The following is a 56,583-nucleotide window of genomic DNA, read 5'->3' on the forward strand; positions in this document are numbered from 1 at the left end:
GGTGTATCGGGCTTGGCAACGGTATCGACATCCGCATAACGCTGCTCGTCGTCCGTGGCGTCCCGACGCGGCAGGGTCACGACCTTACTGTCGTCGCCACCCGGGTTTTTCGCGACGTCGCGGGGGCTGTAAGGATCGAACGGCGGCTTCTCGCTTCCCGTCCGGCGTCCGAGCACACTGCGCAGTTGCAGGAAGATCAGAACCGCTGCGACAAGGAAAAAGAGTGTTATAAAGTCGTTGGAGCCCATCTTAACCCGCATTTGGCGTTTAAATGTTCGGTGCAGTCTCTCATATAGTCTGCATACGCCTATCATTCAAATGGCGAAGACGTTAGCGCTTTGCGCGCAACCGAATATCACGACACAGGGAATATCATGCGCTTCTTTCTCGTGCCGCTCCTTCTGATCGGCTGGCCGCTCGCCGAAATCGCGGGCTTCGTGCTCGTGGGCAAAGCCCTCGGCCTCTGGGCGACGCTCGGTCTGGTGGTCGGTACCGCAGTGCTCGGTGCACTTCTGCTGCGCAGCCAGGGCACCCAGATCCTGAGGAAGATTTCGACCGAGAGCCGCGACGGCCGCGCGCCCGGCCGCGCCCTGATCGACGCCGCGATGATCGTCGTCGCCGGCATTTTGCTGCTGCTGCCCGGCTTCCTCACCGACATCATCGGGCTGGCGCTGTTCATTCCCTTCGTGCGCAGCCTGATCTGGTCGGTGATCGGCCGTCGCGTCGTCGTCGTCCGTTCGCCGCGCAGCGAAAGCTATCGCTACGAAAGCCCAAGGCCTTCGCCTGAGGCCAGGAAAACCGGGCCGGTGGTCGATCTCGACGAGCAGGATTACCGTCGCGATCCCGATCCCTCGTCGCCCTGGGCCGGCCCCAAAAGCAACGAACCTTGAGAGGTTCAGCGAGTTGGCCAGGGTTGTAAGCCCCCAGACGAAATGTTAGAGGGCCTCAACGCTCCAAAGCCTCGAGGAAATCCCAATGGCAGACGATAACAACCAGGCCGCAACGCCGTCCCTCAACATCCTGGCGCAATACACCAAGGATCTCTCCTTCGAGAACCCGGGCGCTCCGCGTTCGCTGCAGGCGCGCGACAAGGCGCCGGCGATCAACATCAATGTCAACGTCAACGCCAATCCGCTTTCGGACGCCGATTTCGACGTTATCCTGACGCTGAATGCCGAAGCCAAGGAAGGCGACAAGATCGTCTTTGCGGCCGAACTGGTCTATGGCGGCGTGTTCCGCATCACCGGTTTCCCGCAGGAGCACATGCTGCCGCTGCTCTTCATCGAATGCCCGCGCCTGCTGTTCCCCTTCGCCCGCCAGATCATCGCCGACGTGACCCGCAACGGCGGCTTCCCGCCGCTGATGATCGATCCGATCGATTTCGCGCAGATGTTCACGCAGCGCATGGCAGAGGAACAGGCCCGTTCCAAGGTTCAGGCGCTCGACAGCTGAGACCGAATCTTCCGATCTGACGAGAGAGCCCGGGTTTTGCGACCCGGGCTTTTTTATTCGGCCGTTCCGTATTTCAGCCAGACGGCCTTGTCCTTCAGCGATGCGACCATGGCGGCATGAGCCTCCAGCTCGGCTTCGGTGAGCCGGGGGCTGAGAGGCCGGGGGCGGCCCACAACCTCTATCACGACTTCCTCGACCTCGACCGCGGTCGCAGATCGCTCGTTGCCCATCAGGCCGAGCGCGGTCTGGCGGCCGCCGGTCATCTCGATATAGACTTCGGCGAGGAGTTCGGAGTCGAGCAGCGCGCCGTGCTTGGTGCGGTGGGCGTTGTCGATACCGTAGCGGCGGCAGAGTGCATCGAGAGAATTCGGGCCCATCGGATGTTTGCGGCGGGCCATGGCCAGGGTGTCGATAACCTGGTCGGACATCACGGGCGGCAGGCCGAGACGACCGAATTCCGCATTCATGAAGCCCATGTCGAAGGTCGCGTTATGGGCGATCCATTTGGCGCCATCGAAGAATTCGATGATCTGTTGCGCGACGTCGCCGAAGCTCGGCTTGTCCTTCAGGAACTCGTCGGTAATGCCGTGCACGGCCAGCGCATCCGGGTGGACCTTACGGTCGCCCGGATTGATGTAGAGGTGCAGCGTTCTGCCGGTCGGAAAATTGTTGATCAGCTCGATGCCGCCGATTTCGATCACCCGGTCGAATTTCGATTCGAGGCCCGTGGTTTCCGTATCGAAGATGATCTCACGCATGTGGGTTTTTCCCGCTGGTCTTCCCGGCCTTCAGAGAGGCGATGATCTCGCGCACCTGTCCCCTCGCCGCCTCCAGTCCGAGGCCCGTGTCGACGAGAAAATCGGCTCTTTGGCGTTTTTCCGCATCGGGCATCTGGCGGGAGAGAATCATCGCCAATTTTTCCTCCGTCATGCCCGGCCGCGCAAGCACCCTGTCGCGCTGTATCTGTGGATCGCAGGTAACAACGACGATGACATCGACGCGATCCTCGCCCTTCACTTCAAAAAGAAGCGGGATATCGAGGAGCACGAGATCAGCGCCTGCCTCTTTGTGGCGGGCCAGGAAATCGACTTCCCGTCGGCGGACCAGCGGATGGACGATCGCTTCGAGAAGCCGGAATTTTTCAGGTGACGCCGAAAGCTGGCGAGACAGTTCCTGGCGGTCGATGACGCCATTCTTGATGGTGCCGGGAAATGCCTCACCGACGGGTGCGACCGCATCGGTGCGATAGAGATCATGGACGACGGCATCGGCGTCGTTCACCGGGATGCCTTCATCCGCAAACATCTTGGCGGTCGTGGACTTTCCCATTCCGATGGAGCCGGTGAGGCCGATGACGATCATCTAATGTCTTTCCATATCGGCGATGATCAGGTCCCGAAGAGTTTTATCGACAACCGGACGGCGGCCGAACCATTTTTCGAAGCCGGGCACAGCCTGGTGCAGTAGCATGCCGAGCCCGTCTACGATCGGAAAACCCTGCGCCTCGGCCTGCGCGAGCAGCGAAGTTTTCAAAGGCACGTAGACGATATCGGTGACCACCGCGCCGGATGCCAGCGGCGAGAAATCAATCTTCGGCGCATCGTTGCCGTCCATGCCGAGCGATGTGGTGTTCACAAAAAGCCCGGCGCCGGACATCACCTCGTCCAGCGCTTCGACAGGATGGGCGTGAACTTTCGGGCCGAACCGATCGGCGAGTTCCTCAGCGCGTGAAACCGTCCGATTGACCACATGGATCTCACCGACGCCGCGATCCCGTATCGCCTGGATGACGGCGCGACTTGCGCCGCCAGCGCCCAAAACCACAGCGCTGTCACTCTTATCCCAGCCGGGATGGCGGTCGTCGAGATTGGCGGTGAACCCGTAGCTATCGGTATTGGTGGCGTGCAGCAGACCGTCTTCCATCCAGAGCGTGTTCGACGCTCCGATCTCCCTTGCCAGATCGTCCGGCCGGTCGGCCAGCTTGAAGGCGATCTCCTTGTGGGGGATGGTGACATTGCCACCGCGAAAGCCGGAACTCCCGTCCTTCAGCGATTGGATGAAAGCGGGGAAGTCCGCTTCGTTCACGGCCTCAGGCCTGTAGGTCCCGGCAATTTCAAACTGCTTCAGCCAATAACCGTGGATCAACGGGGAGCGGGAATGCTTCACCGGCCAGCCGGTTACGAAAGCATTAACCAAAAATGTTTCACGTGAATCAGCCATCGATCGCTCCCAGTTCGCGAAGCTTCTCCAAGAGCGGCAGCATGGGCAGGCCGAGGATGGTGAAGTAGTCGCCCTCGATTTTCGAAAACAACTGAATGCCCTCGCCTTCCAGCTGATAGGCCCCGACGCTGCCATAGACCTTTTCGCCGACCCGCGACAGATAGCGATCGACGAAGGTTTCGTTCAAGCTCCTAACGGTCAGATCCGCATGGGCGACATGCTCCCAGACGATTTCACCGTCACGCGCGAACGCGATTGCGCTGTTCAGGCGATGGGTCCTGTTCGAGAGAGAAAGCAGGTTCTCTTTCGCTTCGGCAAGGGTCTTCGGCTTGTGATAAACCCGGCTCCCGAGCGACATGGTCTGGTCCGAGCCGATCACCAGGGCACCTGGAGAATGTCCGCTCACTTCCGCTGCCTTTGCTCTGGCAAGCGTCAGCGCCACCTGGTCGGGGCTTGCACCTTCCAGTCCAGCCTCGATCTTCCGCTCGTCGATTTCCGCCGCCCGGCTTTCAAAAGCGAGGCCGGCATTTTCCATCAGCATCCGGCGGAAGGGGCTGGAGGAGGCAAGTACGAGGGGCACTGTCACGGAAATCTCCCAGAAGCGATGCGCGGATTCGCTTAACGCAGCTTCGGGCGCAGCGCAACGATTGCGGCCGCCGTCTCCTCGATCGACCGGCGGGTTACGTCGATGACAGGCCAGTTCTGACGGTCGCAGAGCGCGCGGGCGTATTTCAGCTCCTCGTTGATCGTCGCGCGGTCCGTATAATCGCGCCGGTCGAAACCCTGGGTGACGCCTAGTTCTCGGTGTTCACGCACCTGGCTGATCCGGTCGGTGGTGGCGACGAGACCGACGATCAGCGGATGGGTTGCGCGATAGAGGCTGTCCGGCAGATCGACGCCCGGCACGATCGGGATGTTGGCGGTCTTGATGCCGCGATTGGCGAGATAGATGCTGGTCGGGGTTTTCGAGGTGCGGCTGATGCCGATCAGCACGACATCCGCTTCGTCGTAACCTTCCGGCATCTGGCCGTCGTCGTGGTCCATGGTGAAATTGAGCGCTTCGATACGCTTGAAATATTCCGCGTTGAGCGCGTGCTGGGCACCAACCCGACGGCGGGACGGCGCGCCGAGATAGGCCTGGAATGTCGCCATCACCGGCTCCAGGACGTTGACGCAGGGAAGGCCCATGTCCCGGCAGCGCTGATTGATGAGCTCGGCCAGTTCCTGATCGACAATGGTATAAAGGACAATACCCGGCTCGCGGTCGAGCGCCTCGAGCACAGCCAGCAGCTGTTTGCGGTTTCGGATCAGCGGATAGACATGTTCCACCGCCAGCGACGACTGAAATTGCGCCGAGGCGGCCCGACCCGCGGAAATGAGAGTCTCGCCAGTCGAGTCAGATATGAGGTGCAGATGGAAGAAGTTTTTTCTGTTCTCCACGCTAAACTTAACCCTTTGTTGATAACTCGGGAGAGACCATCAGGTTCGCCCGGGCCTGGACCCGGCCTCGGGAAAACCGCCCAGTTTTCCACATTCGCATATCTCGCGGAGGTGGATCAGGTGGTCTTGTGTGTTGCGGGGACAAGCTCCCCGCGCCTGTTTTTCCTTCTCAGCTTATCCACAGATAGCGCCGTTTTTGCTGGAGCACCATCCCCCTGAAATAACTGGGGAAATTCCCGTTATCCCGGCAAGTGCGCGCGACATGCGGTTTTCAGTCCTTCGAGCAGGATCAAAGCGGCGGATCGTCGCGTCGGCTGTGATTTGACTTTAATCCTTGCTACTCACCGACTCTAAGAAATAGAAAATCTTTTAAGATTCATTTCTTTGTTTTTAGGGAGAACCCATTTGACCGGCGCATACCGGAAGATCGTCGAGGTGCTGGAAGGCAAGACCGTCAATCCACCGCCTGTCTGGCTGATGAGACAGGCAGGACGTTATCTGCCGGAATACCGGGAGACGCGGGCGACAGCTGGAAGCTTTCTCGATCTCTGTTACACGCCGGATCTGGCTGTCGAGGTGACCTTGCAGCCGATCCGGCGCTACGGTTTCGACGCAGCGATCCTGTTTTCCGATATCCTGGTCATCCCGGATGCTCTTCATCGGAACGTGCGGTTCGTGCAGGGCGAAGGTCCGCAGATGGACCCGATCGATGTCGCCGGTATCCAGGCGCTGAAGAGCGAAGGGGTGATTGCCCATCTCGCTCCCGTGATGGAGACCGTTCGCCGGCTGAGGCGGGAACTGCCTGAGGAAACCACGCTGCTCGGTTTCTGCGGCGCCCCCTGGACCGTTGCCACCTACATGATCGCCGGCCATGGGACGCCCGACCAGGCCCCTGCTCGGCTGTTTGCCTATCGGCATCCGGAAGCCTTCGAGAGGCTGCTGTCCGTGCTTGCCGAGATCTCTGCCGAATATCTGATCGCCCAGATCGATGCCGGTGCGGATGCCGTTCAGATCTTCGATTCCTGGGCTGGCGTTCTCGGTGAAAGGGAATTCGAAGCCTATGCGGTAAAGCCTGTCGCCCGGATGATCGAGATCGTTCGCCGCCAGCGGCCGCAGGCGAAGATCATTGCATTTGCCAAGGGCGCCGGCCTGAACCTGAAATCCTACCGTCAGAAGACCGGGGCGGATGCGATCGGCCTAGACTGGTCGGTGCCGCTTTCGTTCGCCGCCGAACTGCAGAAGGATGGTCCGGTTCAGGGCAATCTCGATCCGATGCGGGTCGTCGCCGGCGGCAGGTCGCTCGAAGACGGCATCGACGCCATTCTCGACAAACTCGGGCAGGGACCGCTGATCTTCAATCTTGGCCATGGCATTACGCCCGAGGCCAATCCTGATCATGTGACCAGGCTGATCGAGCGCGTGCGCGGAGTGAAAATGTGAGTGGAGAGGAACTGCAGACAGGCAAAACAGCCGGGCGGCGGTCGGCATTGCGGGCGTTCACCGCTCTTGCCGTCTTCGTCGCCATCCTGGTCGCGGTCTATCTCGCCCAGCCCGATAATTTCATTCTCTACATCAAGGCTTTCCACGTCATCGCGGTCATGTCCTGGATGGCTGGCCTGCTCTACATGCCGCGGCTGTTCATCTATCACAGCGATGCCGAGCCCGGTTCGGCGCAATCCGAGACTTTCAAGATGATGGAGCAGCGGCTCTTGAGGATCATCATGAACCCGGCGATGATGATCACCTGGGTGCTCGGTCTTTACCTCGCCTGGGACGTCTATGAATTTCGCGGCGGATGGCTGCATGCGAAAATCGGGCTTGTGGTGCTGCTCACAATGGTGCATGTGCTGTTTGGTCGCGCGGTGCGCAGCTTTGCGGTCGATGGTCCGCGGAAAGCGCCGCGTTACTGGCGTATGATGAATGAACTTCCGACCGTTCTGATGATCGGGATCGTCATTCTGGTGATCGTGAAACCCTTCTGAACCCCGGCCCGCTGTTTCTTTGGCAAGATTTCCCGTCTTGCCCCTTGCGGCGTTCCACGTGAATCGCTATTTTCCTCGCCATCTCATCTCGTGGCATGCGTGTAATTTCCCGTCGTCCCCGGTTCATCTTCCGCGGTAGCGAATTTCACCGACACGCCTACATTCCCCCGAAATTCTCAATATGGTCCCCCCTTCATGGCTGAAATGAAGCTTCAAGAACTCAAAAGCAAATCCCCTACCGATTTGCTGACCTTCGCCGAATCACTGGAGGTCGAGAACGCCAGCACGATGCGCAAGCAGGAGCTGATGTTCGCGATCCTCAAGGTTCTGGCGAGCCAGGACGTCGAAATCATCGGCGAAGGCGTGGTCGAGGTCTTGCAGGACGGGTTTGGTTTCCTGCGTTCCGCGAACGCAAACTATCTGCCCGGCCCCGATGATATCTATATCTCTCCCTCCCAGATCCGCCGCTTCTCGCTGAAAACCGGCGACACGGTGGAAGGTCCGATCCGCGGACCGAAGGAAGGCGAGCGTTATTTCGCCCTCCTCAAGGTCAACACGATCAATTTCGACGATCCGGAAAAGATCCGTCACAAGGTCCATTTCGACAACCTGACGCCGCTTTATCCGAACGAGCGGTTCAAGATGGAACTCGAAGTTCCGACCTCCAAGGATCTGTCGGCCCGCGTCATTGACCTGGTGGCGCCGCTCGGCAAGGGCCAGCGCGGCCTGATCGTCGCGCCGCCGCGCACCGGTAAGACCGTTCTGCTGCAGAACATCGCCCATTCGATCACCGCCAATCATCCGGAATGTTATCTGATCGTTCTTCTGATCGACGAACGGCCGGAGGAAGTCACGGACATGCAGCGCTCGGTCAAGGGCGAGGTGGTTTCCTCGACCTTCGACGAACCGGCCGTGCGCCACGTGCAGGTTGCCGAGATGGTCATCGAAAAGGCCAAGCGCCTTGTCGAACACGGCCGTGACGTCGTCATCCTGCTCGATTCGATCACGCGCCTCGGCCGCGCCTACAACACCGTCGTTCCCTCCTCCGGCAAGGTGCTGACGGGCGGCGTGGACGCCAACGCCCTGCAGCGCCCGAAGCGCTTCTTCGGTGCCGCGCGTAACATCGAAGAAGGCGGGTCGCTGACGATCATTGCGACCGCGCTGATCGATACCGGCAGCCGCATGGACGAAGTCATCTTCGAAGAGTTCAAGGGCACCGGCAACTCGGAAATCGTGCTCGACCGCAAGGTCGCCGACAAGCGTATCTTCCCGTCCATGGATATCCTCAAGTCCGGTACCCGTAAGGAAGACCTGCTGGTGCCGCGCCAGGATCTCCAGAAGATCTTCGTGCTTCGCCGTATCCTCGCCCCGATGGGCACCACGGATGCGATCGAGTTCCTGATCGACAAGCTGAAGCAGACGAAGACCAATGGTGATTTCTTCGACTCGATGAACACCTGATCCTTAGCCGGATTCAGGCCTATACAAAGCGCTCGGTCTTGCCGGGCGCTTTTCAATTTAGAGCCGCCTCTGATAAATTGATCCCATGGCCCAGGCAGACAACGACACGATCTTTGCCCTCTCCAGCGGCACCTTGCCGGCAGGTGTCGCGGTGTTGCGTCTAAGCGGTCCGCGCGCCTTTGAGGCGGCGGTGAGCCTGGCTGGAGAACTGCCTGCCGATCGGAAGGCGGGGCTCAAAACGATTCGAAGCCGCAACGGTCTGGTGATCGACCAGGCCCTGGTCCTGGCGTTTCCCGGTCCCAACTCCTTCACTGGTGAAGATTGTGCGGAAATACATCTGCATGGCAGCCGCGCCGTTGTTTCGGCGGTTTATCAGGAACTGGAGGCGATCGGGCTCCGACTGGCGGAGGCAGGCGAGTTTTCACGCCGGGCATTCGAGAACGGCAAGCTGGACCTGGTTGAGGTCGAGGGCCTTGCGGACCTGATTGCTGCTGAGACCGAGATGCAGCGTCGCCTGGCGGTCGAACAAGGGTTTGGCGGGCAGTCGGCGCTCTATATGAGCTGGGCGGAGAGATTGACGCGTGCGCGCGCCCTGATCGAGGCGGAACTCGACTTTGCGGATGAGGACGATGTTCCGGGATCGGTTTCCGACCGGGTCTGGGCGGAGATCGGCGATCTCTATCTTGAGCTCGAGGAGCATATCGCCTCTGCGAAAGCCGGAGAAATTATCCGCGACGGATTTAAGGTGGTCATCGCCGGCCCGCCCAATGCCGGCAAGTCCAGCCTCCTGAATGCGTTGGCAAAGCGGGATGTCGCGATCGTTACGGAAATCGCCGGGACGACAAGGGATCTTCTGCATATCGATATCGACATGGAGGGGTACCTCGTCCGTTTCTTCGATACGGCCGGCTTGCGCGACAGCGCTGATCGGGTGGAGCAGGAAGGCGTTCGCAGGGCGAAGATAGCGATCGAGCAGGCAGATCTTGTTCTGCAGCTTGAGGAAATCGATTCGGACTCGAAACAGATTCTGGACGAGGTAAAGGCCGAAGTGCTGCGGGTGGGCACGAAGGTGGATATGCACGGGCCGTCGGCTGGATACGACCTGACTATTTCCAGCCAGGCCGGAGATGGACTGGAGGAACTTCGCTCTCTGATCCTCGAGATGCTGAAGAAGACCTGGTCCGGGTCCCTGGTCCCCAATCGGCGGCGGCACCTTCAATATTTGCAAGAGGCTTCCAATTTTATCGCAGAAGCGCTAAACGGCCGGGAGCTGGATCTTCGCGCCGAGAGCCTTCGGGCTGCGGCATCGTCCCTGGGCCGCATCACCGGCCGGGTCGATGTGGAACAGCTCCTTGACGTGATTTTTTCGCAGTTCTGCATCGGCAAGTGATTCACGTGAAACAGAGCGTTCGCGCGGTTTCAAAGGTGGCTAAATGGAAACGACATTCGACGTAATCGTCATCGGTGGCGGACATGCGGGCTGTGAGGCCGCGAGCGCGGCCGCACGCACGGGTGCAAAAACGGCGCTGGTAACTCATAAGCGAGAGACGATCGGCGTGATGTCGTGCAACCCTGCGATCGGTGGTCTCGGCAAGGGCCATCTCGTGCGTGAGGTTGATGCCTTCGACGGTTTGATGGGCCGCGTCGCGGATGCCTCGGGTATCCAGTTCCGGCTTCTCAACCGCAAGAAGGGACCCGCGGTGCGCGGGCCGCGAACCCAGGCCGATCGCAAACTTTATCGCCTGGCGATGCAGCGTGAAATTCTCAATCATGCCAATCTCACCGTGATCGAGGGGGACGCCTTCGATATCGAGATCAAGGCAGGTCGACCTAGCTCGGTTGGAATGAAGGACGGACGTCGATTCGGGTGCGGAACAGTTATTCTGACGACCGGCACCTTTCTTCGCGGCCTGATTCACATCGGTGACCAGAAAATTCCTGCAGGTCGCGTGGGTGAAGCTCCTTCGCTGGGATTGTCTGAAACCCTGGCGCGATTTGGCTTGCGGCTCGGTCGGCTGAAAACCGGCACGCCGGCGCGGCTAGACGGAAATACGATCGACTGGAGCCGTGTCGGCTTACAGGAGGCCGACGAGGATCCGGTGCCCTTCTCCTTCATGACCGACAGGATCACCACCCCGCAGATCGCCTGCGGTGTCACCCGCACGACGGATGCGACGCATAGGGTCATCTCGGACAATATTCACCGTTCCGCGATGTATTCAGGCCAGATCGAAGGGGTCGGCCCGCGCTACTGCCCCTCGATCGAGGACAAGATCGTTCGTTTCGGCGAACGCGACGGACACCAGATCTTTCTGGAGCCGGAAGGGTTGGACGACCCGACCGTCTATCCGAATGGCATTTCCACATCCCTCCCCGCCGACGTCCAGGAAGCGTTCATTCGCACAATTCCGGGTTTGGAGGCGGTAACGATCATGCAGCCCGGCTACGCGATCGAATATGATCATGTGGACCCGCGCGAACTGACCGCGGCTCTGGAAGTGAAGAAGATCCCAGGCCTTTTCCTTGCCGGACAGATCAATGGCACAACGGGTTATGAGGAAGCGGCGGCACAGGGGCTGGTTGCGGGATTGAACGCCGCGCGCAAGGCTTCCGGCGCTGAGGCATATCATTTCAGCCGCGCCGATTCCTATATCGGCGTCATGATTGACGATCTCACATCACGCGGCGTGACTGAACCTTATCGGATGTTTACCTCCCGTGCCGAATATCGGCTGTCGCTCAGAGCTGACAACGCGGATGTTCGACTGACGGAGAAGGCGATCGAACTGGGTTGTGTCGGGCCGGCGCGGGCCGCGAAGTTGCGCGCCTATACGCAAGCGCTGGACGCGGGCCGCGAATTGCTCCGGTGCCGCAACCTCACCCCCAACGAGGCCGATGGTTACGGGCTGAAGCTGAACAAGGACGGGCAGCGCAGGACCGCGTATGAGCTGCTGGCGTATCCTGACCAATCGTTGAAGGGCCTCGCCGCCATATGGCCCGAATTGGCACAGTTGTCGCCCAAGGTGGGGGAGGCCCTGGAAATTGAGGCGTCCTATGCGGTTTATATGAACCGGCAGGCCGCTGATATTCATGCGACCCATCGGGACGAAGCCCGTGTTATTCCGCAAGACTTTGATTTTTCAGAGCTTCCCGGACTTTCCAACGAGCTTAAACTGAAGCTGACGGCTGCAAATCCGGGAAATCTCGCACAGGCGAGTAAGGTTGATGGGATGACGCCAGCCGCCCTTGCCCTCATTCTGGCACTACTTCGCAAAGAAGACGCCGCGCCACATCGCCTCAAGCGAGTCCTTTAATGCTTCTGAACGGCAAGAGTGTTTCACGTGAAACGCAGGAAAAGCTCGAGCATTTCTCCGCGCTTTTCCTGAAGTGGGCGAAAGCCATCAACCTCGTCGCTCCATCCACCCTGCAGGAGTTGTGGCAACGCCATATTGCGGACAGTGCGCAGATCTTCCAGCTCTCTCCCCTGCCATATAAATGGCTTGATCTTGGTTCCGGAGGCGGCTTCCCCGGCGTCATAACAGCGATCTTGCTGGCGGAGGCTCAGGACGGATGGGTTCATCTGGTTGAGAGCAACCAGAAAAAGGCGGGGTTTCTTCGGGTGGCGCTCAGTGAGACGGGGGCACGGGGATCTGTCCATCCCCTACGAATCGAATCAGCCTCCACGGCTCTTCGGGATTGCGAGCGCATCTCTGCCAGAGCTCTTGCCGAGCTTGACCCGCTGCTGTCCTATACGTCGGCTTGGATGATCGGCAAAGAAACCAGAGCTTTTTTTCATAAAGGCCGGGATTACGCAGCGGAAGTCGAGAAAGCCCGTGGCCGTTGGGTATTCGATCTGATAAAACACCAGAGTGCCGTCGAGCCAGATTCAGTTATCCTCGAGATTAGTAATTTGAGGCACAAAGAACCCTAGATTTTCAGGTGCCGCATGTTTGAAAGAAATCGGGTTATCACGATCGCCAACCAAAAAGGTGGCGTCGGCAAGACGACGACAGCGATCAACCTGGCGACTGCGCTCGCTGCTATCGGCGAGCGTGTCCTTATCGTGGATCTTGATCCGCAGGGCAATGCCAGCACGGGGCTGGGTATCGAGCGTCGTGATCGGAAGCTCTCCTCCTATGACCTCCTGATGGGTTACAACTCCATCGCGGAAACTGCGCTGGAGACGGCCGTTCCGAACCTTCACATCGTCCCTTCGACAATGGACCTACTCGGGTTCGAGATGGAGATTTCGCAGGCTTCCGATCGGGCGTTCAAGCTTCGAAGCGCACTGAATGGCGACGATGCTCTGGCTTATTCCTACATCTTGTTGGACTGCCCTCCTTCATTCAACTTGCTGACGATGAACGCCATGGCGGCGGCCCATTCCATCCTTGTCCCCCTGCAATGCGAGTTCTTCGCCCTCGAAGGGTTGAGCCAGTTGCTGGAAACCGTTGATCAGGTGCGTCGCAGCGTCAATCCTTCACTCGATATTCAAGGGATTGTCCTGACGATGTTCGATGCGCGAAACAATCTTGCCCAACAGGTCGTCAATGATGTCCGGACGCATCTCGGCGAGAAAGTCTACCATACGTTGATTCCGCGCAATGTTCGCGTTTCGGAAGCGCCGTCCTATGGTAAGCCGGCAATCCTTTATGACCTGAAATGCGCCGGCAGCCAGGCGTATTTGCAGCTGGCTTCCGAAGTCATCCAGCGGGAACGCAGGCGCAAGGCAGCCTGAAGCTTTGCAGACAAGTGAGTAGTGAAGATGAACGACGACCTTTCGAAACGGCGCCTTGGGCGCGGCCTTGCAGCTCTTATCGGTGAGATGGACCAGCCGGCACCTGTCAACAGTGGTGCCCGCAGTGTCAACCCGGATCGGATGGTGCCGATCGAGCATGTGTCGCGCAATCCGAAGAATCCGCGTCGAAGCTTTGATGAGGGCGAGCTGCAGGATCTCGCGAGCTCTATTCGGCAGCATGGTATCGTTCAACCGGTCGTCGTTCGGCCTCGGGGCACAGATCAGTATGAGATCATCGCCGGCGAACGGCGCTGGCGGGCGGCTCAACTCGCTGGACTGGTCGAAATTCCGGTCATCGTTCGCGATGTGGATGATCGAACGGCGCTCGAGATCGCCATTGTTGAAAACGTCCAGCGTTCAGATCTCAACCCGCTGGAAGAGGCGCTCGGTTATGATCAACTGATTGCAGAGCATGGGTACACTCAGAACGATCTCGGGGAGATCATCGGCAAGAGCCGCAGCCATGTCGCCAATAGCCTCCGTTTGTTGAAGCTACCCGAACCGGTTCGGGATATGCTGGCAGCAGGCAGCCTTTCGGCGGGTCACGCCCGTGCATTGATTACAACATCGGACCCGGCTTCGCTGGCACGGACGATCATCGCCAAGGGGATGTCGGTTCGTGATGCTGAAAAGCTGGCTCAGAACGACATCAAGGCTCAATCGGAACCGACAACCGTTTCGAAAGCGGAACAAAAAGACTCCGATACGCTTGCGCTGGAGCGCACCCTTTCTGATTCCCTTGGTCTGGACGTGAAGATCAACCACAAGAACGGTGGGGGGCAGATCAGGATCGGCTATCGGACGCTTGAACAGCTCGAGGAGATATGTCGCCTTCTTGAACGGCGATAACGTAACCTATTCAGCGACTTGACTGAATAGCTGTCGCCATTAGCGTGTGGAACGCAATATTGGGTTCGAGGCTCTGCCTCTGCCGCGACATCAGAATTGCAGCCTGCAATCTTTCCGTTTCACGTGCCAGCGCTGGCGAGCTCCAGGTTCGCAGCGCTTTTTCTATGATCGGTTTCCGCTTGAAATGAATATGCCTGCCGAGCGTCATCATGACCTGGGCGGTCTGGAGTTTCTTCTCCTCCATCTCCGCCTTCATCAAATCCAGCAGCTGGAATTGTTTGAGGCAGGATTGCAGGACGAGAAAAACCGGCGTCTTCGACGAGACGATCTTCTGTATGGCCCGATGCAGACCGGGCAAATCGCCGCCAAGGATGGCGTCGACGGCTTCATCGGCCGAAACTGCGCTGGCATCACCGATGATTTCATCGATCTGCGCCTCTTCGACCATGCCTGTGCCACGGCAGTAAAGCGCGAGTTTACGAATCTCGTTCCGGGAAGCCGCGCGATCTCCCCCCAGCAACTCCAGGAGCCTCTGGCGGGCACCAGGGCTGATCCTGAGGCCCTCGCTTCCCAGTTCCGAATCGATGAGACTGTTCAAGGCTTTGATATCGTCTGCGTAGCAGGGAATGACAGCGATGGATCGGGAGGGCTCAGCGATCTTGCGCAGCCCGCTCCCTTTCTTGAGGTCGCCCGCCTCTACGATCAGGATGTTGGCGGGAGCCGGGCCGTCAGCCAAAACCTGCATCGCGTCCAGAAGCGGCTTTTCATTGGCAGCGCCACGGAGCCAGACGAGCTTCGAGCCACCGAAAAGGCCCATTGAATTCACTTCATCGAGAAGCCGTCCCGGGTCGCCCTGCAGGTCCGAAACGTCGAGCTTGAGCATCGCGAACGGATCATCCTGGGAGATGCCGGTCTTGCCCGCGATCAGTGCCGCACGTTCGGAAACGAGGCCACGATCCGGGCCGTAGATCACGAAGATCTTGTAGAGCCCCGCGCTCTTGTCAGCAAACCGATCGAATTCGTGGGATTTTACTTCTGCCATACCGTCTGCGGCTGAGGTTCGCGCGAAAGCGCAATCGCGATCTCGGCGCGGATGAACTCGGCAAGTTCGCGTGCGGCGCGGTTTTCGGCGTCGCGAACGGCGCGGAGGCCTGCATAGCCCTGCCCCGAAATGTCGATGAGCGCGACGACCTGACGTTTGCCGGACTTCAGCACCTGCCCGTCGCTGATGCGGCTTATCGTATAGGTACCTTCCACCTGGACGCGGCCGGGGACCGGCACGCCGGTCGGCGACACGTTGTCGTCGTCCTCGTCATCCTCATCGTCAATGATGCTCGAGGCCGTGCTCTTGGTAACCAGCTTCACGTCGTAAGCAGGACGGGTGGATTCGCCGGCACCGCCGGAGGTCAGGAAGACCAGATGGTTGCGGACAACCTGATCGAGGCGGGTGTGGGGTTGCTCGAAGCCGACGGCGGCAAGGCGCTCGCCGGTGCCGGAAGCCTCGGAATAAAGCGGGCGAACCTGGCAGCCGGCGAGCACTGTCAGCATTACCAGGCTGGATACGAACCCAAAACGACGAAGAGAGCGGTCAAACGACAATGTTTACGATCCTCTGTGGGACGACGATTACTTTCTTCGGCGCCCGGCCTTCCAGTGCCGCCTTGACCGCATCCAGCGCCAGAACCGCAGCTTCGACCGCACTTTGATCCGCGTCGCGCGCGATTGTCAATTCGCCGCGCTTCTTGCCGTTGATTTGCACCGGCAGTGTGACCTCGTTCTCGACGACCAGTGTTTCGTCATATTGCGGCCAGGCAGCCAGGGAGAGCAGTTCCCTGTTGCCGAGCGCTGCCCAGCATTCTTCGGCCAGATGCGGCGTCATGGGCGCGACAAGCTGGATCAGGATCTCCGAGGCGTTGCGGACGGCAGCGCGATAGGCGGTATCGCCCTCGCCGGCTGCGACCCGGGCGAGCGGCGCTGCAAGTGCGTTCACGAGCTCATAGATGCGCGCCACGGCCTTGTTGAAGGAGAGCTTGTCGTAGTCCCCTTGAACCGCCTTCAGCGTCTTGTGGGCGAGCTGCGAGATCGCCAGAGCCTCTCCGTCCTTAGCCGGCACCGGATCGACGCCAACCAAGTTTTCAGAGGCTTCCGAAATCAGGCGCCACAGGCGCTGGGTGAAGCGATGAGCGCCTTCGACACCGGCTTCCGACCAGATGACGTCGCGGTCCGGCGGAGAGTCGGACAGTACGAAGAACCGAGCGGTATCGGCACCGTAGGAGGCGATGATATCGTCCGGATCGACGACGTTCTTCTTCGATTTCGACATCTTCTCGATCGAGCCGATCGTGACTTCCTCGCCGCCCTTCAGCATGGTGGCGCGGCGTTTGCCGTCGACTTCCTCGATGCGGATATCGGCCGGTGCGACCCATTCACCGTTCGGGCCGGAGCCGCGGCGATAGGTTTCGTGCACGACCATGCCCTGCGTGAAGAGCCCCTTGAAGGGTTCCTTGGCGTCGACATGGCCTGTTTCGCGCATGGCGCGGGTGAAGAAGCGGGAATAGAGCAGGTGCAGGATCGCATGTTCGATGCCGCCGATATACTGGTCGACCGGCAGCCAGCGGTTGGCAACAGCCGGATCGGTCGGATCCTTTTCCCAAGGCGCCGTGAAGCGGGTGAAATACCAGCTCGAATCGACGAACGTATCCATCGTGTCCGTCTCACGGCGTGCCTGCTTGCCGCATTGCGGGCAGGCGACGTGGCGCCAGGTCGGATGGCGGTCGAGCGGGTTGCCGGGCAGGTCGAAGGTGACGTCGTCCGGCAGCTTCACCGGCAGGTCGGCCTTCGGCACGGGCACGACGCCGCAGTCATCGCAATGGATGACCGGGATCGGGCAGCCCCAGTAGCGCTGGCGGGAAATGCCCCAGTCGCGCAGGCGGAAGTTCACCTTGCGCTCACCCTGCGGCATGTTGCCGACCAGCGTTTCCGATAGGCGGTCTGCGACGATCGCGAAGGCTTCGTCTGTCGTCTTGCCGTCCAGAAAGCGCGAATTGATCATTACGCCGTCATCGACGTAAGCCGTATCGCCGACGGTAAAGGTCGCGGCATCGCCGTCCTTCGGCATGACGACCGGAACGACCGGCAGACCGTATTTGCGGGCGAAATCCAGGTCGCGCTGGTCACCGGACGGGCAGCCGAAGATGGCGCCGGTGCCGTAATCCATCAGCACGAAGTTCGCGACATAGACCGGCAGTTCCCAGGAGGGATCGAGCGGGTGCCTGACGCGGATACCCGTGTCTATGCCCTTCTTCTCGGCCGTCTCCAATGCCGCGAGCGAGGTTCCATGATGGCGGCATTCTTCGGCAAAAGCTTCGATAGCCGGATTCTGCGCTGCGGCCGCCTTGGCCAGCGGATGGTCGGCGGCGATGGCCAGGAAGGAGGCGCCGAACAAGGTATCCGGCCGGGTCGTGTAGACCACGACCTCGCTTTCGCCGGCGGGTGCCGTCGAACTCACGATTTCCCAGCGAACCGTCAGGCCCTCGGAGCGGCCGATCCAGTTCTTCTGCATCAGCCGGACCTTTTCAGGCCACTGGTCGAGTGTGTCGAGCGAGTCCAGCAGATCCTGGCTGAAATCGGTGATCTTGAAGAACCACTGTACCAGGTCGCGCTGCTCTACCAGGGCACCTGAGCGCCAGCCGCGGCCGTCGATGACCTGTTCGTTGGCGAGAACCGTCTGGTCGACAGGGTCCCAATTGACCTTGGACTGCTTGCGGTAGACGAGACCCTTTTCCATCATGTCGAGAAAGAGGTGCTGCTGCTGCTGGTAATATTCGACGTCGCAGGTGGCGAATTCGCGTGACCAGTCGAGCGACAGGCCCATGGCCTTCAACTGCGCCTTCATGGATTCGATGTTCTGGTAGGTCCAGGTCTTCGGATGCACTTTGTTGTCGCGGGCGGCGTTTTCGGCCGGCATGCCGAAAGCGTCCCAGCCCATCGGATGCAGGACGTTGAAACCGCGGGCGCGCTTGTAGCGGGCCACCACGTCGCCCATGGCGTAGTTGCGCACATGGCCCATGTGGATGCGGCCCGACGGATAGGGAAACATCTCCAGAACGTAGTATTTTTCGCGCGGATCGCTGTTGTCGGTTTCGAAAACCTTGGCATCGTTCCAGGTCTGCTGCCAACGGGGCTCGGCATCGCGCGGATTATAACGTTCAGTCGCCATTTCAATGATATTCCGGGAAAATAAGATCTGAGAGTCGGGCGAGACCTTCACCATGAAACCCCGCAAGCGTCAAGTTTTACGGGGTTGGGAAAGGCCAAGTTTGGGCGAAACACCCTTGGCAGAGCCTTATATGAGGGCTAAGCGCTGAGCTTGCAAGAAAAGCGGAAGGCATTGCCATGAGCGTCGAAGAACGGCTGCGGGATGTGAAGGCACGGATCGGGAAGGCGGAACGCCTGTCGAAGCGACCTGTGGGGTCGGTGGCGCTCGTGGCGGTGTCGAAGACGTTTGATGGGGAAGACATCCGCCCGGTGATCGCTGCCGGGCAGCGGGTGTTCGGCGAAAACCGCGTGCAGGAAAGTCAGGGCAAGTGGCCGGAACTGAAGGCCGAGACGCCGGATGTCGAGCTGCATCTGATCGGGCCGCTGCAATCCAACAAGGCGGCCGATGCCGTGGCGCTGTTCGATGTGATCGAGACGGTGGATCGGGAGAAGATCGCCCGCGCATTGGCCGACGAGATCAAGAGACAAGGCAAGGCGCCGAAGCTTTATGTGCAGGTCAATACCGGGCTGGAGCCGCAGAAGGCCGGCATCGAGCCGAAGCAGACCGTCGCGTTTGTGGAGCTTTGCCGCAGGGAGCTCGGGCTTTCGATCGAGGGGCTGATGTGCATTCCGCCGGCCGAGGAAAATCCGGGGCCGCATTTTGCCTTGCTTGCCAAGCTCGCCAAGGAATGCGGCGTCGAAAAGCTCTCCATGGGCATGTCCGGGGATTTCGAGACGGCAGTGGAATTCGGCGCGACCAGCGTCCGCGTCGGCTCGGCCATCTTCGGTTCGCGCTGAAAACAGGCTTTTGCCAAGCGCCTAGCGCTTTCGTCGGGCTTCCCGGCACCTCCCGAGCACCCTAGATTGGTCATTCCGGGCTGTGCTCATGTGACGGGAGGTGCAGATGCAAAGCCGCTATTTCGACGTGTATGAAGGCTGGCAAAAGGATCCGGAAGGATTCTGGAAAAACGCCTCTGACGCCATCCACTGGTTCAAGGAACCGGAGAAGGTCTTCAACGGTGACCAGGGCGTCTATGGGCGCTGGTTTACCGATGGTGAGACCAATACCTGTTACAACTGTCTCGACCGGCACGTGGCGGCCGGACGGGGCGGGCAGCGCGCCTTCATCCACGACAGCGCGATGACGGGAAAACAGCAGACTTTCACCTATGCCGAGGTTCTCGATGAGGTGAAGGCGATCGCTGCGGTTCTGCTTGACCTCGGCATCGGCAAGGGCGACCGCGTCGTCATCTACATGCCGATGGTGCCGGAAGCGATTTTTTCCATGCTGGCCTGTGCGCGGCTCGGGGCGGTACATTCGGTCGTGTTCGGCGGGTTTGCGGCGCTGGAGCTGGCGGCACGGCTGAACGATTCGGAAGCGAAACTGGTGATCGGTGCGAGCTGCGGCCTGGAACCGGGCCGGGTGGTTGCCTACAAGCCCCTGATCGACCAGGCGATCGAGCTTGCCCGCGTGAAACCCGAGCATTGCCTCATCCTGCAGCGCGAGCAGCTCCAGGCGGAGCTGCGCCCGGAGCGGGGGGAGCTGGATTTCGCCATAACCATCGAAAAGGCGCGGGGCAGGGATGTGCCATGCGTGCCGGTCAAGGCAACCGATCCCCTCTACATCCTCTACACGTCCGGGACGACCGGGCAGCCGAAGGGCGTCGTGCGCGACAATGGCGGGCACATGGTGGCGCTGCATTGGAGCATGGAGAACATTTTCGGCGTGAAGCCGGGTGAAGTGTTCTGGACGGCGTCCGATATCGGCTGGGTCGTCGGCCATTCCTATATCGTTTATGCGCCGCTGCTGACCGGCAATACCAGCGTGATCTTCGAGGGCAAGCCGGTCGGCACGCCGGATGCAGGCACGTTCTGGCGTGTCGTTAGCGATCACGACGTGAAGGTGCTGTTCACCGCGCCGACGGCTTTTCGCGCTATCCGGCGCGACGATCCGGATGGCGAACTGGTTGGAAAATACGACCTGACGGGCATGCGTGCGCTGTTCCTCGCCGGCGAGCGGGCCGATTCGGAAACGCTGAAATGGGCAGAGCAGAAGCTGAAGATCCCCGTCATCGACCACTGGTGGCAGACGGAGACGGGCTGGCCGGTAGCGGCCAACACAGTCGGGCTCGGGCTGATGCCGGTCAAGCACGGTTCGCCGACGCGTCCGATGCCCGGTTATGCGCTCGAGGTGCTGGACGATGCCGGGCATCCGGTGCCGCGCGGCACGCTCGGCAATATCGTCATCAAGCTGCCGCTGCCGCCCGGCTGCTTAGTCAGCTTCTGGAATGCGGACCAGCGGTTTCGCGAGGCGTGTCTCGAGGAATTCCCGGGTTACTACAAGACCGCGGATGCCGGGATGATGGATGAGGACGGCTACATCTTCGTGATGGCGCGCACCGACGACATCATCAACTGCGCCGGCCACCGGCTTTCGACCGGGGCGATGGAGGAAGTCTGCGCCAAACATCCCGACGTTGCCGAATGCGCGGTGATCGGCGTCCATGATGCGACCAAGGGGCAGATCCCCTGCGGCTTCCTGGTGCTGAAGAACCATGTTTCACGGGAAACCTCCGATATCGCCCGGGAGGTCGCCGCGCTGGTGCGCAACGAGATCGGCCCGGTCGCGGCGTTCAAGACGGTGATGGTGGTTCACAAGCTGCCCAAGACCCGGTCCGGCAAGATCCTGCGCGGCACCATGCAGAAGATCGCCGACGACATGCCGTGGAAAATGCCGGCGACCATCGAGGATGCGACGGTGCTGGACGAAATCACTGTGATCCTGAAGGCGAACGGTTATGCCCGCGAGGGCAGTGGCCTGAAACAGAGCGCCTGAACGAAAAAAGCCCCGGATCGTCTCCGGGGCTTTTTCATGCAATCGAAATGGTTCGATCAGAAGCGGTCTTCTTCCTCGTCGTCGTCGCGACGGGTGGACTTGAGCGACGAGAGCTTGGCGAAAACGGCGTCTGCGTCGATCTCCTTTTCCTTCTCTTCCTCGCGCTCGTTGCGATAGCTGAAGCCGAGGTTTTCGGTTTCGGCCGCCGGCTGCAGGGAAGCGCCGAGTTCGGCTGCGGTCGGCAGCGGACGGCCCTTGGAAGCGCGTTCGACTTCGAGGTCGAGATCGATCTGGCTGCAGAGGCCGAGCGTGACCGGGTCCATCGGCGTCAGGTTGGTCGAGTTCCAGTGGGTGCGCTCGCGGATCTGCTCGATCGTCGACTTGGTGGTGCCGACGAGGCGGGAGATCTGGGCGTCCTTCAGTTCCGGATGGTTGCGGACCAGCCAGAGAATGGCGTTCGGGCGATCCTGGCGCTTGGAGACCGGCGTGTAGCGCGGGCCGCGGCGCTTCGATTCGGGCACGCGAACCTTCGGCTCGGAAAGCTTCAGCTTGTAGTTGACGTCCTTTTCGCCGCGCTCGATTTCATCGCGCGAAAGCTGGCCGGTGGCGATCGGGTCCAGGCCCTTGATGCCCTGTGCCGCTTCGCCATCCGCAATCGCCTTCACCTCGAGCGGGTGCAGCTTGCAGAAATTGGCGATCTGATCAAAGGAAAGTGCGGTATTGTCGACCAGCCATACAGCGGTCGCCTTCGGCATGAGCAATTGTTGAGCCATGGGTATAGGTCCTCTGTCCGTCCGCGCCGGTGTCGCGGGCCGTGGGTATCAACCACAATTTCCGGGAATTTACCGCCCTATAATCGAATTGGGACGGAATTGCAAATCTTTGAAGCGAGATCGTTGCCCCGAGATGAACCGTTTGTCTAATTGCCGCCCTTGCCTCACCTGTTATGAATGCGGCACATATCGCTGACGGCTCGATGCGTCGTCATGCGTGCCAATTCAGGGAGGTGTTCATGTCCGAAAAAGTCTACCCGGTCCTCAAGTCTGCCAAAGCAAAAGCGCTCATCGACAAGGACAAATACGAAAAGTGGTACGAGGAGAGCGTTGAGGATCCGGACAAGTTCTGGGGCAAGCACGGCAAGCGCATCGACTGGTTCAAGCCCTATACCAAGGTCAAGAATACCTCCTTCAAGGGCAAGGTCTCGATCAAGTGGTTCGAGGACGGCCTGACCAACGTTTCCTACAATTGCATCGACCGCCACCTGAAGACGCATGGGGAGCGCACGGCGCTGATCTGGGAGGGCGACAATCCCTATATCGACAAGAAGATCACCTATAACCAGCTTTACGATCAGGTCTGCCGGCTAGCCAACGTGCTGAAGAAACACGGCGTCAAGAAAGGCGACCGCGTCACAATCTACATGCCGATGATCCCGGAAGCGGCCTATGCGATGCTCGCCTGCGCCCGTATCGGCGCAGTGCATTCGGTCGTGTTCGGCGGGTTCTCGCCGGAAGCGCTGGCCGGCCGCATCATCGACTGCCAGTCCACCTTCGTGATCACCTGCGACGAGGGCGTGCGCGGCGGCAAGCCGGTGCCGCTCAAGGACAATACTGACACGGCGATCCATATCGCTGCCCGCCAGCACGTGATCGTCAACAAGGTCGTGGTGGTGCGCCGCACCGGCGGCAAGACCGGCTGGGCGCCAGGGCGTGACGTCTGGTACCACCAGGAAATCGCCACCGTGAAGGGACATTGCGAGCCGGTGAAGATGAAGGCGGAGGATCCGCTGTTCATCCTTTACACGTCGGGTTCGACCGGCAAGCCGAAGGGCGTGCTGCACACGACCGGCGGTTATCTCGTGTTCGCGGCGATGACCCACGAATATACGTTCGACTACCATGACGGCGACATCTACTGGTGTACGGCGGATGTGGGCTGGGTCACCGGCCATTCCTACATCGTCTACGGGCCGCTGGCGAACTGCGCCACCTCGCTGATGTTCGAAGGCGTGCCGAACTTCCCGGACCAGGGCCGCTTCTGGGAAATCATCGACAAGCACAAGGTCAACATCTTCTACACCGCACCGACGGCGATCCGCTCGCTGATGGGCGCCGGCGACGAATTCGTGAAGCGCTCCTCGCGCGAAAGCCTGCGCCTGCTTGGCACGGTCGGCGAGCCGATCAATCCGGAAGCCTGGGAATGGTATTACAACGTGGTCGGCGACAAGCGCTGCCCGGTGGTCGATACCTGGTGGCAGACGGAAACCGGCGGCCACATGATCACGCCGCTGCCGGGCGCTACCGACCTCAAACCCGGTTCGGCGACCAAGCCGTTCTTTGGCGTGAAGCCCGAACTGGTCGATAACGAAGGCAAGGTGCTGGAAGGGGCAGCCGACGGCAATCTCTGCATCACCGACGCCTGGCCGGGCATGATGCGCACGCTCTATGGCGACCATGAGCGTTTCATCCAGGCCTATTTCTCCACCTACAAGGGCAAATATTTCACCGGTGACGGCTGCCGGCGCGACGAGGACGGTTATTACTGGATCACCGGCCGCGTCGACGACGTGCTGAACGTCTCCGGCCACCGGCTCGGCACGGCGGAAGTGGAATCAGCGCTGGTCTCGCACAATCTCGTGTCGGAGGCCGCCGTCGTCGGTTATCCGCACAATATCAAGGGCCAGGGCATCTATTGCTACGTGACGCTGATGGCGGGCCACGAGGGCAATGATGCGCTGCGCCAGGAACTGGTGAAGCACGTCCGCCAGGAAATCGGCCCGATCGCCGCCCCGGACAAGATCCAGTTCGCACCCGGCCTGCCGAAGACCCGGTCGGGCAAGATCATGCGCCGCATCCTGCGCAAGATCGCCGAGGACGACTTTGGCTCGCTGGGGGATATCTCGACGCTCGCCGATCCCGGCGTGGTGGACGACCTGATCGCCAACCGGCAGAACAAGGCGGGTTGACCAATCAAGGGCCGCTCGGGAAACCGGGCGGCCTTTTCAGTTGGTGTCGCAGACCTGCTGCGGCTTGCGTCCGCCGTCATAGGTCTGCACGAGGCCGGCGAGCAGCAGATCGCTGCCGGCGCTGCGGCCATCGGAGAGCACAACGTCCGCGACAATGCGGCCGAAATATTTGTCGCCGGAAATATGGGTGAGCTGAATTTTGCGTGATTGGGCGGTCAGCGCTTCGAGTGCGCGTTGGGCGTCGAGTCCCGCCTCACGAAGTCGCTCGCATTTCGATTTCAGCTCCGGCGCATCGATGCCCCGAATACGCACATAAACTTCCATCTTCTGCTGCGGCCAGGGCTGCGCCTCGACCAGCAGCGTATCGCCGTCGATGACCCGCAGGATTTCTGCCGTCACCGGCCCGGAGATCTCGTCACGCGCTGCAGCTTCGGTGGTGAACACCGCGACGACGCCAGTGAGAATCACAAGTGCTTTGATCATGGAAAGGAATAAATTCCGATCCACTGGCGAAGTCAATAGGAATATTTACTTAGAAGTCAATCGCTCGGCCGTTGATCTCCCAGTCGCCGAAGCGGGCGGGGTCGGCGCCGCCGCGGCCGCCGAATTCTTCGGGCATTTCGGCCTTGGCTGCCGCCTGGCGGCGTTCCTCGGCTTCCTTCAGGGCGCGCTCGGCGGCCGGGGAAAGGGACTTCCTGGGGGCGGCTTCTTCCGGTGCGATTTCCGAATTGTCGTTATCTGCGTTCTGCATCTTGGGCTTTGCCGGGTCGATTATTGAAAATTCTGGTTGAATTGACCACATCATAGAGCGTTCGCCCCCGCGGGAAAACCCTCTAGCGGCCCTGAGGCGATATCGGCAACGGGAGAGATGACGATGAATGTAATGCGCACCGCCATGCTTCTGGCCTTCATGACGGCCCTCTTCATGGGGATCGGTTTTCTGATTGGTGGCACGGGCGGCATGATGATCGCGCTGGTGATCGCTGCCGGCATGAACCTGTTTTCCTACTGGAACTCCGACAAGATGGTGCTGTCGGCCTATCACGCCCAGGAGGTCGATGCGCGCAGCGCCCCGGAATTCTACAACATGATCCGCGATCTTTCGGCCAATGCCGGCCTGCCGATGCCGAAGGTCTATGTCTACGACAATCCGCAGCCGAACGCCTTTGCGACCGGGCGCAATCCGCAGAACGCAGCCGTTGCTGCGTCCACCGGGCTGATGCAGCGCCTGACCCATGAGGAAGTGGCGGGCGTGATGGCGCATGAACTAGCGCATATCCAGAACCGCGACACGCTGACTATGACGATTACAGCGACGCTTGCCGGCGCGATCTCGATGCTCGGCAATTTCGCCTTTTTCTTCGGTGGCAATCGCGAGAACAACAATCCGCTCGGTTTTGTCGGCGTGCTGGTGGCGATGATCGTCGCGCCGTTTGCGGCGATGCTGGTGCAGATGGCGATCAGCCGGACGCGCGAATATTCGGCCGACCGGCGCGGCGCCGAGATCTGCGGCAATCCTTTGTGGCTCGCCTCGGCACTCGGCAAGATCGCCGGTGCGGCGCATCAGATCCCGAACTACGAGGCCGAACGCAACCCGGCGACGGCGCATATGTTCATCATCAACCCCCTGTCGGGCGAGCGCATGGACAACCTGTTCTCGACCCACCCCGACACCGGCAACCGGATCGCCGCGCTGCAGCAGATGGCCGGCCAGTTCCCTGGTTCTCGGGGTGGTGCCTCGACGGCCGGGTTCCGGGCTGATAGACCGCAGCGCACCGCGCGCTCCGTCCCGAATACCGGTTGGGGCCGCGGCTCGGATGAACCGCGCAAAGGTCCCTGGTCTTGAACGAAGCCAAGAAGAACAAGAAGCCACACAAGCCAACGGGCAAGCCAGCCGAACAGCGCAGGAAACCGGCTCACTCGGAGCGGGAAAGCGGCCCCTTCAAGGCGGGCCTCGAAGTTCGTGTCACCGCCGCCAAGCTTCTGGCGGCCGTCGTCGATCGCAAGATCTCGCTCGACGGCATGCTCGACCTCGTGCATGGCAATCCGGCCTATCGGGCGCTCAATGACGCCGACCGCGCGCTGACACGCGCCATTCTCAACACCGCGCTCCGTCATCTGCCGCGCATCGAGGCGGCGATCACTTCGCTGATCGATACGCCGCTGCCGGAAGGTGCGCGCGCGCTCCACCATGTGCTGGTGATCGCCGCGGCGCAGATCCTGCATCTCGACGTGCCGCCGCATGCCGCCGTCGATCTCGCGGTCGAACAGGCCAATCGCGATCCGCGCAACCGCCGTTTCGCCAAGCTGGTGAATGCGGTTTTGCGTCGCCTGGACCGGGAAAAGGACGAGATCCTTGCCGCGACCGCCAGTATTTCCCCGGTTCCGGCCTGGTTCCGCAAGCGTTTGGTCGCCCTTTACGGCGAGGCGGAAGCGGATCGTATCGCCGAGGCCCAGCTGGTTCCCGCCGCTATCGACCTGACCGTCAAATCCGACCCCGCCGCCTGGGCGGAAAAAATCGGGGGCACGGTTTTGCCCACTGGCAGCATACGCCTCGCGGCCTTCGATGGTGCGGTTTCCGCGCTCCAAGGGTTCGATGAGGGCGCCTGGTGGGTGCAGGATGTCGCGGCCAGCATCCCGGCAAAGCTGTTCGGCGATCTCAAAGGCAAGAAAGTCGCCGATCTCTGCGCTGCACCCGGCGGCAAGACGGCGCAGCTGATTGCGGCCGGTGCCGAGGTGATCGCTGTCGAGCAATCTGCGAACCGGCTGGCGCGGCTCAAGGAAAACCTTGGACGTCTCGGTTACGAGGCGGAGTTTGTCGGTGGCGACCTTTTCGACTTCAAGCCGACGGAGCCGCTGGACGGCGTGCTGCTCGACGCGCCCTGCTCCTCGACTGGTACCACGCGCCGGCATCCGGACGTGCTGTGGACCAAGGGTCCGGAGGATGTGGCCAAGCTCGCGGCGCTTCAGGAAAAAATGCTGCGGCACGCCGTCACGCTGGTGAAACCGGGCGGCATTATCGTTTTCTCCAATTGTTCGCTTGATTCGCTGGAGGGTGAGGAACTGGTTGTGCGGGTGCTCAAGGACCATCCGGAATTGGAACGCCTGCCCGTCAATCCTGAAGACTGGCCGGGGCTGGAGGGAGCGATCTCGCCACTCGGCGAATTCCGCACAACGCCGGCCATGCTGCCCGCCAATGAAAATTTTGTCGGCGGCATGGATGGATTCTTCGCGAGCGTGCTCCAAGTCCGGTAAGGCTTTCTTCACCATACGGACTGATACTTTCGAACAAGCTAATAGTTGATTCCCGCCGGCGGGGCGGAGGCTGATTCCTGCGGAGTATTCCACATTGAAGATGCGGCTCGCGGATCGCCGAAGGCTTCTGTCCTTCGGCTTGCGGGAAATCTGGCGACGCCTTTGCCGGCGGTCCGCCGGATTCCGCCTGGCCATAACCTCGTTTTCCCTGCAGGTGCCGGACCGGCTGATCGTCGCGCCGACGGATCTGCGGGCGCTCGACCCGTTCGTGGCGGAGGAGATCCTCGAAGGCCGCTTTCCGCTTGCCGGGCGGATTCTCGAAACTTATGGCCAGTCGCCGTTCTCCGTCGAGCTGCCGTCGCGGGCGGCGGCAGAGCGGCTGCATTCGTTTGCCTGGCTCCGCCATATCCGTACCAACAAGACGGAAGCCGCCTGTGCCAGCGCCCGGCAGGTGGTGGCCGACTGGATCGCGCTTTATGGCCGAAGCCCGAAAGGCATTGCCTGGGAAGCGCATGTGGCGGCGGAAAGGGTGATCGCCTGGCTTTCCCATTCGACGGTGGTGCTGCAGGGCGCCGAGGCCGGCTTCTACCGTCGCTTCATGAAAAGCCTCGCCTATCAGGTCCGGTATCTGAGGAAGATAGCCGGCTGCACGCCGGAGGGCGATACACGGCTGAGGCTCAGGATCGCGCTCGCCATGGCCTCGATCTCGATGCCGACGCGGGCTGCCTATATCCGCCGCGAGGGCGGCCGGCTTGATCGGGAACTCGAACGCCAGATTCTCGCCGACGGCGGTCACGTGTCGCGCAATCCGCGGGCGGTGCTCGACCTGCTGATCGATCTCCTGCCGCTGCGCCAGACCTATATCAACCTCGGCCACGACCTGCCGCAAAAACTCATTCCGACGATCGACCGCATGTATCCGGCGCTGCGTTTCTTCCGGCACCAGGACGGTGATCTCGCGCTGTTCAACGGCGCCAGTTCGACGCCCGCGAGCGAGCTGATGTCGGTGCTGCGTTATGACGAGACGGCCGGCAAGCCGTTCAAGGCGCTGCCGCACATGCACTATCATCGCCTCTCGGCGGATGGGACGACGTTGATCGTCGATACCGGCCGTCCGCTCTCTCCGGGGCTTTCCCGCGGTGCGCATGCGGGCTGTCTTTCCTTCGAGATGTCGGCCGGCCGGCACCGTTTCATCGTCAATTGCGGCTCACCCAAATATGCCGGGCGGAACTATCGGCACATGGCCCGCTCGACGCCCGCCCATTCGACGGTGACGCTCAACGAAACCTCGTCCAGCCGCATCATCCGGTCCCGGTTTGCCGGCTCGATGCTGCTTGGTGGCGTCGCGGATGTGGAGGTCGAGCGCTGGGACGACATGCACGGCAATGACTGGCTGCGGGCGAGCCACGACGGTTACCTCCACCAGTTCGGCTATTTCCACGAGCGCGAGATCGGCCTCAATGTGAAGGGCAACAAGATCAAGGGCCACGACCGGCTCTATCTGCCGGAGGGCGAGGCGCCGGATAACGAGCCTTTCCTGGCGGTGGCGCGCTTCCACATTCATCCGGTCATCACGCTGTCGCGGCGGGACGAGGAAAGTGTGGCCATGCGCGCGCCGGACGGCGAGACCTGGATCTTTGCGGCACCGGGGCTGCAGGTGATGATCGACGAGGACATCTTCTTTGCCGATGTTTCCGGCGTGCGGCCGAGCCAGCAGCTGGTCATCGAGTTTTCACCGCCGGAGACTTCGGAAATACGCTGGATGCTGAGACGCAGCGAATAGGGCGTTTCTTCTTCTGCCAAGCTGTGCTAACGGGCGGCCATCTTACTCTTGCGCCCGGCCCCGCGGCGCGTTTCCAGGAGAGACCGATGGCCGTCGTTTCCAAGAAAATCCCCGCTCCCGACCGCATCAAGGTCCGCACCGCACTGCTCTCGGTCTCCGACAAGACCGGCATCATCGAGCTTGCCCAGGCGCTCACCGATCAGGGCGTGAAGCTGCTGTCGACGGGCGGCACGCACAAGGCGATCGCCGCCGCGGGCCTTGCCGTCACCGACGTCTCGGACGTCACCGGCTTCCCGGAAATCATGGACGGCCGGGTGAAGACGCTGCATCCGACGGTGCACGGCGGCCTGCTGGCGATCCGCGACGATGCGGAACACGTTGCCGCGATGAAGGAACACGGCATCGAGGGTATCGATCTTGCCGTCATCAACCTCTATCCGTTCGAGGAAGTGCGCGCCGCCGGTGGCGACTATCCGACGACGGTCGAGAATATCGATATCGGCGGCCCGGCCATGATCCGCGCATCCGCCAAGAACCATGCTTATGTGACCACCGTCACCGATCCTTCCGATTATCCTGCGCTGATCGAGGCGCTGCGTTCCAATGACGGCCAGACGGTCTATGCCTTCCGCCAGAAGCTGGCTGCCAAGGCCTATGCCCGCACGGCGGCTTACGACACGGCAATCTCCAACTGGTTCGCAGAGGCGCTCGACATCGAGATCCCGCGCTACCGGACGATCGGCGGCGTGCTGAAGGAAGAGATGCGCTACGGCGAGAACCCGCACCAGAGCGCCGGCTTCTACGTCACCGGCGAAAACCGCCCGGGCGTGGCGACCGCAAAACTGCTGCAGGGCAAGCAGCTTTCCTACAACAATATCAACGATACCGACGGAGCCTTCGAGCTGATCGCGGAGTTCTCGCCGGAAAAGGCGCCGGCCTGCGCGATCATCAAGCACGCCAACCCTTGCGGCGTGGCGACTGCTCCGAGCCTGAAGGAAGCCTATCTCAAGGCGCTCGCCTGCGATTCCACCTCGGCCTTCGGTGGCATTATCGCTGTCAATCAGCTTCTCGACGCGGAGACGGCCGAAGAGATCGTCAAGCTGTTCACGGAAGTGATTATCGCGCCGGAAGTTTCCGACGAGGCCCAGGCGATCATTGCCGCCAAGAAGAACCTCCGCCTGCTGGTGACCGGTGGCCTGCCGGATCCCCGTTCGCGCGGATTGACGGCGAAGACCGTTTCCGGCGGCCTGCTGGTCCAGACCCGCGACAACGGCATGGTCGAAGATATCGACCTGCGCGTCGTCACCAAGCGCGCGCCGACACCGACCGAACTCGAGGACATGAAGTTCGCCTTCAAGGTTGCCAAGCACGTGAAGTCGAATGCGGTCGTCTACGCCAAGGACGGGCAGACGGCCGGCATCGGCGCTGGCCAGATGAGCCGTATCGATTCCGCCCGCATCGCCGGCATCAAGGCGGAAGAAGCGGCCAAGGCGATGGGCTGGGCCGAGCCGATGACAAAGGGTTCCGCGGTTGCCTCTGAAGCCTTCTTCCCGTTTGCGGACGGGCTGCTTTCGGCAATCGCCGCCGGCGCCACGGCGGTCATTCAGCCGGGCGGCTCGATGCGCGACGACGAGGTGATTGCGGCGGCGGATGAGCATGGAGTGGCCATGGTGTTCACCGGAATGCGGCATTTCCGGCACTGAGAGCCGGATGTCATGCTCCTGAGGGGCGTGGCGTGGATCCTCGGGTCAAGCCCGAGGATGACGGCGGTGAGGGTGTTTCAAGGCTGCTCCAAGAGACGTTTGATGAACCGCTAGGTTTGCTTTCACCAGGCAATCCAACGCACTCCGGCATCCTCGGGCTTGACCCGAGGATCCACCTCCCAGCCGAATAGCCATCTGTCTCTACTTCCTGTTCGCCGGATAAGGCGTCGCAAGCAGCAGCACCAAACCTGCCACGAGGAAGACCAGTAGCGTCGCCATCCCCAGTCGGGCGGAGCCGCTGGCATAGGTCATGAGCGAGAAGAACAGGGTGGCGAGGAAGCTCGTCGCGCGGCCGGATAGCGCGTAGATGCCGAAATATCGGCCGGTCTCTGAGAGGCTGACGCTGCGGGCGAGATAGGATCTGGATGAAGCCTGGACCGGCCCGAAGGCGATGCCGATCAATAATCCGAACAGGATATAGGCTTTTTCGGCCGCGGTGCCGAACAGGCCTCCGCCATCCTCTGCCGAAAGAGGCAGAAGGCCGAAAAAGACGAAGCCCGGTCCGGTGGAAATGATGCCCAGCGTCGCCACCAGCAGCAGGACGAGGCTGATGATCACGACCACCTTCGAGCCGAGCAGCCGGTCGAGCCAGCCGGCGACGATGCAGCCGAAGATCGCCACGACATTCAGGATGATGCCGTAGATGCCGATCTCGATCGTCGCCCAGCCGAACATGCCGGCCGCGAACGTGCCGCCGAGGATCAGCAGGCCGTTGACGCCATCCTGGTAAAGCATGCGGGCGACCAGGAATTTCGCGATGCCTGTACGCTGCCTCAGGTCCCGCAGCGTGCCACCGAGCTCCCTTATGCCGGAGCGGACGGCGTTGGCGAGCGGCAGGCCTTTCTTCGCATCCGGCGTGAAGAAGAACATCGGCAGGATGAAGAGGAAATACCAGATGGCCGAGATCGGCCCGGTGATGCGGGCGTCTTCACCAAGATGCGGATCGAGGCCGAAGAGCGGCGAAATGCCGATCAGCGTCACACCGGTTTCCGGATTGGCGGCGAGCAGTGCCACCACGGCGATCAGCACGATCATGCCGCCGAGATAACCCAGCCCCCAGGCGACGTTGGAAATCCGGCCGACATCCTGCTTGGAGACCAGCCGCGGCATCATGGAATCGTTGAACACGGTCGAGAATTCCGCGGCGATCGACGCGAAGATCATGAAGATCATCGGCCAGATGATCGGCGAACCGGGCGCGGCAAACCAGAGAGCCGAGACGCAGGCGATCTTGATCGCCGCGAAGAAGGCGATCCAGGGTTTTCGCGGGCCGGCCTGGTCGGCGATCGAGCCGAGGACCGGGGAGAAGACGGCGATGACCAGCGACGAGACCGTCGCCATGTTGCTCCAGGCCGCCTGCGCGGAGACGGGGTCCTCGGTCAGACGGGAGACGAAATAGGGGCCGAAGATGAAGGTGGTGACGACGGTAAAAAACGGCTGAGCGGCCCAATCGAAGAACATCCAGCCCCAGATGCCGCGCCGGCTCGTTTTCACCGGCGCATCGTCCACATCAGTAAAGGCCATTTTTCCCCCGGGGCAACCAGTTCGGTCCGTTGTTCTACATCGCCCGTCCATGCGCAAGATCGCTGAGGAGGCCGGCCGCGACGGTGATCTTCGGAAGCGTCAGGTCGCCGCTTTCGCTGAGCGCCACCAGTTCGGTGCCGATGCGGTTGACACGCATCCGGTCGTCGCCGACCCAGGCTTCCAGCGGCTTCTTCTCCTTCGGATAGGCAGTGAGCGCGGCGATGACGATGTCGCGGCGCGCGGCGGCGAGCTGCTGCAGGCTGCGGGAAAGCGCCAGGCTCTCATAGTGTTCCGAGGTGCTGATGCGGTCGCCCGCCCCGATCAGCCGGTTGACCCGGAAGGTTTCGGTAACAGTGAAATAGCTCTCGGTGGCGCGGGCCATGGTTTCGCCGGTGCGGTCGGCAATCAGCATGATCTCGGGTACCAGGACCAGGGTGGAAAGCAGCAGGATTTCCCGGGCAAGCGATGCCGGTATGCCCTGCGCTTCGAGTTCCGCGGCGCGTGCAGCGGTTTCCACGAAATCTCCGCCTGCGAGCGACGAGCGCAGGCCCTTGATCGCTGCCTTCAGCCGGCTCATGGCGCCGTCCATGTCGCCTGCGCCGACCTGCGTCTGCAGGATGAGGCGGGTTGCTTCCGCAAAGGTTTCGGTGGTCCGGGCATAAAGATCGTTCTGCAGCTGGCCGGGGATTTGTCCGTCCAGCGCATCGATCTCGGCCCAGAGCTTGGGAAGTTCGAAGCCGTCGCGGGCGAGGAAGGCGGCCTTGACGACATTCGCCGCCGTGGCGCCGGTCATGTCGCTCATCTGCTGTACAAAACCGGGGCCGCCACGGTTGATCGCCTCGTTGGCGAGCGCGGTGGCGACGATTTCGCGGTGCAGGCGATGCGACTGGATGTCCGCAGCATAAGCCTTCTGCATCTTGCCCGGGAAATAAGCCTTCAGGACGGCCGAGAAATACGGATCGTCCGGCAGGCCGCTTTCGATCAGGGCATCGAACAGAACGATCTTCGAATAGGAGACAAGCACGCCGATTTCCGGCCGAGTCAGCGGCCTGCCGGACGAATAACGCTCGGCGAGTTCCGCATCGTCGGGCAGGGTTTCGACCTTGCGGTTGAGCTGCCCTTGCGCTTCCAGCACGGACATCAGCCGCGAAAGCTCCTCGCGATTGCCGGCGCCTTTGCGTTCGGTCAGCGAGATCGATAGCGGCTGCAGGTAGTTGTTGCGCAGCACGAGCTGGCCGACTTCCTCGGTCATCGAGGCGAGAAGCTGGTTGCGCTTGTCGCGGGTCAGGCGGCCGTCCTGCATGGCGGGATTGAGGGCGATCTTGATATTGACCTCGACGTCGGAGGAATTGACGCCGGCCGAATTGTCGATCGCATCGGAATTGCAGCGCCCGCCATTCAGCGAATAGGCGATGCGGCCCTTCTGGGTCATGCCGAGATTGGCACCTTCGCCGATGACGCTGGCGCGCACTTCGGCCGCCGTGATGCGGATCGGATCATTGGCGCGGTCGCCGACTTCCGTATCGGTTTCGGAGGCGGCCTTGATATAGGTGCCGATGCCGCCGAACCAGAGAAGATCGACGGGGCTCTTCAGGATCGCGGTCATGATCTCGAAGGGTGTTGCGGTCGTCTTGTCGATACCGATCGCGGCCGCTGCCTGCCTGGTGAGCTTTACCGATTTTTCCGAGCGGGAAATGATCATCGCGCCTTCGGAAAGGGTGGACTTGTCATAGTCCTGCCAGCTCGATCGCGGCAGGGCGAACATACGTTCGCGCTCCTTGAAGGACTTTTCGATATCCGGATCGGGATCGATGACGATATCGCGATGGTCGAAGGCGGCGATGAGGCGGATCTTGCGCGACAGAAGCATGCCGTTGCCGAAGACGTCGCCGGACATGTCACCGACGCCGGCGACCGTGAACGGCGTCGTCTGGATGTCGATGTCCTTCTCGCGGAAATGCCGCTTCACGGCCTCCCAGGCGCCACGGGCGGTGATGCCCATCTTCTTGTGGTCGTAACCGGCGGAACCGCCCGAGGCGAAGGCGTCGTCCAGCCAGAAGCCGGCTTCCTGCGCCAGGCCGTTGGCGGTGTCGGAGAAGGTTGCGGTGCCCTTGTCGGCGGCAACCACGAAATAGGGGTCGTCGCCATCGAGGCGGATCGTATCCGGCGGCCCGACGATGTCGGCGCCGACGATATTGTCGGTGATCGACAGAAGCGTGCGGATGAAGGTCTTGTAGGCCTCCTTGCCGGCATTGAAGAACGCATCGCGCGAACTCGCCGGGGGCAGCATTTTCGGGAAGAAGCCGCCCTTGGCGCCGACCGGCACGATGACGGCGTTCTTGACCTGCTGGGCCTTCACCAGGCCGAGGATTTCGGTGCGGTAGTCCTCGCCGCGGTCCGACCAGCGCAGGCCGCCGCGGGCGACCTTGCCGAAGCGCAGGTGCACGCCTTCGACCTCGGTGCCGTAGACATAGATCTCGCGGAAGGGGCGGGGCTCCGGCAGGCCGTCGAGCAGCTTCGGATCGAGCTTGAAGGCGAACATCCGGTGCGGCGCGCCATTTTCGTCACGCTGGAAATAGTTGGTCCGGAGCGTCGCATCGACCGCATTGACGAAGCGGCGAAGCGTGCGGTCTTCGTCGAGATTGGGGACGTTGCCGAGCGCTCCCTCGATCTCGGCGTGATGGTCGGTGAGCTTTTTGACGCGGGCCTTCTCAGTGATCTTCGGATCGAAACCGTCGCGGAAAAGGCGGAAGATGGCGGCGGAGATGGCCGGGTATTTCACCAGCGTATCGGCGATATAGGCCTGCGAATACACGATGCCGGTCTGGCGCAGGTAACGGGAATAGGCGCGCAGCACAGTGACTTCGCGGGCCGACAGGCCGGCCAGCAGAACGAGCCGGTTGAAGGCGTCGTTGTCGATCAGGCCTTCGAAGGCGGAGAGGAAGGCCTCTTCGAGCAGCAGTCCCTCGCGGGCAAGGTCGACCTCGCGTCCGTCGCCGAGTTGCAGTTCCATGTCGTGGAGGACGATGAGCTTGCGGTCGTTTTCCGGGCCGACCTGGATTTCGAACGTCTGCTCGCTAACGGCATGGAAGCCGAGGTTTTCGAGAAGCGGCACGCGGCGCGAGAGCGACAGATGCCGGTCCCGGTGGAAGATCTTCAGCGACACCGTGCCGGCGGGATCGCCGGGGCGGCGATAGAAGGCGATGCGGATCGTTTCGCCGGCGGCGCAAGCGGCGATGTCCGGCAGGTCGGCGAAGGTTTCCTCGGGCGAGAACGCTTCCTGGAAGGCCTGGGTGACGGAGAGCCGCGGCCCCTCCTCCGCAAGCGCTGCGAAGCGGTCCTCCCAGGGGGTGGCGATGAGGCGGATCGCTTCCTCGAGCTTGGCTTGTGCGATTCGCGGCGTCTTGCCGCCGCGGCGGCCGATGATCATATGGACGCGGGCGACGCCGCCTTCCGGAAAAGCCGGGTAATAGGCGGAGACGTGGCCGTCATAAACCTTGGTCAGGTAGTCGCCGACCTTCTCGCGGACCAGGGAATTATAGTCCTCGCGGGGTACGTAGACGATTACCGAAACGAAACGGTCGAAATGGTCGATGCGCGGCAGGACCCGGACGCGCGGACGCTCGCTCAGTTCCATGATCTGCTCGCAGAAGCGGGCCAGCAGCTCCGTATCGATCTGGAAAAGGTCGTCGCGCGGATAGGATTCGAGCGTGTTTTCCAGCATGCGGCCGGAATGGCTGTCGGGGTCGAAGCCGAACTGCTCTTCCACCCGGCCGGTCTTGGCGCGCAGGAGAGGGATGTCGCGGACGGAATGGGTATAGGCGGTTGCGGTGAAAAGGCCGACGACGCGCAGCTCGCCGACCACCTCGCCCTTTTCGTCGAAGCGCTTGACGCCGACATAATCCATATAGGCGCGGCGGTGGACGACCGACTTCACGTTGGCCTTGGTGACGATCAGGAAATCGGGGCCGTCGAGGAATTCGAGAATTTCCGGCGTGGTCGTCACGGCGTCCTTGCCCTGGCGCAGCACCAGCACGTCCGGATCGGAGAGGATGCCGAGACCGCGGCCCTTGCCGCGTTCGACCTTGGCTTCCGCGCCCTTGCCGGAATAGACGTATTCGCGCATGCCGAGGAAGGTGAAGTTGTCGTCGCGCAGCCAGGCCAGGAAAGCGAGTGCCTCCTCGCGGTCCGTCTTCTTGCGGCTGGTCGAGTTGTTGAGCTGCTTTGCCGCGCCATCGAGGACTTCCAGCATGGAGCCCCAGTCGGTGATCGACAGATGCACCTGGTCGAGGATGTAGCGGATGCGCTCGACGAGCGAAGCGGCCTGTTCCTCGTTGAGCGGCGAAAGATGGATCTGGATGAGGCTCACATGATGGGCCGGATCCCCGGGCTGTTCGTTGGAGCGCAGCACCGGTTCCTTACCCGGCTGCACGACCAGGATCGGGTGGACCGCCATGGTGAGGTCGCGGTGAGTGGCGGTTACTTCGCCCATGACCGAGTCGAACAGGAAGGGCATGTTGCGGTCGACGACGGTCAGTACCGAGACCGCAATACCGTCCGGCTCGACACCGGCGACCGGTTCGACCGTGATGTCGGCCCGAACCCGGGGCCAGGCCATCAGCCGCGCGGCTGCATGGTTGGCGGAAAGCGCCAGCATTTCCGGGGTGTAGCTTTCGAGGTCGTCAGTGCTGGCCCGGCCGAACAGGATGAGCGGGTCGAGATGCGGCCCCTTGCTCGCAGCAACGATCTTGCGCGCGCTTTCAATCTGCTTTTCCCGTTTCGGATTTTGCCTGACGGCCATGTCCCTCTCCCCTTTTTCCGTGCCCGGACGGAATAAATTAGCTTTGTGTCATCACGCGGCAACGTGGCTGATCCATGTCAAGCGACAGTACACGTTTCATTCTTCCGTGAAGCCTTGTTGACATGCGCTGGCGAAGAAACGATCAACAGGGCCATCGTAGCCGGAAACCGATCTCATGCAGGATACCAGCAGTGCCGTCCTCGTCATCTCCAGCCATGTCGTGCGCGGCTCGGTCGGCAATCGCGCCGCCGTCTTCGCGCTCGAGACGCTTGGATTTCCCGTCTGGGCAATGCCGACCGTCGTTCTCCCCTGGCATCCCGGTCATGGGCCTTCCACCCGGTTGACCTTTCCCGAATCAGATTTTGACAAGGCTATAGACGATCTTATTCGCGCGCCATGGCTGGGAGAAGTGAAGGCGGTGCTGACCGGATATTTCGGCAATGCCGCCCAGCCGCGGTCGGTGGCGCGGCTCATCCGGGCGTTGAAGGAGAAAAATCCGGATCTTCTCTATGTCTGCGATCCGGTCATGGGCGATCTCGGCGGGCTCTATATCCCGCAGCCGACGGCGGAAGCGATCCGTGACGAACTCATTTCGCTTGCGACGATCGCCACCCCGAACCGCTACGAGCTCGCCTGGCTTTCCGGTGCGCCGCTTGAAACCAACAACGATATCATGGATGCCGCAATCGCGCTCGGGCCGCCGCGCATCCTGGTGACCTCGGCCGTGCCGATGATGGCGGGCGGCACCGGCAATCTCTATCTCACCGGCAAACATGCGCTGCTTGCCGAACACCGGCTGATCGACAATCCGCCCAACGGGCTCGGCGATCTTTTGGGAGCCCTGTTCCTTGGGCGCATCCTGGCCGGCATGGACGAGGAAAAGGCGTTGCAGCTGGCAACCGCCAGCGTTTTCGAGATCCTGGCGCGCACCGCAAAGCGCGGCGGCGACGAGCTGACGCTGGAGACGGACGCGTCGAGCCTCTCCACACCCATGGCGATGGTTCAGATGCGCCGGCTCGTGCACCCCTTGCAGCGGACCAAGCGTTGAGGGCATAGCAATTTCGCATATGCACAATGGCCGTTGATCTTCGGCCGGAGCCACTATAATCGTTGCTCCATGACGGATTTTCCTGACAGACTTCTGGCGGGCTACCGCAACTTCATGAGCGGTCGCTATAGTGACGAACGCGAGCGCTACCGTGTATTGGCGGACAAGGGGCAGAAACCCCATACGCTGCTGATCGCATGCTGCGACTCCCGTGCCGCGCCGGAGACAATTTTCGACTGCGGGCCCGGAGAAATGTTCGTGGTGCGCAACGTCGCCAACATGGTGCCGCGCTACGAGCCGGACGGGCAGTTCCACGGCACGTCGGCGGCGATCGAATATGCCGTTCAGGTGCTTGAGATCGACAATATCGTGGTGATGGGCCATGGCCGCTGCGGCGGCATTCAGGCGGCGCTCGACCCTTCCATGAAGCCGCTGTCGCCGGGGGATTTCATCGGCAAGTGGATGGGGCTGGTCAGGCCCGCCGCCGAGCAGATCCAGAACAACGACTTGATGACCCAGGCCGAACGCCAGACGGCGCTGGAGCGGGTCTCGATCCGCAATTCGATCGCCAATCTGCAGACCTTTCCCTTTGTTCGCAAACACGACGAAGAGGGGAAACTCGGCATTCACGGTGCCTGGTTCGACATTTCGACCGGCGAGCTCTGGATCATGGACAGCAAGGGCGATTTCGTCCGGCCTAACCTGGATGAACCGCCGATCGAGGCCGAGCAGATCCCGGCCTGATTTCAAGACAAACGCGGCTTATTGGCCGTCGATCTGGGCGCCCATATAGGCGATCGCCTGCTGGTAGACGGTTGCTGCGTTCCAGCCCTGGATGGCAACGAAGTTCGGCTGGCCCGGCTGGTAGCCGGCACCCGGCCTCCAGCCGTGTCCTTTCAGGAAATTGGCGGTCGAGGCAAGCGCATCGGCGCGCGAACGGACCATGTCGATATGACCGTCACCGTCGCCGTCGGCGCCATAGCGGACGACGTTCAGCGGCAGGAACTGGGTCTGGCCGATCTCGCCATGCGCAGCGCCGCGGGCCGTGACGCTCAGATCGCCGCGGCCGACGAGCTGAAGGGCAGCATAGAGCTGCTCCGTGAAATAGGCGGAACGGCGGCAGTCGTAAGCAAGCGTCGCGACGGCGGAAAGCGTATGCTGATCGCCCATGAAGGCGCCGAAACCGGTTTCCATGCCCCAGATGGCGATGATCGGGCCGGCCGGCACGCCGAAGCGGCGTTCGATCTGCGCAAACAGCGAGGCATTGCCGGATTTCATGCCCTTGCCGCGGGAGATGATGGCAGCCCCGCCGCGTTTCTTCATGAACTCGTCGAAGGAAAGCTTGAAGCTTTTCTGGCCGCGATCGGCGCTGATGGTCGGGCGGTTGTAGGAGACGCTCGAGAAAGCCTTTTCGACAACGGAAGGGTTGACGCCATTCGCAGGTGCAACCCGTTTGAACTCGTCGACCCAGCGGGCGAAGCCGGATGAATCGTTGCCGCATTGGGGTGCGGCAAGCGCCGGACCAGCGGTCATGAAACCGGTTGCGATCAATCCTGCCAGCAAAATCTTCTTCATGCGGTCCAACCCGTCCCCAGAGCCGGATCGCTTAAGCCAGAAGCGTCCGGATAATGTGTTTTGTTTCGGCCTTATGGCGGCGGTCGCAGACAATCGCAACTCACCCGTTCATGAATAGTTCGTGATGTAGGTGATTCGAAAGAAAACCCCGCCATTTCTGGTGGGGTTTCTATCGGAACATGCTTAATAAATTTATTATTTATCAGGCAGCAACCTTGCGCGGCTTGATCAGGCCGCGGTTGACGAGCAACTCGGCGATCTGGATGGCGTTGAGTGCCGCGCCCTTGCGCAGGTTGTCGGAAACGACCCAGATATTGAGGCCGTTTTCCACCGTTGCATCCTCGCGGATACGGGAAATGTAGGTAGCATCCTCGCCGGCGCATTCGTAAGGCGTGATGTAGCCGCCGTTCTCATGCTTGTCGATGACGAGGCAGCCCGGAGCTTCGCGGAGAATGTCGCGGGCCTGGTCTGCAGTGATCTCGTTTTCGAACTCGATATTGACCGATTCCGAATGGCCGATGAAGACCGGAACGCGCACGGCAGTGCAGGTTACCTTGATCTTCGGGTCGAGCATCTTCTTTGTCTCGGCCAGGACCTTCCACTCTTCCTTCGTATATCCGTCTTCCATGAAGCTATCGATATGCGGGATGACGTTGAAGGCGATGCGCTTGGTGAACTTCTTGGATTCGACCGGGTCGGCGACGAAGACGGCGCGGGTCTGGGTGAAGAGCTCGTCCATGCCTTCCTTGCCGGCGCCGGAAACCGACTGGTAGGTCGAGACGACGACGCGCTTGATCTTGGCGAAGTCGTGGAGCGGCTTCAGCGCGACGACGAGTTGCGCGGTCGAGCAATTCGGGTTGGCGATGATGTTGCGCTTGGTGAAGCCGGAGATCGCATCGGGGTTCACTTCCGGGACGATCAGCGGAACGTCCTGATCGTAACGCCAGGCGGAAGAGTTGTCGATGACGACGCAGCCCTGGGCGCCGATCTTCGGGGACCACTTCTTGGAAACCTCGCCGCCAGCCGACATCAGGCAGATGTCGGTGTCGGAAAAATCGTAGTTTTCGAGGTTGGAAACCTTCAGCGTCCGGTCGCCGAACGAAACTTCGGTCCCCTGGCTACGGGCGGATGCCAGCGCCACGACCTCGTCGACCGGGAAGCCGCGCTCGGAAAGGATCGTCAGCATTTCCCTGCCGACATTGCCGGTTGCACCGGCGACTGCGATCTTGAAACCCATTTTGTGCTCTCTTTCTGTCTCTCCTCGATTTGGTGAGGGGGAAGCCGCGATCAATTCGCGGAATTCCTTGTCCCCGACCATCCGGGGAGAGAGCGGCGGCCAGAGACGTCAGACGGTTTTCGTCGTCGTTTTGGCCTTGGTTTTGGAGAAAGCGGCAAAACACGCCCGCTGCGCAGCCTGGATGGCCGGCAGTGCGGAGGCAGCGATATGGAATTCGCAGGCGCGCATGTGGGTGTCTTCCCGTTCGCGAAGCTGTTTAGAAGATTTTCGCAACGAGTCAAGCGATGGCTGAGCAGGTGCTGCACTGCATTGCTCTCATGTCGCGCCGCAGCATCCGCTGTGCACGGCAGGCGCGATGTTAGACGAAAGTCATAATCCCAAAGCATCGCTCTCCTTGAGCCTTGATTTCTGGCAATCTGCGACAATGCGTCGCCATATCCACGCCCCGGAGGAATGGGCTCGGAGGCGGCACGCGAGTTTCATCTTGAGGGAGGACGACAATGGCAGATGTCGCAATAGCGGTCGGTGCAAAAGCCGGACCGATGACGCGGGAAGAGAAGAAGGTTATCTTCGCTTCTTCGCTCGGCACCGTATTCGAATGGTACGATTTCTATCTTTATGGCTCACTCGCCACCTTTATCGGGGCAGCCTTCTTCAGCCAGTATCCGGAAACGACCCGGAACATCTTTGCCCTGTTGGCCTTTGCAGCAGGCTTCCTTGTCCGTCCTTTCGGCGCGCTGGTGTTCGGCCGTCTTGGTGACCTGGTTGGCCGCAAATACACCTTCCTCGTCACCATTCTGATCATGGGTCTTTCAACCTTCCTGGTCGGCATATTGCCTGGCGCAGCGTCCATCGGCATTGCCGCTCCGATCCTGCTGGTCGCGTTGCGCATGCTTCAGGGTCTGGCGCTCGGCGGCGAATACGGCGGTGCAGCGACCTACGTGGCGGAACATGCGCCGCATGGCCGGCGCGGTTTCTTCACCTCGTGGATTCAGACCACGGCCACACTCGGCCTCTTCCTGTCGCTGGTCGTTATTCTCGGCGTCCAGATGGCCATGGGTCGTGAAGCCTTCGCTGCCTGGGGATGGCGCGTTCCGTTCCTCCTCTCGGTCATCCTGCTCGGCGTTTCGGTCTGGATTCGTCTGAAGATGAACGAGTCGCCTGCCTTCAAGAAAATGAAGGAAGAAGGCAAGGGATCCAAGGCTCCGCTGACAGAGGCGTTCGGCCAGTGGCGGAACGCGAAGATCGCGCTTCTCGCTCTGTTCGGCGCGGTGGTCGGTCAGGCCGTCGTCTGGTATTCCGGCCAGTTCTACGCCCTGTTCTTCCTGCAGAACATTCTCAAGGTTGATGCGCAGTCCGCGAACCTGATGGTTGCTGCTTCGCTTCTTCTCGGCACTGGCTTCTTCGTCTTCTTCGGCTGGCTTTCCGACAAGATCGGTCGCAAGCCGATCATCATGGCCGGGCTGCTTCTGGCGATGGTGACCTACTTCCCGCTGTTCAAGGCCATGACCTGGGCAGGCAACCCTGCTCTGGCGCAAGCTCAGGAAACCGTGCGTGCAACGGTAGCGGCAGCTCCCGGCGACTGCAAATTCCAGTTCAACCCGACTGGTACGGCAAAGTTCACCACGTCCTGCGACATCGCGACTTCGTTCCTGACCCGCAACTCGGTCCCTTACGATGTCGTTGCAGGTCCGGCCGGTACGCCGGCCACGGTGAAGATCGGCAATTCGACGATCGCCAGCTATGATGCCATTGCATCCGGTGCTGACGCCAAGGCCAAGGATGCTTCCTTCCAGAAGCAGGTGAATGTCGCACTTCAGGCGAGTGGGTATCCCCTGGCCCGCGCTGCCTCCAAGGTGCCGGAAGCAAAGCTGGATGGCTTCATTGCAGCCAATCCGGAATTGAAGCTCGACGCCGCCGCCATTCGCGCCGGCACCAAGGCTTCGGTCTCTGGTCCCGACCTGGTTACGCAGAAGCTGCTGACCGCACAGGAAGCCACTGGCGTGACCGAGATGGCAGTCTATACCATCCCAAGCTCCGGCGCCTTCTCGATGGTGGCAGACCCGCAGGCGGTCAACTGGGTGACGATCATCGCCATCCTGACGGTTCTGGTGATCTATGTGACCATGGTCTATGGCCCGATCGCGGCACTTCTGGTCGAACTCTTCCCGACCCGCATCCGCTACACCGGCATGTCGCTGCCTTACCATATCGGCAACGGCTGGTTCGGCGGCCTTCTGCCGGCGACGGCCTTCGCGATGAGTGCCGCCAAGGGCGATATCTACTATGGTCTCTGGTATCCGATCGTATTTGCCGGCATCACGCTGGTGATCGGCTTGCTGTTCCTGCCGGAAACCAAGGACCGGGATATCCACGCCGAATAAGGGTGTCGGTCCCGGGAGTTTCCCTGGCAACCCGCCAAAATGAAAAGCCCGGCGCAGTTCTCTGCGCCGGGCTTCTTCATCTCAGGTCATTGGTCTTTTCGCCTGCCTCCCGCTTCGGCGGAATGCCGCGGAGCGGGAATGGCACTGTCGCCCGATCGGGGCGCAGGAGGAGAGGAATGGGTCGGCGCAGAACCGGCCAACCGTCAGGCTCCTGCCGGAAGAGCAGTCCGTAGCGGGAAAAGACGATCGCCATGATGACCGAAAACCAGGCGCCGAAGGAGAGACCGGCAATCACGTCGCTCGGATAATGCGCCGCGACGATGACGCGCGAAAAACCGATCCAGAGGCTCATGACCAGAAAGAACAGGCGGTAGCGGGGAGCGAGCAGCGCCAGCGCCATCAGGAATGCTCCGACCGTGGTTGCGTGGCCGGAAGGAAAGCTCTCGAACCGGGAGCCGGAAAAGGGGTTGAGACCGTAAAAGCCCCATTGCTCGTAAAGCCCCGGCCGGGCTCGCCCGATGATACGCTTCACCAGGTTGACAAGAAGGCCTGAACCGGCAACGGCCACAAAGATATAAGCCGCGATATGGCTGACCAGCATCGCTTGGAAACGGGCTCTCAGGCCGGGCGTCAGCCGGATGACCGCCAGCGCCTCGAAGAAGAGGATGGCAGTTGCGAAAAGGATCCACCCGGATGTGCCGAAATCGGTGATGGCCTTGCCGAGCGGCAAGAGCACATTCGGCGTATGGGCAGCATAGAAACCAACCGGCGCATCGAGCAGGAAAAAGGCGATCAGGATCAGGTTGATCGTGATAACCGCAAAGGACAGCCATCGGGGCGACGGAGGCCCGGGTGGACGGCGATATCGCCGATGTTTCAGTTTTTCGATTGTCCGTTTCATCGGCCTCTGTCCGTGGCGCGGGATCGATCCCGCGCGGCTTCTTCCCATAGATTCCGCAATATGGGTAGCGGGATGCCGAGCGCCAAATGTCGAGGTGCCTTTCCGCCGCGACGGAAAGGCACCGATCAGTGTGTCAGGCGGAAAGGTTGACGAATTCCTTGAGGATCGCATCGCCCATCTCGGCGGTGCCGACCTTGCGGGCGCCTTCGGCCATGATGTCGCCGGTGCGGATGCCCTGATCGAGCACGTTGGCGATCGCCTTCTCGAGGTTGTCGGCTTCCGTGACCATGTTGAAGGAGTAACGCAGGCACATGGCAAACGAGGCGATCATGGCGATCGGGTTGGCAACGCCGGTGCCGGCGATATCCGGCGCCGAACCGTGCACCGGCTCGTAAAGCGCCTTGCGCTTGCCGGTCTTGGCGTCGGGTGCACCGAGCGATGCGGAGGGCAGCATGCCGAGCGAGCCGGTCAGCATGGCCGCGACGTCCGACAGCATGTCGCCAAACAGGTTGTCGGTGACGATCACGTCGAACTGCTTTGGCGCGCGCACGAGCTGCATGCCGCCGGCATCGGCCAGCATGTGTTCCAGCTTGACGTCGGAATACTTTTCCTTGTGTGTCGCCGTCACGACTTGGTTCCACAGCACGCCGGACTTCATGACGTTGCGTTTTTCCATCGAGCAGACGGCGTTCTTGCGGGTACGGGCAAGCTCGAAGGCGACGCCGGCGATGCGCTCGATTTCATAGGTATCGTAGACCTGCGTATCGATGCCGCGCTTCTGGCCGTTGCCGAGATCGACGATTTCCTTCGGCTCGCCGAAATAGACGCCGCCGGTCAATTCGCGGACGATCAGGATATCGAGGCCTTCGACCAGTTCCGGCTTCAGGGAGGAAGCGGAGGCGAGTGCGGGGTAGCAGATGGCGGGGCGCAGGTTGGCGAACAGCTCCATGTCCTTGCGCAGGCGCAGCAGGCCGGCTTCCGGGCGCACTTCGTAAGGAACGTCGTCCCACTTCGGACCGCCCACCGCGCCGAAAAGCACCGCGTCCGCGGCCATCGCCTTGGCCATGTCCTCTTCGGAAATGGCGGCGCCATGAGCATCATAAGCGCAGCCGCCGACCAGGCCTTCGTCGAGCACGAAATCGGCCTTCATGGCGCTGTTCATATGGGCGATGATCTTGCGGACTTCGCCCATGGCCTCGGGGCCGATGCCGTCGCCGGGAAGGAGGAAGAGGTTCTTTGCCATATCGTTTTCGTATCCTTGCGGGTTTCGCAGGCTCGCGTCCTCCCGCGCGGGATTTCCGCGCCTGGCATAACCTCGTCCGAGCCTGCCAAAGGACGAGGCTGGAAAGGTTTTAAGGACTGCCGGCGCCGATGCGGGCGGTCACTTCGATCTCGATCTTCATTTCGGGCGTGGTGAGGCCGCAGACGACCATGGTCGCCGCCGGCCGGATCTCGGAGAAAGTCTCGCCGAGAACCTGGACGATCGCATCGTAATCGGCCATGTCGGTGAGGTAGTAGCGCACCCGCACGACGTCCTTAAGGCCGCTGCCGGCCTCCTTCAGCGCCTTCTCGATCGTGCCGAGCGTATTGCGCGTCTGGGCTGCCGCGTCGTTGGGCATTTCCATCCTGGCATAGTCGTAGCCGGTGGTGCCGGAGACATAGACCATGTCGCCATCCACCACTGCGCGCGAATAGCCGATCCGCGCTTCGAAGGGCGATCCGGAGGAAATCCGCTTGACCATCAGGATGCTCCGGAAATCAGAGCCAGGGGCGAGCGGCTCGGTTGTTGTTTTCGAAAGCGCTGATGGCAGCATCGCTCTTCAGCGTCGAGGCAATGTCGTCGAGGCCTTCGAGCATGATGTGGCGACGGCCGGGATCGATGTCGAAATGGATCGAGCCGCCATCCGGACCGGTAATTTCCTGGGCTTCCAGGTCGATCGAGAGGATGGCGTTCGAGCCGCGCTCGGCATCGTCCATCAGCTTTTCAAGATCTTCCGGGGAAACGACGATCGGCAGGATGCCGTTCTTGAAACAGTTATTGTAGAAAATGTCGGCGAAGCTGGTCGAGATGACGCAGCGGATGCCGAAATCGAGAAGTGCCCACGGCGCGTGTTCGCGCGAGGAACCGCAGCCGAAATTGTCGCCCGCAACCAGGATCTTGGCGTTGCGATAGGCCGGCTTGTTCAGCACGAAATCAGGATTTTCAGAACCGTCGTCCTTGTAGCGGGCTTCCGAGAAGAGACCCTTGCCAAGACCGGTACGCTTGATGGTCTTGAGGTAATCTTTCGGAATGATCATGTCCGTGTCAATGTTGATGACCGGCAGCGGCGCTGCAACGCCGGTGAGCTTGGTGAATTTTTCCATGATCTGCCTCCACGTGGACTTATCTGCGGAAGCTGCCATAAAGCAAATCGACGCGGATTTGAAGGGCTGTTTGGCGTGAACTGGTACGCCAAGGCGCCGGAAACCGGCGCATTCGTCTGTCTATCGCTTCGAAACGATCAAAGATCGATGATCGTGCCGCGGCCGTCGTTCCAGACGCGCATCTCGCGTTTGTTCGCCTTGGCCCGCACCGGAACCGGCTTCAGCCGCGCCGAAAGCGCCCGCCCGATGGACAGAACTGCAAGAATGCCGGCAAAGGCGACGGTCAGCGAAGCCGTCAGAAGCGCTGCCATGGCGAGCACGGCAATGGCCGATATGATGACGAAGAATACGCGGATGTTTTGCATGGTATATACCTTTCTCATCAAGGAATGTGGCGCCTTGCGCCCTTTCTTGCAAGGGGCTTTGGGCATGCAGTATTGCCGCAGACCAAAAAGATTGGCACAAAGCGGCGATGACCGCCTTGACCGATATCAAACTTGCCTCCGTTCACCTTCGTCGCTCGATCCTGAGCGTGCCGGCCGGCAATACAAGGGCATTGGAAAAGGTGCATGGGCTCGATTGCGACGCGGTGATCTTCGACCTGGAAGATTCGGTTGCGCCGGAAAAGAAGGGCGAGGCCCGCGGCAACCTGCGCCGGCTGTTTACGGAAAACCCGCTCAAGGACAGGGAAACGATCATCCGCATCAACCCGCTCGAAACCGAGTTCGGCAAGGCGGACATGGATCTTGTCACCGAGGTTTGCCCTGACGTGGTACTGATCCCCAAGGTCGAGCACATGTCGCAGGTCCAGGCGGTGGCGGATATCCTTTCCGAGGCCGGGGTCCCGGACAGCCTTGCCATCTGGGCGATGATCGAAACGCCGAAGGGCGTACTGAATGCGCCGGCGATTGCCCCTGTCGACGAGCGGCTCCAGTGTTTCGTGGTCGGCCTCAACGACCTGCGCAAGGAGACAGGCGTGCTGCCCCAGCCGGGCCGCGTCTATCTGGTGCCGTGGCTGATGCAGATCGTGCTCGCCGGCCGCGCCCATGGCATCGACGTGATCGACAGCGTCTTCAACGATTTCAAGGATCCGGAAGCCTTTGAAGCGGAATGTGCCCAAGGCCGCGCCATGGGTTTTTCCGGCAAGATGCTGATCCATCCGGCCCAGATCGAGCCTGCCAACCGGCATTTCGGGCCGGATCCCCGGGCCGTGGAAGAGGCTGAAGCGGTGATCGCCGCCTTCGCGGAACCGCAAGCGCAACATCTCAACGTCATCAACCTCAACGGCAAAATGGTCGAAAGGCTGCACCTGGTGGAGGCCGAAAAACTTGCCGCCACGGCCCGGGTCATTGCTGCAAGAAAGAGAACGCCATGAAACTGTATCGCTTCCTCACCGGTCCCGACGATGCCTCCTTCTGCCACAAGGTGACGGCGGCGCTGAACAAGGGCTGGGAGCTGTCAGGCTCGCCGACCTATGCCTTCAACGCCACGACCGGCGAGATGCAGTGCGGCCAGGCGGTGACGAAAACCGTTCACGGCAAGGAATACGATCCCGAAATGAAGCTCGGCGAGCAATAAGCTACAGCCAGAGGATCAGCGCTGGGCTGCTTCCTCGGCGCTCGCCTCGATGCGCTCCATGTCGTCGTCGCTGAGGCCGAAATGGTGGCCGATCTCGTGGATCAGCACATGGGTGATGATATCGCCCAGGGTTTCCTCGTTTTCCGCCCAGTAGTCCAGGATCGGCCGGCGATAAAGCCGGATGCGGTTCGGCAGTTCGCCCGTTTCCATGTTGAACCGCTCGGAAATGCCGCGGCCTTCGAAAAGGCCGAGCAGGTCGAAGGGTGTCTCGAGTGCCATGTCCTCGAAAACGTCGTCGTCCGGAAAATCCTCGATCTCGATCGTCAGGTTGGCGGTGAGAGCCCGGAATTCCTCCGGTAAATGACCATAGGCCTCGATCGCCAACGACTCGAATGCGCTGATCGTCGGCGCGTGGCGATCCTGCCAATCGTCGGTCTGGTCGATGCGGGCCATAGGCTCTCCTTCTGATCAGGCCCATATAGTACCTTGCGCGATATTTTTCGAGTGAAGAATCATCGGCCTACCCTCCAAGGAAAAGATTCCCAGGATTTGGCTGTTGACTCTTTCGGGCAGCTCTGGAATCCATAAGAACATAAAGAGAACATATACAGATGGAGCTGACGCCATGGCCGAGCACGCCACGGCGCAGGAGACGCTTTTTGCCCTGCGCGAACAGATCGCCAGACTGGAAGGAAAATCTCTGCCGGCGCTTGCCGCGGCGGAACAGGCGGACTCGGCTGCCGATCCGGAGGGCAGGAAATCCAGGGACAAGCCACCCCGTCTGCCGTTCGGCATAACAACGATGGAGACCGCATTGGAAGGGGGCCTGCCGCTCGACGGCATCACGGAAATCCGTTCTCACTTGACGGGGGATGCCGGGGCAGCAAGCGGCTTTGCTCTCTCGCTGGCGTCTCACCTCAAAGCGAGACAGCCGAGCGAGGCGCCGCTTCTCTGGATCTGTGATGTCCTCTCCATGCAGGAGGCCGGAATTCCCTATTCCATCGGTCTCAAACAATTCGGATTGAGCCAACGGGATATTCTTTACGCCTCGCCACGCAAGCTGGACGATGCCCTGTGGCTTGCGGAAACCGCATTGGCGAGCGGGGCTCTTGTCGCCGTTATTCTCGAAATCCGGGGGAACCCCAAGCATTTCGGGCTCACTGAAAGCCGCAGGCTGGGTCTCAGGGCAAAGGCGGCGGGGCGGCCGCTCTTTGTATTACGGCATGCGGGAGAAGAGGAGGCGAGCAGCGCCTCGTTCCGCTTTCTTGTCGAACCGGCCCCGGCGGCTCCCCGGCATCTTCCGAATGGATCCGTGCTTGGCGGCAGCATCGGTCATCCCGTTTTTAAACTCACCCTGGAGAAGAGCCGCAATCCGGCTCCGCTGTCCTTGCTTCTGGAGTGGAACCCCCATGACCGTCAATTTTCCCTCGGCCGAGACGCAGGAGAGGCTTTTTCTTTCCGCAACCCGCCAGCGCATCCTGGCGCTCGTTTTCCCGCATCTGCCGACCGACAGGATCGCGCGCCGGCTCTGGGGACTGTCATGGCGTTCGAAAGAGCGTCCTGAACATCCGCCGATCCTCTGTGCCGGCCGGCGGGAAAACGCCATGCGGCTCACAGCGCTCGATGAGGTGTCCGAACGCCTCGGGCTGAAGCGCGGGCAGGGGTTGGCTGAGGCGCGCGCCATGTTTCCGAAGATCGACGTGGTGGACGAAGATGGCGCCGCGGACCAGAACCTTCTCGAGGCAATCGCCGATTGGTGCGATCGTTATACCCCGCTGGTGGCGCTGGACGGCCGTGAAGGCCTGTTTCTCGACATCACCGGCTGTGCCCACCTCTTCGGCGGCGAGGAAGCCCTACTGAAGGATATTCTTGGCCGGCTTCTGCAGATGGGCTTCGATGTCAAAGGAGCGATCTCCTCGTCGCCGGGCCTCTCATGGGCGGCCTGCCGCTTCGGCCGCGGCGGCGTGATCGCCGATCAGGTGACGGAGGAGGTGCTGGCGCCTCTGCCGGTCAACGCCCTGCGCATCGATGAGGTCACTGTTGCATCGCTCTACAAGCTCGGACTGAAAAGGATCGGGGACCTTCTGCCCATGCCGCGTGCGCCTTTGGCCCGCCGTTTCGGCACGCATCTGTTGCTTCGTCTGGATCAGGCGCTCGGGAACAATGAAGAGGCCATTTCGCCTCGCCGTCCTGTGGCGGCCCTTTCCGCCGAGCGGCGACTCGCCGAACCGATCCAGGCTGAAGAACATATTCTGCAGTTGACCGGCCAGATTGCCATTTCGTTGAAATCGGAACTGGAAGCGCGCGGTGTCGGCGGGCGGGTTTTTGAACTGGTTCTTTTTCGGGTCGATGGCCGGGTGTTTCGCATCGCGGCCGGTGCCTCTCAGCCGCTGCAGGATTCGAAACGAATCTCGTCGCTGTTTTCCGAGCGCCTGAACGCCGTGCACGATGATCTCGATGCCGGCTTTGGTTTCGAGCTCCTGCGCCTCAACGTGCTGCAATACGATGTCTTCACGATTTCCCAGGGTGATTTCACCGGCAATGGCAATGGCGAAATCTCGCTTGCCGATTTTGTCGATCGGGTTTCGGCCCGGCTCGGGGCTGACTGTCTGCAGGTCGCCGAACCAAAACAGAGCCATGTGCCGGAGCGTGCGGAAGTGTTCGTCCCGGCGATTGCAGCAAGGATCGTCCGGGAAAAAACCGAGGAGCTTTTCGCCTTCGTGCCGAGAAGCGACCGGCCTTTGCGGCTCTTTCGTCATCCGGAACTCGTTGAAGCTTTTGCGGCAACGGTGCCGGATGGGCCTCCCCAGCGTTTCCGCTGGCGCCGCATCGTCCACAAGGTCATTCGTGCCGAGGGACCGGAGCGGATTTCGCCGGAATGGTGGCATGACGAGGAGGATGCGGAGGAACGCGATTATTTCCGGTTGGAAAGCGAGGCGGGCCGCCGCTTCTGGGTTTTCCGCGCGGGCCATTACGTCGCCGGCAAAACCGCGCCGACCTGGCGCGTGCACGGGATTTTCGCATGACCGATGCTCCCGCCTTTTTCGAGATCGGCGCCAAGACCAATTTCTCCTTCCTGGAGGGAGCGGCCAAGCCTGAGGAGATGATCATCGCGGCCAGCGTGTCCGGCTTGTCCGGTCTTGGTATCGCCGACAGGAATTCCGTTGCCGGCGTGGTGAGGGCGCATAGCCAAGTCAGAAACATGAAGGAAACATACGAACTTCAGCAGAAGCCGGGCAAAAAGAAAGACGAGGAAGCGGCCATCCTCCCTTGCGCGTTTCATCCGGGAGCGCGGCTCGTTTTTTCCGACAAGACGCCTGATATTCTCGCCTATCCGCAGAACCGGAAGGGCTGGGCCAATCTCTGCCGCCTGCTGAGCCGGGGGAAACTCAGGGCAGACAAGGGGGCCTGCATTCTGGAAGAGTGGGATCTTCTGGAATGGTGCGACGAGATGATGCTGGCGGTCGTGCCGGATTTTTCTCGCTTGGAAGACTCGGTTTATCAGCAGCACCTGGGAGACTGTCTCAGTGAATACAGAGAACGGTTTCGCAAGAATATCTATCTGGCTCTGGCGCCGACCTATGATGGTCGCGATGCCCTTGTCTTTGACTCGCTTGCCCAGATCGCCGCAGGCAATCGAGTGCCTCTGATTGCGACCAATTTGCCCCTTTTCCATCTCCCCTATCGGCGATCCCTATCGGATGTGGTCACGGCAATCCGCGAACACGTGACGGTCCAGGAAGCCGGTTTCCGGCTCGCACCGAATGGAGAACGGTATATCAAACAAGCCGCCGAAATGGTGCGGCTGTTCCGTGCCTATCCGGACGCGATCGCCAATACGAAAAAGTTCTTCGGCCAGCTGAAATTTTCCCTTGATGAACTCAGCCATAACTATCCCGACGAAAGCGTGCCGGGCGAGACGGTGTCCGAAACTCTGGAACGGTTGACGTGGGAGGGGGCAAGGCGCCGATACCCCGACAAGATCGAGGAAAAGGTTTCGAACCAGATCAGGTATGAACTCGAGCTGATCAAGGAGATGGAATACGAGCCTTATTTTCTGACGGTACGCCATATCGTCTGGCACGCCCGGTACGAGCTGGAAATCCTCTGCCAGGGACGCGGCTCGGCCGCCAATTCCACAGTCTGTTACTGCCTTGGCATTACCGAAGTCGATCCAACATTCACGACACTTCTTTTTGAAAGGTTCATTTCGACGGAGCGGAACGAGCCGCCTGATATCGACGTCGATTTCGAGCATGCGCGGCGGGAAGAGATCATCCAATACATCTATCAGCATTACGGCTATCGCCATGCCGGGTTGACCGCGGCTGTGACCAGCTATCGAACGCGTATGGCAGGGCGCGAGGTGGCCAAGGCTTTCGGTCTTTCCGAAGATGTGCAATCGGCGCTTTCGAGTACTGTCTGGGGCTGGTCGGAAGAGGGGCTTTCGGAGCGGGAGGCAAAGGTCGCAGGTCTTGATGTGGAGGACAAAACGACACTCAGGGTGATTGCCCATGCGAAGGAACTCATGGGTTTTCCGCGCCATCTCACCCAGCATGTCGGCGGGTTCCTGATTACACGCGACCGGCTGGATGAAGTCGTGCCGATCATGAAAACGGCGATGCCTGGCCGTTACATGGTCGAGTGGGACAAGGACGACCTCGACACGCTGAAGCTCTTGAAGATCGACGTGCTGGCGCTCGGCATGCTGACCTGCCTCAAGAAGGCATTCGAACTTATGAAGCAGCATTACAATCGAGAAGAGACGTTGGCTGGTTTGCTTCAGGATAAACAGGCTGATGTCTATGACATGATCTGCCGTGCCGACACGATCGGCGTATTCCAGATCGAAAGCCGGGCTCAGATGAGCATGCTGCCGCGTCTAAGGCCCCGGGAGTTCTATGATCTTGTCGTTGAGGTGGCGATCGTTCGACCGGGACCGATCCAGGGGAACATGGTCCATCCTTATCTGAAGCGGCGAGAGGCCTTACGGAACAATCAGCCTATCGAATACCCCGGCCCTAAATTGGAAGAAGTCCTTAAGCGGACGCTGGGAGTGCCGCTTTTTCAGGAGCAGGCAATGCAGATCGCCATTACTGGAGCCGGTTTTTCACCAGCGAAAGCGGATAAACTGCGCCGATCGATGGCCACCTTCAAACGTTCCGGAAGAGTGGAAGAATTCAGGCGTGATTTCATTAAGGGGATGCTGAAGAACGAGTACCCACGAGAATTCGCAGAAAGCTGCTTCAGCCAGATCGAGGGTTTTGCCGAATACGGGTTTCCGGAAAGCCATGCGGCTTCATTCGCCTTGCTTGTCTATGCCTCTTCCTGGATCAAGGCCTATTATCCGGATGTCTTCTGCACGGCGATGTTGAATTCCCAGCCCATGGGTTTTTATGCGCCAGCGCAGCTCGTTCGCGATGCGCGGGAGCATGGCGTCAAAATCCTTCCCGTCGATATCAATCACTCGGATTGGGATTGCACTTTGGAGGCGACTGCCTTCGACAGGAATGCGATCGATCAGCGTCACGGATCCATGCGGGATGTCATCAGGACCGAGCGGGCCGTGCGGCTTGGATTTCGGCAGGTCAAGGGCCTTGCCGAGAAAGACATGGTCGAGAAGCTTATTGCTTACCGAGGAGATGGCTATACCTCGATCCATGATCTCTGGCAGCGGTCTGGCCTCGACAAGTCGGATATCGAGCGGCTCGCGGATGCCGATGTCTTCAATTCCGTGGGGCTCAGTCGTCGCGAGGCGCTCTGGACGGTCAGGGGGCTCGATGCCAGGAGGGCTGCCGAGAAACTGCCTCTGTTCGAAATGGCCGATCGCATGAATCTGAGGCCCGAGGCAAAAGTGGAGCTTCCCGAAATGCTGCCCGGTGAACAGGTGGTCGAGGATTATCGCTATCTCTCGCTTTCGCTGAAGGCGCATCCGGTCTCTTTCCTGCGGGAGGAATTCAAGATGATGGGGATTACCCGTAGCATCGATCTCCTGACGGTCCCGAATGGGCAGAGGGTCACTATCGGCGGAATCGTTCTCGTCCGGCAACGGCCGGGTTCCGCCAAGGGCGTCATCTTTATGACGCTGGAAGACGAGACTGGCGTCGCCAACGCAATTGTGTGGTCAAAAATTTTCGAACGTTACAGGCCGGTCGTCATGGGCGCGCGACTGGTGAAGATCCGGGGGAGACTGCAAAGCCAGAGTGGTGTCATCCATACCGTGGTCGAGCATATCGAGGATATTACACCGATGCTGGGTTTGCTGCAGAAGGAGGCGAGGCGGCTCGGGGTGTCGGCCCGTTCCGACGAGGTGTTGCAGTCCAGCGGTGATCATCGGCAGAAGAGGCGTTCCAATGGAATGGAGGAACGAGACAGCAAGTCCGCAAAAGAGGCTTGGCCTCGTCATTCCTATGCAGCCGGTCCGGGCAGCGTCATGCCCAAAGGCCGTAACTTCCACTAATTGCCAGCAGGAATTGGCCGAAGGAGGAGGCTCCGGGTATGGCAGGCTCACTTAAGAAATGACGCATATGCGTCGATTTTTTCTTGACATCCCCTATCCGCTTTCGCAAAAAGAAGATGTTACAGGTCATGTTTGGCAGGTCGACAGAGAATGCTGGTTTGCAGTTGCAATTACATTACCGACAGGGAAATCAAGGACGTCATCACGCAGCTCCTTGATGACGACTGTTGGCAGCTTATCGTACCGTCAAAGGTCTATCATGCCATGGCCAAACGCGGCCGCTGCTGCGGCTGCTTTCCGGGCGTCGTCGATCTGATCATCCGCACAACCGAGGAATATCACGCCGCGCACCACTCGACGGAAGACGAGGTGGTCGTATATATGTCCCGCTTGAGACAATTCCATGAGGAAAACAGGAGAGCGGACATTGAAAGGCGACTCAAAGGTCATCGAGCGGCTTAACGAGGCACTTTTTCTCGAGCTGGGCGCAGTCAACCAGTACTGGCTGCATTATCGACTGCTGGACGATTGGGGCTTCAAGAAGCTCGCAAAGAAAGAGCGCGCGGAGTCGATCGAAGAAATGCATCATGCCGATCGTCTCATCGATCGCATCATCTTTCTCGAAGGCCACCCCAACCTGCAGACGCTTGCCCCGCTGCGCATCGGCCAGAACGTCAAGGAAGTCCTCGAGGCCGATCTTGCCGGCGAATATGATGCCCGCACGGCCTACAAGGCTTCCCGCGATATCTGTCACGCGGCTGGCGACTACGTCTCGATGAAGCTCTTCGAAGAGCTTCTGATGGACGAGGAAGGCCATATCGACTTCCTTGAAACCCAACTCGATCTCTTGGCGAAGATCGGCGAAGAGCGTTACGGCCTCCTGAACGCGGAATCTGCCGACTCTGCCGAATAATTGGCTGTACCTGAACACGCAAAACCCGGCGAAGCATCCGCTCCGCCGGGTTTTTCATTTCAGTCCACGAACCGGTCACATGACAGCCGGCTGAGCCGGATGCAAGCTCCCCGCCGGTCAGAGCCGTTCGGTTGCCGCCTTGGCCAGGTGCGTAAACTCCGCGACGACCTGATCGTAGACGGCGCGCTTGAAGGGCACGATCAGGCCGGGAAGGTCGGCCATGGGCTTCCATTCCCAGGCATCGAATTCCGGTGCGTGTCCGCCCGGCGGCGGGTTGATGGCAATCTCGCTTTCGTCGCCATCGAACCGGAAGGCGAACCAGCGCTGGGTCTGGCCGCGATATTTTCCCTTCAGGCCGATGCCGATCAGATGCGCCGGCAGATCGTAATTGATCCAATCGTCCGCCTCGGCGAGCAAGGTGACGGAGCGCATCCCCGTTTCCTCGTAAAGTTCGCGATAGGCGGCGGGAAGCGGCTCTTCGCCCTTGTCGATACCGCCCTGCGGCATCTGCCAGAGCTGTGGCGAACCGTCAAATTCGCTATTGCCATCGCTGATACGCCGGCCGGCCCACACAAGGCCTGCGTGGTTCAAGACCATGATGCCGACGCAACGGCGATAGGGAAGTTCCTCGGCGACGACCGAACGCTTGTCTTTTTTGCTCATGGATAACTCCGATCGATTACGGTCCGACGCTTTCGCTCGCGAGCGACGAGACGCCGACAATCTCGATACCGCGC

The 56,583-nt window shown here is 60.8% G+C and carries 50 protein-coding genes and 1 pseudogene (2 of these 51 running past the window's edge); 27 read left to right on the forward strand and 24 right to left on the reverse strand.

Annotation, left to right across the window (positions count from 1 at the left end; all coding sequences use genetic code 11):
- On the reverse strand, window positions 1–248 hold the 5' end (the start) of the coding sequence (locus tag ABCW43_RS27300) for a Tim44/TimA family putative adaptor protein (protein ID WP_345930391.1). Its footprint begins 451 nt before the window's first position; the window shows 248 of its 699 coding nt (coding positions 1–248); it begins with the start codon at window positions 246–248; the stop codon falls past the left edge of the window.
- A gap of 126 nt (window positions 249–374) precedes the next feature.
- On the opposite strand from ABCW43_RS27300, the gene ABCW43_RS27305 reads away from it, so the two are divergent.
- Both ABCW43_RS27305 and secB read left to right on the forward strand, forming a co-directional pair.
- Window positions 375–890: an FxsA family protein gene (locus tag ABCW43_RS27305; protein ID WP_345930393.1), complete on the forward strand. Its 516-nt coding sequence runs from the start codon at window positions 375–377 to the stop codon at window positions 888–890.
- An 85-nt stretch (window positions 891–975) separates the two neighbouring features.
- Window positions 976–1,452 (forward strand): protein-export chaperone SecB, encoded by a 477-nt coding sequence (secB, locus tag ABCW43_RS27310; protein ID WP_046611880.1) that lies wholly within the window; start codon window positions 976–978, stop codon window positions 1,450–1,452.
- 53 nt (window positions 1,453–1,505) lie between these two features.
- Here the strand turns inward: secB and dnaQ are convergent, their stop codons facing one another.
- Genes dnaQ through ABCW43_RS27335 form a run of 5 tightly spaced genes read right to left on the reverse strand, consistent with a single transcriptional unit; the run spans window position 1,506 to window position 5,112 of the window.
- A complete protein-coding gene (dnaQ, locus tag ABCW43_RS27315) occupies window positions 1,506–2,210 on the reverse strand; it encodes a DNA polymerase III subunit epsilon (protein ID WP_345930397.1) in 705 nt (234 codons plus the stop codon).
- Window positions 2,203–2,814: a dephospho-CoA kinase gene (coaE, locus tag ABCW43_RS27320; RefSeq protein WP_345930399.1), complete on the reverse strand. Its 612-nt coding sequence runs from the start codon at window positions 2,812–2,814 to the stop codon at window positions 2,203–2,205. The genes dnaQ and coaE overlap by 8 nt, the downstream gene beginning before the upstream one ends.
- Window positions 2,815–3,672: a shikimate dehydrogenase gene (locus tag ABCW43_RS27325; RefSeq protein WP_345930401.1), complete on the reverse strand. Its 858-nt coding sequence runs from the start codon at window positions 3,670–3,672 to the stop codon at window positions 2,815–2,817.
- Entirely contained in the window at window positions 3,665–4,258 is a 594-nt protein-coding gene (locus ABCW43_RS27330; RefSeq protein WP_345930403.1) for a Maf-like protein, read from the reverse strand. The genes ABCW43_RS27325 and ABCW43_RS27330 overlap by 8 nt, the downstream gene beginning before the upstream one ends.
- 32 nt (window positions 4,259–4,290) lie before the next feature.
- Window positions 4,291–5,112 carry a pyruvate, water dikinase regulatory protein gene (locus tag ABCW43_RS27335; RefSeq protein ID WP_345930405.1) on the reverse strand — a complete coding sequence of 274 codons (822 nt, stop codon included), beginning with the start codon at window positions 5,110–5,112 and terminating at the stop codon, window positions 4,291–4,293.
- 477 nt (window positions 5,113–5,589) lie between these two features.
- Here ABCW43_RS27335 and hemE point away from each other — a divergent pair, with 477 nt between their 5' ends.
- The 8 genes from hemE (at window position 5,590) to ABCW43_RS27375 (ending at window position 14,202) form a co-directional block, all read left to right on the forward strand.
- Window positions 5,590–6,552: a uroporphyrinogen decarboxylase gene (gene hemE / locus ABCW43_RS27340; RefSeq protein WP_445739013.1), complete on the forward strand. Its 963-nt coding sequence runs from the start codon at window positions 5,590–5,592 to the stop codon at window positions 6,550–6,552.
- On the forward strand, window positions 6,549–7,094 hold the full coding sequence (gene hemJ / locus ABCW43_RS27345; protein WP_345930409.1) for a protoporphyrinogen oxidase HemJ: 546 nt from the start codon (window positions 6,549–6,551) through the stop codon (window positions 7,092–7,094). The genes hemE and hemJ overlap by 4 nt, the downstream gene beginning before the upstream one ends.
- Window positions 7,095–7,289: 195 nt before the next feature.
- Entirely contained in the window at window positions 7,290–8,555 is a 1,266-nt protein-coding gene (gene rho / locus ABCW43_RS27350) for a transcription termination factor Rho (protein ID WP_105404823.1), read from the forward strand.
- Between the two features lie 85 nt (window positions 8,556–8,640).
- On the forward strand, window positions 8,641–9,945 hold the full coding sequence (mnmE, locus tag ABCW43_RS27355) for a tRNA uridine-5-carboxymethylaminomethyl(34) synthesis GTPase MnmE (RefSeq protein WP_345930413.1): 1,305 nt from the start codon (window positions 8,641–8,643) through the stop codon (window positions 9,943–9,945).
- 43 nt (window positions 9,946–9,988) lie between these two features.
- Entirely contained in the window at window positions 9,989–11,869 is a 1,881-nt protein-coding gene (mnmG, locus tag ABCW43_RS27360; RefSeq protein WP_345930415.1) for a tRNA uridine-5-carboxymethylaminomethyl(34) synthesis enzyme MnmG, read from the forward strand.
- On the forward strand, window positions 11,869–12,486 hold the full coding sequence (rsmG, locus tag ABCW43_RS27365; RefSeq protein ID WP_345930417.1) for a 16S rRNA (guanine(527)-N(7))-methyltransferase RsmG: 618 nt from the start codon (window positions 11,869–11,871) through the stop codon (window positions 12,484–12,486). Before mnmG ends, rsmG begins: the two co-directional genes overlap by 1 nt.
- A 15-nt stretch (window positions 12,487–12,501) precedes the next feature.
- A complete protein-coding gene (locus ABCW43_RS27370; protein WP_345930419.1) occupies window positions 12,502–13,293 on the forward strand; it encodes a ParA family protein in 792 nt (263 codons plus the stop codon).
- Window positions 13,294–13,320: 27 nt separating this feature from the next.
- The gene (locus tag ABCW43_RS27375; RefSeq protein WP_306875226.1) at window positions 13,321–14,202 is read left to right on the forward strand and encodes a ParB/RepB/Spo0J family partition protein; all 882 of its coding nucleotides are present in this window, start codon (window positions 13,321–13,323) and stop codon (window positions 14,200–14,202) included.
- A gap of 10 nt (window positions 14,203–14,212) precedes the next feature.
- Here ABCW43_RS27375 and holA read toward each other — a convergent pair whose 3' ends face one another.
- The 3 genes from holA to leuS are packed head-to-tail and all read right to left on the reverse strand — an operon-like array spanning window position 14,213 to window position 18,421.
- Complete coding sequence (gene holA / locus ABCW43_RS27380) at window positions 14,213–15,244, reverse strand: DNA polymerase III subunit delta (protein ID WP_345930422.1); 1,032 nt, start codon at window positions 15,242–15,244, stop codon at window positions 14,213–14,215.
- Window positions 15,232–15,750, reverse strand: coding sequence for a hypothetical protein (locus ABCW43_RS27385; RefSeq protein ID WP_345930424.1), 519 nt, complete (start codon window positions 15,748–15,750; stop codon window positions 15,232–15,234). The genes holA and ABCW43_RS27385 overlap by 13 nt, the downstream gene beginning before the upstream one ends.
- A gap of 40 nt (window positions 15,751–15,790) precedes the next feature.
- Window positions 15,791–18,421, reverse strand: a complete 2,631-nt coding sequence (gene leuS, locus ABCW43_RS27390) for a leucine--tRNA ligase (RefSeq protein WP_345930426.1) — start codon at window positions 18,419–18,421, stop codon at window positions 15,791–15,793.
- A gap of 176 nt (window positions 18,422–18,597) precedes the next feature.
- Here leuS and ABCW43_RS27395 point away from each other — a divergent pair, with 176 nt between their 5' ends.
- Window positions 18,598–19,257, forward strand: coding sequence for a YggS family pyridoxal phosphate-dependent enzyme (locus ABCW43_RS27395; RefSeq protein ID WP_345930428.1), 660 nt, complete (start codon window positions 18,598–18,600; stop codon window positions 19,255–19,257).
- Window positions 19,258–19,363: 106 nt separating this feature from the next.
- Window positions 19,364–21,295 (forward strand): propionyl-CoA synthetase, encoded by a 1,932-nt coding sequence (locus ABCW43_RS27400; protein ID WP_345930431.1) that lies wholly within the window; start codon window positions 19,364–19,366, stop codon window positions 21,293–21,295.
- Between the two features lie 56 nt (window positions 21,296–21,351).
- Here the strand turns inward: ABCW43_RS27400 and ABCW43_RS27405 are convergent, their stop codons facing one another.
- Window positions 21,352–22,068, reverse strand: a complete 717-nt coding sequence (locus ABCW43_RS27405; protein ID WP_345930433.1) for a DUF1013 domain-containing protein — start codon at window positions 22,066–22,068, stop codon at window positions 21,352–21,354.
- A gap of 239 nt (window positions 22,069–22,307) precedes the next feature.
- On the opposite strand from ABCW43_RS27405, the gene acs reads away from it, so the two are divergent.
- Window positions 22,308–24,260 (forward strand): acetate--CoA ligase, encoded by a 1,953-nt coding sequence (acs, locus tag ABCW43_RS27410; protein ID WP_345930435.1) that lies wholly within the window; start codon window positions 22,308–22,310, stop codon window positions 24,258–24,260.
- Window positions 24,261–24,296: 36 nt separating this feature from the next.
- On the opposite strand, the gene ABCW43_RS27415 is transcribed toward acs, so the two are convergent.
- Entirely contained in the window at window positions 24,297–24,743 is a 447-nt protein-coding gene (locus ABCW43_RS27415) for a thermonuclease family protein (protein WP_345930437.1), read from the reverse strand.
- A gap of 49 nt (window positions 24,744–24,792) precedes the next feature.
- Window positions 24,793–25,011: a DUF1674 domain-containing protein gene (locus ABCW43_RS27420; protein WP_345930439.1), complete on the reverse strand. Its 219-nt coding sequence runs from the start codon at window positions 25,009–25,011 to the stop codon at window positions 24,793–24,795.
- 123 nt (window positions 25,012–25,134) lie between these two features.
- On the opposite strand from ABCW43_RS27420, the gene htpX reads away from it, so the two are divergent.
- The 4 genes from htpX (at window position 25,135) to purH (ending at window position 31,001) form a co-directional block, all read left to right on the forward strand.
- Entirely contained in the window at window positions 25,135–26,106 is a 972-nt protein-coding gene (htpX, locus tag ABCW43_RS27425) for a zinc metalloprotease HtpX (RefSeq protein WP_345930441.1), read from the forward strand.
- Window positions 26,097–27,515 carry an RsmB/NOP family class I SAM-dependent RNA methyltransferase gene (locus tag ABCW43_RS27430; RefSeq protein ID WP_445739014.1) on the forward strand — a complete coding sequence of 473 codons (1,419 nt, stop codon included), beginning with the start codon at window positions 26,097–26,099 and terminating at the stop codon, window positions 27,513–27,515. Before htpX ends, ABCW43_RS27430 begins: the two co-directional genes overlap by 10 nt.
- Before the next feature lie 100 nt (window positions 27,516–27,615).
- Complete coding sequence (locus ABCW43_RS27435) at window positions 27,616–29,298, forward strand: heparinase II/III family protein (protein ID WP_345930606.1); 1,683 nt, start codon at window positions 27,616–27,618, stop codon at window positions 29,296–29,298.
- Window positions 29,299–29,384: 86 nt separating this feature from the next.
- The gene (gene purH, locus ABCW43_RS27440; protein ID WP_345930445.1) at window positions 29,385–31,001 is read left to right on the forward strand and encodes a bifunctional phosphoribosylaminoimidazolecarboxamide formyltransferase/IMP cyclohydrolase; all 1,617 of its coding nucleotides are present in this window, start codon (window positions 29,385–29,387) and stop codon (window positions 30,999–31,001) included.
- Window positions 31,002–31,202: 201 nt separating this feature from the next.
- Here purH and ABCW43_RS27445 read toward each other — a convergent pair whose 3' ends face one another.
- Window positions 31,203–32,585, reverse strand: a complete 1,383-nt coding sequence (locus ABCW43_RS27445) for an MFS transporter (RefSeq protein WP_345930447.1) — start codon at window positions 32,583–32,585, stop codon at window positions 31,203–31,205.
- A 34-nt stretch (window positions 32,586–32,619) separates the two neighbouring features.
- Window positions 32,620–37,386, reverse strand: a complete 4,767-nt coding sequence (locus tag ABCW43_RS27450) for an NAD-glutamate dehydrogenase (protein ID WP_345930449.1) — start codon at window positions 37,384–37,386, stop codon at window positions 32,620–32,622.
- A gap of 175 nt (window positions 37,387–37,561) precedes the next feature.
- Between ABCW43_RS27450 and pdxY the strand changes: the two genes are divergently transcribed.
- Together pdxY and ABCW43_RS27460 are read left to right on the forward strand one after the other, a co-directional pair.
- Window positions 37,562–38,434: a pyridoxal kinase PdxY gene (gene pdxY / locus ABCW43_RS27455; RefSeq protein ID WP_345930451.1), complete on the forward strand. Its 873-nt coding sequence runs from the start codon at window positions 37,562–37,564 to the stop codon at window positions 38,432–38,434.
- Window positions 38,435–38,503: 69 nt separating this feature from the next.
- The gene (locus ABCW43_RS27460) at window positions 38,504–39,178 is read left to right on the forward strand and encodes a carbonic anhydrase (protein ID WP_345930453.1); all 675 of its coding nucleotides are present in this window, start codon (window positions 38,504–38,506) and stop codon (window positions 39,176–39,178) included.
- An 18-nt stretch (window positions 39,179–39,196) separates the two neighbouring features.
- Here ABCW43_RS27460 and ABCW43_RS27465 read toward each other — a convergent pair whose 3' ends face one another.
- Window positions 39,197–40,009: a lytic murein transglycosylase gene (locus ABCW43_RS27465; protein WP_345930455.1), complete on the reverse strand. Its 813-nt coding sequence runs from the start codon at window positions 40,007–40,009 to the stop codon at window positions 39,197–39,199.
- Between the two features lie 202 nt (window positions 40,010–40,211).
- Window positions 40,212–41,246: an aspartate-semialdehyde dehydrogenase gene (locus tag ABCW43_RS27470; RefSeq protein ID WP_210013483.1), complete on the reverse strand. Its 1,035-nt coding sequence runs from the start codon at window positions 41,244–41,246 to the stop codon at window positions 40,212–40,214.
- A 500-nt stretch (window positions 41,247–41,746) separates the two neighbouring features.
- Between ABCW43_RS27470 and ABCW43_RS27475 the strand changes: the two genes are divergently transcribed.
- Window positions 41,747–43,630, forward strand: a complete 1,884-nt coding sequence (locus ABCW43_RS27475; protein WP_345930458.1) for an MFS transporter — start codon at window positions 41,747–41,749, stop codon at window positions 43,628–43,630.
- A gap of 76 nt (window positions 43,631–43,706) precedes the next feature.
- Here ABCW43_RS27475 and lpxE read toward each other — a convergent pair whose 3' ends face one another.
- The 5 genes from lpxE to ABCW43_RS27500 all read right to left on the reverse strand — a co-directional run bounded on the left by lpxE (window position 43,707) and on the right by ABCW43_RS27500 (window position 47,260).
- A complete protein-coding gene (gene lpxE / locus ABCW43_RS27480) occupies window positions 43,707–44,531 on the reverse strand; it encodes a lipid A 1-phosphatase LpxE (RefSeq protein ID WP_345930459.1) in 825 nt (274 codons plus the stop codon).
- Window positions 44,532–44,664: 133 nt separating this feature from the next.
- The gene (gene leuB, locus ABCW43_RS27485) at window positions 44,665–45,774 is read right to left on the reverse strand and encodes a 3-isopropylmalate dehydrogenase (RefSeq protein ID WP_345930462.1); all 1,110 of its coding nucleotides are present in this window, start codon (window positions 45,772–45,774) and stop codon (window positions 44,665–44,667) included.
- A gap of 109 nt (window positions 45,775–45,883) precedes the next feature.
- Window positions 45,884–46,273, reverse strand: a complete 390-nt coding sequence (locus ABCW43_RS27490) for a RidA family protein (RefSeq protein WP_345930463.1) — start codon at window positions 46,271–46,273, stop codon at window positions 45,884–45,886.
- A gap of 16 nt (window positions 46,274–46,289) precedes the next feature.
- Window positions 46,290–46,895, reverse strand: coding sequence for a 3-isopropylmalate dehydratase small subunit (gene leuD / locus ABCW43_RS27495; protein ID WP_210013478.1), 606 nt, complete (start codon window positions 46,893–46,895; stop codon window positions 46,290–46,292).
- A 137-nt stretch (window positions 46,896–47,032) separates the two neighbouring features.
- A complete protein-coding gene (locus ABCW43_RS27500) occupies window positions 47,033–47,260 on the reverse strand; it encodes a hypothetical protein (RefSeq protein ID WP_345930464.1) in 228 nt (75 codons plus the stop codon).
- A gap of 107 nt (window positions 47,261–47,367) precedes the next feature.
- On the opposite strand from ABCW43_RS27500, the gene ABCW43_RS27505 reads away from it, so the two are divergent.
- Both ABCW43_RS27505 and ABCW43_RS27510 read left to right on the forward strand, forming a co-directional pair.
- On the forward strand, window positions 47,368–48,270 hold the full coding sequence (locus ABCW43_RS27505; protein WP_345930465.1) for an HpcH/HpaI aldolase/citrate lyase family protein: 903 nt from the start codon (window positions 47,368–47,370) through the stop codon (window positions 48,268–48,270).
- Complete coding sequence (locus ABCW43_RS27510; RefSeq protein ID WP_345930466.1) at window positions 48,267–48,473, forward strand: DUF1737 domain-containing protein; 207 nt, start codon at window positions 48,267–48,269, stop codon at window positions 48,471–48,473. Before ABCW43_RS27505 ends, ABCW43_RS27510 begins: the two co-directional genes overlap by 4 nt.
- A 15-nt stretch (window positions 48,474–48,488) precedes the next feature.
- Here the strand turns inward: ABCW43_RS27510 and ABCW43_RS27515 are convergent, their stop codons facing one another.
- Complete coding sequence (locus ABCW43_RS27515) at window positions 48,489–48,926, reverse strand: metallopeptidase family protein (RefSeq protein WP_345930468.1); 438 nt, start codon at window positions 48,924–48,926, stop codon at window positions 48,489–48,491.
- Between the two features lie 172 nt (window positions 48,927–49,098).
- On the opposite strand from ABCW43_RS27515, the gene ABCW43_RS27520 reads away from it, so the two are divergent.
- The 5 genes and pseudogenes from ABCW43_RS27520 to bfr all read left to right on the forward strand — a co-directional run bounded on the left by ABCW43_RS27520 (window position 49,099) and on the right by bfr (window position 55,846).
- Window positions 49,099–50,037, forward strand: coding sequence for an ImuA family protein (locus ABCW43_RS27520; protein WP_345930607.1), 939 nt, complete (start codon window positions 49,099–49,101; stop codon window positions 50,035–50,037).
- A 40-nt stretch (window positions 50,038–50,077) separates the two neighbouring features.
- Window positions 50,078–51,499 carry a Y-family DNA polymerase gene (locus ABCW43_RS27525; RefSeq protein WP_445739015.1) on the forward strand — a complete coding sequence of 474 codons (1,422 nt, stop codon included), beginning with the start codon at window positions 50,078–50,080 and terminating at the stop codon, window positions 51,497–51,499.
- Window positions 51,496–54,933 carry an error-prone DNA polymerase gene (locus ABCW43_RS27530; RefSeq protein WP_345930470.1) on the forward strand — a complete coding sequence of 1,146 codons (3,438 nt, stop codon included), beginning with the start codon at window positions 51,496–51,498 and terminating at the stop codon, window positions 54,931–54,933. Before ABCW43_RS27525 ends, ABCW43_RS27530 begins: the two co-directional genes overlap by 4 nt.
- 58 nt (window positions 54,934–54,991) lie before the next feature.
- Window positions 54,992–55,395, forward strand: a pseudogene (locus ABCW43_RS27535) ((2Fe-2S)-binding protein).
- On the forward strand, window positions 55,361–55,846 hold the full coding sequence (gene bfr, locus ABCW43_RS27540; RefSeq protein WP_007764418.1) for a bacterioferritin: 486 nt from the start codon (window positions 55,361–55,363) through the stop codon (window positions 55,844–55,846). Before ABCW43_RS27535 ends, bfr begins: the two are co-directional and overlap by 35 nt.
- 117 nt (window positions 55,847–55,963) lie before the next feature.
- On the opposite strand, the gene ABCW43_RS27545 is transcribed toward bfr, so the two are convergent.
- Both ABCW43_RS27545 and ABCW43_RS27550 read right to left on the reverse strand, forming a co-directional pair.
- A complete protein-coding gene (locus tag ABCW43_RS27545) occupies window positions 55,964–56,509 on the reverse strand; it encodes an RNA pyrophosphohydrolase (RefSeq protein ID WP_345930474.1) in 546 nt (181 codons plus the stop codon).
- A 16-nt stretch (window positions 56,510–56,525) separates the two neighbouring features.
- A protein-coding gene (locus ABCW43_RS27550; protein WP_345930476.1) for a divergent polysaccharide deacetylase family protein crosses the window boundary here: on the reverse strand, window positions 56,526–56,583 show its 3' end. 1,142 nt of this gene lie beyond the right edge of the window; the window shows 58 of its 1,200 coding nt (coding positions 1,143–1,200); its start codon lies beyond the right edge, outside the window; the stop codon is at window positions 56,526–56,528.

The sequence above is a fragment of the Neorhizobium tunisiense genome (genome assembly GCF_039631515.1).
Classification (GTDB): Bacteria; Pseudomonadota; Alphaproteobacteria; order Rhizobiales; family Rhizobiaceae; genus Neorhizobium.

What these genes read in the sequence shown, in the direction of transcription:
- mnmG (WP_345930415.1), top strand. Translation starts at nt 9,989, where the DNA reads ATGGAAACGACATTCGACGTAATCGTCATCGGTGGCGGACATGCGGGC.
- ABCW43_RS27530 (WP_345930470.1), top strand. Translation starts at nt 51,496, where the DNA reads ATGACCGATGCTCCCGCCTTTTTCGAGATCGGCGCCAAGACCAATTTC.
- secB (WP_046611880.1), top strand. Translation starts at nt 976, where the DNA reads ATGGCAGACGATAACAACCAGGCCGCAACGCCGTCCCTCAACATCCTG.
- ABCW43_RS27515 (WP_345930468.1), bottom strand. Translation starts at nt 48,926, where the DNA reads ATGGCCCGCATCGACCAGACCGACGATTGGCAGGATCGCCACGCGCCG.
- dnaQ (WP_345930397.1), bottom strand. Translation starts at nt 2,210, where the DNA reads ATGCGTGAGATCATCTTCGATACGGAAACCACGGGCCTCGAATCGAAA.
- ABCW43_RS27400 (WP_345930431.1), top strand. Translation starts at nt 19,364, where the DNA reads ATGCAAAGCCGCTATTTCGACGTGTATGAAGGCTGGCAAAAGGATCCG.
- ABCW43_RS27435 (WP_345930606.1), top strand. Translation starts at nt 27,616, where the DNA reads ATGCGGCTCGCGGATCGCCGAAGGCTTCTGTCCTTCGGCTTGCGGGAA.
- coaE (WP_345930399.1), bottom strand. Translation starts at nt 2,814, where the DNA reads ATGATCGTCATCGGCCTCACCGGCTCCATCGGAATGGGAAAGTCCACG.
- ABCW43_RS27500 (WP_345930464.1), bottom strand. Translation starts at nt 47,260, where the DNA reads ATGCAAAACATCCGCGTATTCTTCGTCATCATATCGGCCATTGCCGTG.
- ABCW43_RS27490 (WP_345930463.1), bottom strand. Translation starts at nt 46,273, where the DNA reads ATGGTCAAGCGGATTTCCTCCGGATCGCCCTTCGAAGCGCGGATCGGC.
- leuS (WP_345930426.1), bottom strand. Translation starts at nt 18,421, where the DNA reads ATGGCGACTGAACGTTATAATCCGCGCGATGCCGAGCCCCGTTGGCAG.
- ABCW43_RS27305 (WP_345930393.1), top strand. Translation starts at nt 375, where the DNA reads ATGCGCTTCTTTCTCGTGCCGCTCCTTCTGATCGGCTGGCCGCTCGCC.
- ABCW43_RS27545 (WP_345930474.1), bottom strand. Translation starts at nt 56,509, where the DNA reads ATGAGCAAAAAAGACAAGCGTTCGGTCGTCGCCGAGGAACTTCCCTAT.
- lpxE (WP_345930459.1), bottom strand. Translation starts at nt 44,531, where the DNA reads ATGAAACGGACAATCGAAAAACTGAAACATCGGCGATATCGCCGTCCA.
- hemE (WP_445739013.1), top strand. Translation starts at nt 5,590, where the DNA reads ATGAGACAGGCAGGACGTTATCTGCCGGAATACCGGGAGACGCGGGCG.
- rho (WP_105404823.1), top strand. Translation starts at nt 7,290, where the DNA reads ATGGCTGAAATGAAGCTTCAAGAACTCAAAAGCAAATCCCCTACCGAT.
- leuD (WP_210013478.1), bottom strand. Translation starts at nt 46,895, where the DNA reads ATGGAAAAATTCACCAAGCTCACCGGCGTTGCAGCGCCGCTGCCGGTC.
- ABCW43_RS27460 (WP_345930453.1), top strand. Translation starts at nt 38,504, where the DNA reads ATGACGGATTTTCCTGACAGACTTCTGGCGGGCTACCGCAACTTCATG.
- ABCW43_RS27450 (WP_345930449.1), bottom strand. Translation starts at nt 37,386, where the DNA reads ATGGCCGTCAGGCAAAATCCGAAACGGGAAAAGCAGATTGAAAGCGCG.
- ABCW43_RS27370 (WP_345930419.1), top strand. Translation starts at nt 12,502, where the DNA reads ATGTTTGAAAGAAATCGGGTTATCACGATCGCCAACCAAAAAGGTGGC.
- holA (WP_345930422.1), bottom strand. Translation starts at nt 15,244, where the DNA reads ATGGCAGAAGTAAAATCCCACGAATTCGATCGGTTTGCTGACAAGAGC.
- ABCW43_RS27385 (WP_345930424.1), bottom strand. Translation starts at nt 15,750, where the DNA reads ATGCTGACAGTGCTCGCCGGCTGCCAGGTTCGCCCGCTTTATTCCGAG.
- ABCW43_RS27375 (WP_306875226.1), top strand. Translation starts at nt 13,321, where the DNA reads ATGAACGACGACCTTTCGAAACGGCGCCTTGGGCGCGGCCTTGCAGCT.
- ABCW43_RS27510 (WP_345930466.1), top strand. Translation starts at nt 48,267, where the DNA reads ATGAAACTGTATCGCTTCCTCACCGGTCCCGACGATGCCTCCTTCTGC.
- ABCW43_RS27465 (WP_345930455.1), bottom strand. Translation starts at nt 40,009, where the DNA reads ATGAAGAAGATTTTGCTGGCAGGATTGATCGCAACCGGTTTCATGACC.
- ABCW43_RS27405 (WP_345930433.1), bottom strand. Translation starts at nt 22,068, where the DNA reads ATGGCTCAACAATTGCTCATGCCGAAGGCGACCGCTGTATGGCTGGTC.
- ABCW43_RS27525 (WP_445739015.1), top strand. Translation starts at nt 50,078, where the DNA reads ATGCGGCTCACAGCGCTCGATGAGGTGTCCGAACGCCTCGGGCTGAAG.
- purH (WP_345930445.1), top strand. Translation starts at nt 29,385, where the DNA reads ATGGCCGTCGTTTCCAAGAAAATCCCCGCTCCCGACCGCATCAAGGTC.
- ABCW43_RS27475 (WP_345930458.1), top strand. Translation starts at nt 41,747, where the DNA reads ATGGCAGATGTCGCAATAGCGGTCGGTGCAAAAGCCGGACCGATGACG.
- ABCW43_RS27470 (WP_210013483.1), bottom strand. Translation starts at nt 41,246, where the DNA reads ATGGGTTTCAAGATCGCAGTCGCCGGTGCAACCGGCAATGTCGGCAGG.
- ABCW43_RS27505 (WP_345930465.1), top strand. Translation starts at nt 47,368, where the DNA reads ATGACCGCCTTGACCGATATCAAACTTGCCTCCGTTCACCTTCGTCGC.
- mnmE (WP_345930413.1), top strand. Translation starts at nt 8,641, where the DNA reads ATGGCCCAGGCAGACAACGACACGATCTTTGCCCTCTCCAGCGGCACC.
- acs (WP_345930435.1), top strand. Translation starts at nt 22,308, where the DNA reads ATGTCCGAAAAAGTCTACCCGGTCCTCAAGTCTGCCAAAGCAAAAGCG.
- ABCW43_RS27395 (WP_345930428.1), top strand. Translation starts at nt 18,598, where the DNA reads ATGAGCGTCGAAGAACGGCTGCGGGATGTGAAGGCACGGATCGGGAAG.
- ABCW43_RS27325 (WP_345930401.1), bottom strand. Translation starts at nt 3,672, where the DNA reads ATGGCTGATTCACGTGAAACATTTTTGGTTAATGCTTTCGTAACCGGC.
- ABCW43_RS27445 (WP_345930447.1), bottom strand. Translation starts at nt 32,585, where the DNA reads ATGGCCTTTACTGATGTGGACGATGCGCCGGTGAAAACGAGCCGGCGC.
- pdxY (WP_345930451.1), top strand. Translation starts at nt 37,562, where the DNA reads ATGCAGGATACCAGCAGTGCCGTCCTCGTCATCTCCAGCCATGTCGTG.
- ABCW43_RS27415 (WP_345930437.1), bottom strand. Translation starts at nt 24,743, where the DNA reads ATGATCAAAGCACTTGTGATTCTCACTGGCGTCGTCGCGGTGTTCACC.
- ABCW43_RS27520 (WP_345930607.1), top strand. Translation starts at nt 49,099, where the DNA reads ATGGCCGAGCACGCCACGGCGCAGGAGACGCTTTTTGCCCTGCGCGAA.
- ABCW43_RS27420 (WP_345930439.1), bottom strand. Translation starts at nt 25,011, where the DNA reads ATGCAGAACGCAGATAACGACAATTCGGAAATCGCACCGGAAGAAGCC.
- leuB (WP_345930462.1), bottom strand. Translation starts at nt 45,774, where the DNA reads ATGGCAAAGAACCTCTTCCTCCTTCCCGGCGACGGCATCGGCCCCGAG.
- rsmG (WP_345930417.1), top strand. Translation starts at nt 11,869, where the DNA reads ATGCTTCTGAACGGCAAGAGTGTTTCACGTGAAACGCAGGAAAAGCTC.
- htpX (WP_345930441.1), top strand. Translation starts at nt 25,135, where the DNA reads ATGAATGTAATGCGCACCGCCATGCTTCTGGCCTTCATGACGGCCCTC.